Raw genomic sequence first — 57,671 nt, forward strand, 5'->3', positions numbered from 1 at the left:
CGGACCGGTTCGGACAGGGAAAGCGACGCCCCCGCCGTTTTCTGCGTCGCCCGGGCGGGCGCGGCGGCGGGCGCGGGCCGGGCGGAGATCCGGGCCTTCGTGGCCAGGCAAGTACGTGAATCGACGCCGCTTTTCAACAATCGACGGCGCCGGTGCATTTTCTCTGTCCGAACCGGCCCCGCGCTCGTGATTTCCACTTCAGGAGACCGCGCCGGTGGCACGTTTCACGTCCGACAGCTCAGGGCCCTCCGGCGTCGCCGGGGACGCGCTGGAAGGAACGCCGTACCGGGCGCTCCGGGCGCTCGGACGCGGGGGCATGGGGGAGGTCATCGAGGCGGAGCACCTTGCCCTCCGGAAGCGGGTCGTGGTGAAGCTGGTCCGCCGCGCGTTCGCGCACGACCCGCGGTTCGCCGATCGGCTGCGGGTCGAGGCGCAGGCGCTGGCGGCGGTGTCGTCGCCGCACGTGGTGGCGGTCCTCGATCTCGGGCAGACGCCGGCGGGCCGCCCCTATTTCGTGATGGAGCGGCTCGAGGGGACGACGCTGGGGGAGGAACTCGAGCGGCGCGGCGCCTTGCCGGTGGCCGAGGCGATCGATGTGGTGCGGCAGGTGCTGGCCGGGCTGTCGGCGGCGCACCGGGTCGGGCTCGTTCACCGCGACGTGAAGCTCGATAACGTGTTCCTGTGCGCGCCGGGGGCGGCGCCGGGCGGCGGACGCGTCGTGAAGCTGCTCGACTTCGGGGTCGCGAAGGTGCTCGATGGCGGCGCCGCCGCGGGGGTGCCGGGGGCGTCGACGCCCCTTCCCTTGGACGGGCCGGCGTATCCGACCGAGGCCGGCTTGCTGGTCGGGACCCCTCGGACGGCCTCGCCGGAGCAGGCGCGGTGCCAGCCGGTGGACGCGCGGGCGGATGTGTATGCGGTGGGGCTGCTGATGTATACGCTGGTCGTGGGGCACGGTCCGTTCGCCCATGTCGAGGACGCGCTGGGGGTGCTGCGGGCGCACGTCATGGAGACGCCGGCCCTGCCGTCGCGGTGCGCGGCGCAGCGGATCCCGGCAGCGCTGGACCGCGCGGTGTTGAAGGCGCTGGCGAAACGGCCGGAGGAGCGGTTCCAGAGCGCGGAGGCGTTCGGGGAGGAGCTCGGGCGGATCGGGGCGGAGCTGGCGGTTGCAGGAGGGCCGGGCGGGGCGGGGGCGTGGGGAACGGCGCGGGTGCCGGAGACGGAGGCGGGGTGGGGGCCGCAGAGCAGGGCGTGGTTCGAGGCGAGGCCGGAGGGGAGCAGCGGGGCGGGAGCCGGCGGGGGCGAGAGGGCGGAGGCGGTGCCGGTGGACGCGCGGCTGTTCGCGGGGCTGACGCTTGCGAGCACGGTGGTGTTCTCGGCGATCGCGGCGCTCGTGCTGCGCGGGCTGGGGGCGTGGTGATGGGGCGGGAGGCGCTGAAGGCCGGGGACGTGTTCCTTGACTACCGGATCACGGAGGTGATCGACGCGGGGGGGATGGGTGAAGTGTACAAGGCGGTGGAGGACTACTCGGAAGACGTGGTGGCGATCAAGTGCATGCTGCCGCGGCACTTGAGGAGAGAGGACTTCGCGAGGCGGTTCCGGCAGGAGTGCAGGTTCTATCCGAAGCTGAAGCACCCGAACATCGTGAGGATGAAGAAGGCGGGTGTGTCGCCGGACCACGTGGCGTACATCGTGATGGACTACCTTGAGGGTAGGACGCTGAGGAAGCTGCTGAACAAGGCCTATCGGCTGGACTTCCTGAGCGCGATGCACGTGATGCTGCAGGTCGCGGACGCGATGACGTTCGTGCACTCGAAGGGGATATGGCACCGTGACCTGAAGCCCGAGAACATCATGGTGGGGACGAAGGCGGACGCGAAGGGGCACGTGTGGCTCCTGGACTTCGGGATAGCGAAGTTCGCGGACGGTGGGATGAGCACGGACGACCTGCCGGACGTGGGGACGGTGCGGTACATCTCGCCGGAGCAGGTGAAGCTGCTGTACACGTCGTCGAAGAAGGCGCAGCGGGCGGAGCACGCGAGGCCGGACGGGCGTACGGACATCTACGCGTTCGGAGCGATCTTTTACGAGGTGCTGACGGGGAAGCACCTGTTTTTGGACGACGGCGAGTCGGCGACGGCGGAGGAGACGCTCACAGGGCACCTTGTTGCGGCGCCGGAGCCTGTGCACGAGATCGTGCCGGATTGTCCGGAGTTCGTGTGGCCTGTCGTGTCGCGTTGCATCGCGATCGACCGGGAAGAGCGGTATCCGAGGTTCGACGATGTGGCGCGTGACCTGCGTGGGCTGCTGAGGGACACGGTGCCGGCGGGGCACGTGCTGGCGCGGCGGCTGGCGCAGGAGAAGATGAAGGCGGAGCGGGAGGCTGCGTTCGCGGGGGTGGCGCTGGAGGACAGCGCGCCGGTGGAGGAGGAGAGGAGCGCAGGGGGCCGGGCGGGGGAGGAGGAGACGGAAAGGGCGCGCGGCGAGGGCGGGATGGAGCGAGGCGGGGCGGAGGGAGAGAAGCGGGCGCGGCGTGTGGCGCACGGGGAGACGGCGCCGCTGGAGCAGTTCGTGGCGCCGGCGAGCGTGCTGCCATTCGCGCCGGCGTCGCGCGTGCCGCGGGGGCGGGGGGTGGGGCACACGGAGCCGCTGCCGGCGCTGAAGCCGCTGGAGTCGACGGCGAAGCTGTCCGGGAAGTGGGCGGAGCAGATGGCGCGGCGCATGGGGCCGCCGCCGCCGCAGGCCGGAGCGCAGGGGGGTGGGGTGGCGCCGCCGGGGTATGGGGTGGCGCCGCAAAGGCCGGCGGAGGTGAGGGCGGAGAGCTACGCGGTGCCGCCGCCGCAGTCGTCGTGGAGAGAAGCGCACCGCGCGGCGGCGCCGTCGCGGCCGGAGGTCGAGCCGCCGTACGTGACGCCGCAGTACGTCGCGCCGCCGCCGTATCCGGCGACGGTGCCGCAGCCGGTGGCGGTGTCGCCGTATTCGGTGACGTCGCCGCCGTATCCGGTGACGGGGCCGCAGCCGGTGACGTCGCCGCCGTATCCGGTGACGGTGCAGCCGCCGGTGGCGACGCCGCCGTATCCGGTGACGGTGCAGCCGCCGGTGGCGACGCCGCCGCTGGCGCTGATGGAAACGCAACGAGCGGTATCGGGCCCGCTGCCGGCCGCGGGGCGGCCAGCGGCGCCGAGCGCGGTGACGGCGCCGAGCGCGGGAACGGTGAAGGCGCTGCGGAGAGAGACGCCGACCACGCCAGCGCCGGCGGCGCTGCTGACGCAGGCGCGGCGCAGGCCGAGGGCGTACGTGCTGGCGCCGCTGGTGGCGCTGGCGCTGACGCTGGGGGGCGTTGGGGTGGTGCTGGGGCTGCGCTCGGCGCGCGAGGCCGGGCCTGCGGCGGTGACGGGAGAGCCGGCGGCGACAGCGGCGCCGGTGGAGAGCGCGACGACGAGCGCGGCGCCGCCGGCCACGCTGGCGCCGGTGGCGGCGCCGGCCGAAGCCATTGTGGCGGCGCCCGCGCCGGAGGCGGAGGCGAGCGCAGCGGAGGCGAGCGCAGCGGAGGCGAGCGCAGCGGAGGCGAGCGCAGCGGAGGCGGCAGCAGCCGACGCGGCGGCGAAGGGGGCGGCAGCGGAGGCCGAGGCACCGTCTCCGAAGGCGCAAGCGGAGGCGGCGAAGGAGCTGCCGCCGGCGAAGGCAGAGGCGGCGAAAGGTGCGGCCGCGAAAGCCGCGGCGCAGACCTACGACGACGACGAGGACCTCTATCCGATGCCGAAGCGGCAGAAGCCGTCGTTTCTGAGGGTGATCGAGGAGCGGAAGAAGGCGGCGCCCGCGAAGTCGTCGGCGCCCGCGAAGCGGTCGACGCCTGCGAAGCAACAGGGGGCGCAGTCAGGCGGGGCCTGCACCACGGCGGGGTGCAGGCCGTTCTAGTCGCTGAGGAGAGAGGTCGTTCGAGATGGGCAGCAACAAGGACAGCGACGACATCCGGCAGTACCTGCCCGACCTGGAGAGCATCCGGCGCGAGGCGGATCCGGAGGCGGCGGAGCAGAAGCTGCGGCAGGCGCAGAACAACCCGGAGCTTGACCGCGCGCTGTCGGAGATGGAGCAGCAGAAGGCGACGGGGCAGCCGCTGTTCCAGTTCCCGGTGGTGCCTGCGCTGGCCAAGGGGCAACCCGCGGTGCCGCTGCCGCTGCCGGTGCGCGCGGTGCCACCGCCGTATCCGGTGACGGGGCCGAAGCAGGGAGCGCCGCACGGGGCGGCGGTGCAGCAGCACGGCGCGCTGGTGACGCAGCGGGGGCCGGCGCTGCAGCAAGGCGGGACGGCGCCGCAGCGCACGGCGGCGCACGGCGCGCCGGTGCAGCAGGGCGCGCCGGTACAACATCACGGCGCGCTGGTGACGCAGCGGGTGCCGGTGTTCGGGGGCGAGGCTGCGCCGCCACGCGCGCCGGCGCACCAGCAGGGCGCGCCGGTGCAGCCGCCGGGAGCGATGGCGCAGAGCCAGTGGGCGGAGCGGGGGCTGCCGCCGATCGACAAGGCGCTGCTGCCGTCGTCGTTGCTGCCGATGACGCCGCCGCCGGTGGCGGTGCCGACGGCGCCGGCCGCCACGGAGTCGACGGGAAAGCGCCGGCGGTGGATGCCGACCTGGCTGATGGTGTTGCTCGCGGTGGTCGCGGTGAGCAGCCCGTTCGTGCTGGCGAGGCTCCTGGGGCAAGAGGAGCCGCCGAAAGAGCCGGAGCCGGCGCCGCCGTCGAGCGGGGCGCCGGCGCCGAGCACGCAGGCGCCGCCCGAGACCTCGGAGCTGCTGGCGCCGGTGGCGCCGGGACCGTCGGAGGCGGTGGAGCCGAGCCTCGACGACACCGCGACGGCGAGCGAGCCGCCAGCGCCAGCGCCGCCGGCGCCCGCGCGGCCGGTGCATCCCGCGCCGCATCGACCGCAGACTCCGGCCGCGCCAGCACCCACGGAGCGGCCACAAGACGAAGGATGGATGGAGTGAGACCGCGTGGAGCCATGATGATGACCAGCCGATCGCTTGCTGTATTGCTGACCGTTGCGACCTTGATCGCCGACCCTGACATTGCTGCCGCGCAGCCAGCCGCGCCGCCAGCAGCGCCGGGGACGACGCCCGCCAGTGCCGCCGATGCGGCGAAGCGCGCCGAAGCGCTCGTCGATAAAGCAAAGTCCCTCTACTTGGCTGGCAAGTACCAAGAGGCCGAGGAGGCGCTGCTCGTGGCGTGGGAGCTGAACCCGACGTTCGACGTGGCGTACAACCTCGGGAACACGGAATACAAGCTGAAGAAGTACAAGGAAGCAGCGCAGTACCTTTCGTTCGCGCTGAAAAACTGGCCGCTGCTGAAGGGGGTGGCGAAGCTGAGGCCGAGGGCGGAGCAGTGGCTCGCGGAGTCGCGAGCGCAGGTGGGCGCGCTCAAGGTGTCGGTCACCGTGGCGGGAGCGGAAGTGCTGGTGGGCGGCAAGAGGGTGGGGCGGGCGCCGCTGGAAGGGGAGGTGTTCGTGGACCCCGGCGAGCACCGGGTGGAGGCGATGCACCTGGACTACGAGCCGGCGAGCCAGACGGTGAGCGTGGCGAAGGGCGGGACGGCGGAGGTGAAGCTTGCGATAACGCCGGTGAGGCGCGAGGCGCAGGCGTCGGCGGGTGTGAAGACGGAGGGGGGCGGGAGCGCGACGGGAGCGGGGGGTGTTGGGCCCGTGGCGGGGCCGCCGGCGGGGTCGGTGGAGCCGCCGCCGCTGCCGGAGAAGAGGAACTGGGTGCCGGTGATCGCGCTGGGAGCAGCGAGCGCGGTGGGGCTCGGGGTGGGGATCGGGATGACCGTCGCGTCGAACAACGCGAACTCGGAGGCGCGCGCTCAACAGGGCAAGATTTTCGCCGCAGGCGGGGGGTGCTTGGCGTCGCCGTCGTTCGCAGGACAATGCGCTGAGCTCCATCGCACAGGGGAGCGCGCCGGGCGCCTGGGGGACATCGCGTTGGGCAGCTACATCGCGTCGGGTGTGCTCGCGACGGCCGCCCTGACGTATGCCCTGTGGCCAACGAGAAGCGCGGAGAAGGCTACAGCACTGTTTGTGGTTCCGGAGCCGCGCGTCGACGGCGTCGGCTTTGTGATGGTGAGCGCATGGTGAGCCGATCCGGAAACCGACCCATGAGAACGTTCAGGCGAATGCTGCTGGGGTCAACTGTCGTTGTCGCGTTGATCGCCAGCGGCTGCGACGGGCTTTGGTACCACATCGAGAACGACTGCGAGCTCATGCTCACGTGCGAGAAGTACCGGGGAAGAGGCAGCGAGGTCGTGCCTCCGGGGTGCGTGCCGAGCGAGATCGACGGCGCTATCGATGACACGTGCGGCGTGTTCGTGGCGTCGACTGGCAATGACGACAACGCAGGTACCCGGGCCGAGCCGGTCGCGACGCTTGCCGAGGCGCTCCGGCGCGCCGCGGACAAGGGCACGGAGGCCTACGCGTGCGCCGAAACGTTCGAGGAGGCGGTCGAAGTGCCAGTCGGCATCAAGCTCTTCGGCGGACTCGACTGCGCGAACGGGTGGCGCTGGATCGGCGAGACGGCGAAGACGGTCGTGGCGCCGGGCGAGGAGCCGATCGCGCTGAAGGTGATGCCGGGCGAGGGGGCGGTGAGGATCGAGGACGTGTCGGTGCACGCGGCGAATGCGCAGGCGCTGGGAGCGTCGTCGATCGCGGTGCTGGTCGACGGCGCGGAGGTCGAGTTGGTTCGGTGCGAGCTGATCGCCGGGAACGGGGCGGACGGCGCGGAGGGAGAGGATGCGCCGAGCGAGGTGCCGGCGCAGGCGTCGCCTGGGAACGCCGGAACGGATGCTTGTAGCGATCTGGATACATCGGGAGCGCCGGATGTGACGTTGCCCGGAGGAGCGCAGGTCGAGAACGCGTGCGGAGGCGCGTTGTCGATCGGCGGAGAGGGCGGAGCTGGCAGGGTGAACAACGGCGGCGATGGTGCGACCAGCCAAAGCACCGAAGAGACTGCACGTGGTGGCGTTGGCGAAGCGGTCTCCGGTGTATGGGACTGTGGGGGCGCGGAGCCCAACGGTAGAGGCGATGATGGTTCGACTGGCATCCCCGGCGAAGCCGGCCTCGCGGCGAGCGGTCCCGGCACGCTAAGCTCGTCGGGGTACGTGGGCGCGAGCGGCGAGGCCGGGCGAGCGGGCATACCTGGGCAAGGCGGAGGCGGGGGCGGGGGGGCGAAGGGCGGCGCGGCGATCTGCGCAGACGGCATGCCGGGAGCCGGAGCGAGCGGAGGCAGCGGCGGACCTGGCGGCTGCGGCGGGCTGCCGGGCCAAGGCGGTGGAGCCGGCGGAGCGAGCATCGCGCTGGCGAGCGTGGAGGGGAAGGTGACGCTGAAGGACTGCGTGCTGAAGGCCGGCAACGGAGGAAAGGGAGGCGCGGGCGGTGACCTGCAGCCGGGCGGAGCCGGCGGTCTTGGCGGCGTCGGCGGCATCGGGGTTGGCGGGTCGAAGAACGCGTGCGCTGGCGGGCAGGGAGGTCAGGGAGGCAACGGCGGCCCCGGAGGAGGAGGTCTCGGCGGGCCGTCGCTTGCGATCGCGTACCGGGGCGAGGCGGTGCGCCAGGAGGGGCAGACGACGTTGACCCCCGGCACGGCGGGATCGGGCGGGCCCGGGGGAAGCAGCAACGTCGCGGAGAATGCAGGTGCCGAGGGCGTAAGCGCAGCGGAGCAGGAGTTTCCGTGAGCGAGCGGTGAGGTAGCGGGCGGCGTTCTCGAGCGCCGCCCGCGTCGCCGTGGAGGGAGGAGGTGGTGGTGACGGTCGCGCGAGACGCGATCGCAGGGGAGAAGTGCGTCCCGAGGGCTGTGGTTGTGTCGAGCGGGGTCGGCAGGAACTTCGCTGCCAGCGGAAACCGCAGAAATTAAGTGCCACGTACGATCCTTTGGCAAGTCGACAAGGCTGTTCGTAAACCAGTGAAAGGGCATCGGTTTTTGTAATAAACCCTTGGCGGTCTCTTCCGGAATGGGCAGAATCGGCGCTGGGCGGTCCGAAGGAGCAGCCATGCCGACACGCCGGAAGTCCCGCCGAGACGACGTCCCGCCCTCTCGCCGGCGCCCGAGCCTGAGTGGGCTGAGCGAGTGGGAGCGGATGTGGGTACGGAAGCTTGGGCTCGATGAGATTCCGTGGGATCCCGAGCAGTGTTGCGAGCACTGCCTCGCGAAGCGAGCGGCTCGGGGACAGGTGGTGGAGGAGCTTGCGCCGCCGTCGGGGAGCCGACCGAAGCCGATGCTGAGCCATGGCCGGGCGAAGCTCCGACCGAGGGCGGGTGGTCCGAAGGGGCGGAGCAAGCGCGGCGGCAAGTTGACGCGGCTGAAGCTGGTGCGCTCACCGCGTGTCGAGCGCAAGGAGCCTTGAGGAGAAGGCACGATCTCGAGGGCGCCGGTGCGAACGAGCCGGCGTTGACGGCCCGGGCGCGGTGAGGGCGCACGGCGGCGACGTCGCCGTGCGCCGGGCGACAAATCAGGACTTGGTGCACCGCGGGCGTGGTGCGCCGTGACTCGGCTCGTCCTCGCGACGAGCGTGCGAGGTGGATGATGGTGTGCCGAGCGCTCGCCATCGAGGCGGGGGCGGATGCCCCTGTGTCGAGGCGTCGTACGAGCATGGAGGAGATCCTTGACGCGTTGCCGTGTCTGGGGCTGTTTCTGGTTACCGGTGGGTTGGGCGGAGAGGTCGTCTCCCGCACGGCGATTGAGATGGTGCACGCATGTCTCGAAAGGGACAGCGGGGACGATGGCTATATTGATGAGATGACCTCGCCCCGGTGTCGTGACGAAGTGCGGCTGATGATGAGTCCCCGCCGAGCGAGCCACTCTTGCGCCGAGAGCGATTGCCCGGAGCCGGGAGGGCGCCGCGCGGGAAGGCACGGTGCGGAGGTGAGGTTCGCCGGTGTGCTGCTCGCGCCGGGGGCGGCGTACATCGCCTATGTCGGCGAGATGCGCGTCTACCGATGCCGTAGCGGGAAGCTGGAGGAGCGGACGCGTGATGACGCTGTGCTCGACGGTGGGGTGTCTGCTGGAACCATCTCGCCGGATGCGCTGGCGATGCTGACCCAGCATGCGAATGCGGCGATCCGCGTGCTGGGCTGCGAAGCAGCGGTGGAGATGAAGACCCAGGTTGAATGCACCGAGCCAGGCGACGTCTTCCTCGTGTGCTCGGGGAGTCTCGGGAGCGTTGTGTCTGAGAGCCGGATCGCTGGGATCCTCGCGGCGCACGGTGAACTGCGTCTCGCGGCGAGCCTGCTGATGGACTGCGTTCATGAGCACGGCGAGCAGGTGACGTGTCTCCTCGCGCGCGTCGGCGACATCTGATGGGTGGAAATCAGGAGGAGCGGTGCACAGAGATTGGAGGCGGTGAGACCATGGCGAGGGGACCCCTCCCGTCCCGCGCGTAGCGCGGGACTTGGGAGGGGCGGGCGGCGCGCAGGCGCGAAGCGCCGAGCACCGACCGGGGGTGGGCATCGCTTCTCATTTCTTCTTCTTCTTATGTCCCCTCGTTCTCTCGTTCTTCTCTCTCTGCTGCTGGGGGCGTGGTGATGGGGCGGGAGGCGCTGAAGGCCGGGGACGTGTTCCTTGACTACCGTGTGACGGAGGTGATCGACGCGGGTGGGATGGGGGAAGTGTACAAGGCGGTGGAGGAGTACTCGGAAGACGTGGTGGCGATCAAGTGCATGCTGCCGCGGCATTTGAGGAGAGAGGACTTCGCGAGGCGGTTCCGTCAGGAGTGCAAGTTCTATCCGAAGCTGAAGCACCCGAACATCGTGAGGATGAGGAAGGCCGGTGTGTCGCCGGAGCACGTGGCGTACATCGTGATGGACTACCTCGAGGGGAGGACGCTGAGGAAGCTCTTGAACAAGGCCTATCGGCTGGACTTCCTGAGCGCGATGCACGTGATGCTGCAGGTTGCGGACGCGATGACGTTCGTGCACTCGAAGGGGATATGGCACCGTGACCTGAAGCCCGAGAACATCATGGTGGGGACGAAGGCGGACGCGAAGGGGCACGTGTGGCTGCTGGACTTCGGGATAGCGAAGTTCGCGGACGGTGGGATGAGCACGGACGACCTGCCGGACGTGGGGACGGTGCGGTACATCTCGCCGGAGCAGGTGAAGCTGCTGTACACGTCGTCGAAGAAGGCGCAGCGGGCGGAGCACGCGAGGCCGGACGGGCGTACGGACATCTACGCGTTCGGAGCGATCTTTTACGAGGTGCTGACGGGGAAGCACCTGTTTTTGGACGACGGCGAGTCGGCGACGGCGGAGGAGACGCTCACAGGGCACCTTGTTGCGGCGCCGGAGCCTGTGCACGAGATCGTGCCGGATTGTCCGGAGTTCGTGTGGCCGGTGGTGTCGCGTTGCATCGCGATAGACCGAGAGGAGCGGTATCCGAGGTTCGACGATGTGGCGCGGGACCTGCGGGGGCTGCTGAGGGACACGGTGCCGGCGGGGCACGTGCTGGCGCGGCGGCTGGCGCAGGAGCGGATGAAGGCGGAGCGGGAGGCGGCGTTCGCGGGGGTGGAGCTGGAGGACAGCGCGCCGGTGGCGGGGGAGAGCAGCGCAGCGGGCCGGGCGGGCGAGGAGGAGACGGAGAGGGCGCGCGGGAAGAGCGCGGAGGGCGAGGAGCGGGCGCGGCGGGTGGTGCACGGGGAGACGGCGCCGCTGGAGCAGTTCGTGGCGCCGGCGAGCGCGCTGCCGTTCGCGTCGGCGTCGCGTGTGCCGCGGGGGCGGGGGGTGGGGTACACGGAGCCGCTGCCGGTGCTGAAGCCGCTGGAGTCGACGGCGAAGCTGTCGGGGAAGTGGGCGGAGCAGATGGCGCAGCGGACGGGGCCGCCGGCGACGCCGCAGGCGGGGGCGTACGCGGGGCCGCCGTCGCCGGCAGAGGTGAGGGTGCAGGGGTATGCAGGGCTGCCTCCGGTGCCGGCGGAGGTGAGGGCGGAGAGCTACGCGGTGCTGCCGCCGGTGCGGCCGATGGAGCCGCAGTACGTCGCGGCGCCGCAGCCGTCGTGGAGAGAGGCGCAGCGCGCGGCGCCGCCGCCGCGGCCGGAGGTCTCGGCGCCGTACGTGACGCCGCCGCTGGCGTTGATGGAAACGCAGCCAGCGGGATCGGCGCCGCCGGTCGCGGCGCGGCCAGCGGCGCCGAGCTCGGTGACGGCACCGAGCGCCGGGCCGGTGGCGTCGTTGAGGAACGAGACGCCGAGGACGCCGGCGCCGGCGGCGCTGCTGACGCAACCGCGGCGCGCGCCGAGAGCGTACGTGCTGGCGCCGCTGGTGGCGCTGGCGCTGACGTTGGGGGGCGTGGGCGCGGTGCTGGGGCTCCGCGTGGCGCGGGAGACGGCGCCGGCGGCGGTGAGCGGAGAGCCGGCAGCAACGGCGGCGCCGGCCGAGGGCGCGGCGGCGAGCGCGGTGCCGGCAGCGGCCGCGCCGGCACCGCCGCCCGAGGCGATCCCGGCGGCGCCCGCGCCGGCGACGACGGCGAGCGCAGCGGCGGCGAGCACGGCCGAGGCGGCTGCGGAGGCCGGAGCAGCGGAGAAGGGGGCGGCGGCTGCGGAGGCCGAGGCGCCTGCACTCAAGGAGCAACCGGCGGCGGCGAAGGAGCAGGCGACGAAGGCGCCGGCAGCGGCGAAGGCGGCGCCGGCGAAGGCAGCGCCGGCCGCGGCGGAGGACGACGAGGATATCTACGCGACGCCGAAGCGGCAGAAGCCGTCGTTTCTGAGGGTGATCGAGGAGCGGAAGAAGGCGGCGCCGGCGAGGACGGCAGCGCCAGCGCAACAAGGGGCCGCGAAGCCAGCCAAGCCGTGCCCTGCGGCGGGATGCAGGCCGTTCTAGTCGCTGAGGAGAGAGGTCTTCCGATGGGCAGCAACAAGGACAGCGACGACATCCGGCAGTACCTGCCGGACCTTGAGAGCATCCGGCGCGAGGCCGACCCGGAGGTGGCGGAGCGGAAGCTGCGGCAGGCGCAGAACAACCCGGAGCTTGACCGTGCGCTGTCGGAGATGCAGCAGCAGAAGCCGACGGGGCAGCCGCTGTTCCAGTTCCCGGTGGTGCCGGCGCTGGCCAAGGAGCGAACGGGACCGCCGCCGTTTCCGGCACAGGCGGCGCCGCCGCCGGGGGCGGCGGCGCAGCAACACGGCGCGATGGCGACGCAGCGTGTGCCGGTGTACGCGGGCGCGGCGGCGCCGCAGCGCGTGCCGGTGCAGCAGCAGGGCGCGTCGCGGCATCCAGCCGCGCCGGTGCATCCGGGCGCGATGGCGACGCAGCGTGTGCCGGTGTACGCGGGCGCGGCGGCGCCGCAGCGCGCGCCGGTGCAGCAGCAGGGCGCGCCGGTGCAGCAGGGGGCGATGGTGCCGAGCCAGTGGGCGGACCGCGCGCTGCCGCCGATCGATAAATCGCTGCTGCCCTCGTCGTTGCTACCCGTGACGCCGCCACCGGTCGCCGTGCCGAAGGCGCCGGCAGCCACGCCGGCGACTGGACGGCGCCGGCCGTGGATGCCGACGTGGCTGATCGTGCTGCTCGCGCTCATCGCGGTAAGCAGCCCGTTCGTGCTGTCGACGATCCTGCGGCGAGAGACGCCGCCGAAAGAGCCGGAGCCGGCGCCGCCGTCGAGCGGGATGCCCACAGGGAGCACGCTGGCGCCGCCGGAGGCCTCGGAGCGGTTGCCGCCAGCGGCGCCAGCGCCGCCGGAGGCGGCCGAGCCAAGCCTCGACGACACCGCGGCCGAGAGAGAGCCGCTCGCGCCCGCGCCCGAGGCCACGGCGCCGCATGCCCCGGCGCCGCAGGCGCCCGCGCGGCCGGTGCGCCCTGCGCCGCATCGACCGCAGACGCCGGCGGCGCCTGCGCCCACCCACCAGAATCAGCTCGCCGATGACGTGATGGAGTGAACCCGCGTGGAGCCATGATGATGAACTGCCGAAGCCTTGCTGTGTTGTTCACTGCCGCGACCGTGATGGCCGCCGCGGACGTCGCCAGCGCGCAGCCTGCCGCGCCGCAGGAAGCGCCCGCGAGCGCCGGCGATGCGGTGACGCGTGCTGATGCGTTCTATCGACACGGGCTGCGCCTCTACTCGGACAAGAAGTACGTGGAGGCGGAGAAGGAGCTGGAGTCTGCGTGGGAGCTGAACCCGACGTTCGACGTGGCGTACAACCTCGGGAACACGAAGTACCAGCTGAAGAAGCACCGTGAAGCAGCGACGTACCTCTCGTTCGCGCTGAGGAACTGGCCGCTCGTGAAGACGGTGGCGAAGCTGAAGCCGACAGCGGAGCAGCGATTTGCGGAGTCGCGAGCGCAGGTGGGCGCCGTTGCGGTGACGGTGGGTGTCGCGGGCGCGGAGGTGCTGGTGGACGGCGAGGCGGTGGGCCGAGCGCCGCTGGGAGGAGAGGTGTTCGTGGAGCCAGGCGAGCACCAGGTGGAGGCGAGGTTGCCGGGATACGAGACGGCGAGCCAGACGGTGAGTGCGGCGAAGGGTGGCGCGGCGAAGGTGGAGTTGCCGATGACGCTGGCGAAGAGCGAAGAGAAGGAGGCGACGCCGGTCGCGAAGGCGGCGGAGGGCGCGAGCTCGCCGGGCGGTGCTCCTGCTGCGGAGACGGCGCCTGCGGTGCCGGTGGGGCCGATCGCGCCGCAGCAAGAGAGGAGCTGGGTGCCGGCGATCGCGCTCGGGGCGGCGAGCGTCGTGGGCCTAGGCGTGGGGGTGGCGACGACCGTTGCGTCGAGTGTTGCGAGCGATGACGCACACAAGGAGAGCGCTGCGATCAATCAAGGCCGCGGGCAGTGCGTGAAGCCGGAACCATCATGGGTTGGACGATGCGAGCAGGTCCGGAACGATGCAACGCGTGCCGACACGTTGGGTAACGTCGCACGAGTGGCGTATATCGCGTCCGGTGTATTCGCGATCTCCGCCGTAACGTACGCACTATGGCCGACGCCGAAGCTCTCCGGGTCTACCGTTGCGCTGCCCGTCGTGCGCGCGGACGGCGCGGGTATCTCGGTGATGGGGGCTTGGTGATGGACTTCCGGAAGGCAAGGTATGTGCGGAACATGCGCAGAGCGATCGGGGGGGCGTTTGTCTTGGCGATCGGTGGTTGCGATAGCTTCTGGAGCCAGCAGGCGGAAGACTGCGAACTCCTGGTCACCTGTGATCGCTTCTATCCGTCGGGCCCCGGCGGCGGGCCGCCGGGGCCGATGTGCGACGCAGACCCGACCGAGGACGCGAGCACGGTGAGCGACACGTGCGCGGTGTTCGCGAGCGCGAACGCGGAGCCCGGCGGGGATGGGACGAAGGCGAGACCGTACGCGTCGCTCGCCGAGGCGGTAGCAAACGCGAATGGCAAGCGGGTGCTTGCGTGCACGAGCGGAGCGTTCGCGGAGAGCGTGACGATCGAAGCGGGGGTCGAGGTGATCGGCGGCTTCGACTGCGACGCGGGGTGGACGTGGAGCGAAGAGGCGCGGAGCGCGATCGAGGGGCCGGCGGATCAGATCGCGCTCACGCTGGAGGAGGGAGCGAGAGGGGCAAAGGTGCGGAGCTTCGCGGTGCGCGCTGCGGGCGCGACGAAGGCAGGCGGGTCGTCGATCGGGGTGGCGGTCGCGGACGTCGAGGCGGAGCTCGCGCAGGTGGAGGTGACCGCAGGCGATGGGATGGATGGCGCGGACGGCATGGCATCGAGCGAGCGGCCGCACACAGGAGCGAGCGGGTCGACGAATACGGCCTCGTTCGCGTGCATCATGGATGCGTCCGTCTACGGTGGCGACCCCGGCGTCACCATCTGCGAAGACGGCGAGACCCGCGGTGGCCAAGGCGGCACCGGCGGCATCCCAGGCATGGACGACGGCAACGGCCAGCCCGGCCAGGCCGGCACCCCCCTGCCCGACCCAATCCCTGACAGCCCGGGCCTCGGCGGCATCGGCCAAACGGAGACGGGCGAATGCGAACAGGGCCAACCCGGCCGCGACGGCGCTCCCGGCTCCCCCGGCCCCGCCGGTCGCGCGACCACCCTCGCCCTCACCGGCATCACCGGCGGCGACGGCGCCCCCGGCAGCACCGGCAAGAAAGGCCAAGGAGGCGGCGGAGGCGGCGGAGCGAAGGCGGGGTATTTCTGCGGGAACCCGAGGAGCCCCGCGGAAGCTTCTGGCGCCAGCGGCGGCGGAGGCGGAGCCGGCGGCTGCGGAGGCAAAGGAGGAGGCGGCGGCCAAGCCGGCGGGTCGAGCACCGGCATCCTCAGCCTGGGAACGAAGCTGGTGCTGGCCAAGGTGATCGTCGCCGTGGGCAAGGCGGGCAACGGAGGAGGGGGCGGATTCGGACGACCTGGCGCCAGCGGGGGCCATGGCGGGACCGCAGGTCCCGGTTCGTCTCTTGGTGGTTCCGGCTGCGATGGTGGCCGAGGCGGCACCGGCGGCCGCGGCGGCCCCGGTGGAGGCGGCCGAGGCGGCCATGCGGTTGGCATCGCCTACGCCGCGTCGCCGGGCGCCGCCATCGGATCGCAGGCCTTCACCGAGGGCACGGCCGGCAACGGGGGCAGCGCAGGGCTGGGCGGGCCGGCGGAAAGCGACGGTATGCCGGGAGCGAGCGGAAAGTGCTGGGACTTCGCCGCCAATGCGAGCTGCGGGCAGTGAAAGGACGGGGTTGCTGAGCGAGAATTCGGAATCGTTCAACGGAATGCGTTCGATGGAATGACGAGTGCTGCGGGCATGAGCCGCTGAGCTGAAGGAGACAACAAGAACTGATTGGATGCACCCCGCACCAGGCAGGGGAGAGGTGCGTCCCGATGGGGGTGTACGAGATGTCGAGCGAGATCCGGAGCAACTTCGGTCTTGGCGAGAACCGCGGAAAGTCAGCATCGCCGTGCGATTTTGCGGAAAAATGACGTGTTCGAGCGTGAGCATGTGAGAAGCCATCGATTTTTTGAAGAAACCCCTTGGCGGGCTCTTCCGGTATTGGCAGAATCCGCGCTGCAGGCCCCAAGGAGCAGCCATGCCGACGCGCCGGAAGTCCCACGGAGACGACGGCCCTCCCTCTCACCGGCGCCCGAGGCTGAGCGGGCTGGGGGCGTGGGAGCGGAAGCTCGACGACATTCCGTGAGGTCCAGCGCGATGTTGCGAGCACCGCCTCGCGAAGCGAGCGGCTCGGGGGGAGGCGGTGGAGGAACTCGCGCCGCCGTCGGGAAGCCGACCGAAGCCGCTGCTGGGCCGTGGCTGGCGAAGACCCCACCGCGGGCGGGTGGTCCAGAAGGGCGGACCAAGCGCGGCGGCAACCTGACGCTGCCGAGGCTCGTGCGCTCGCCGCATATCGAGCGCAAGGATCTTCGAGCAGCAGGCATGAGCAGAAGGCCCGATGTGCGGGCGTCGGTTCGAGCGAGCCGACGATGACTGCCCAGGCGCGCTGAACATGCACGGCGGCTGCGCCGTGCGCTGGGCCACGGATCAGGATTCGGCGCACCGCGGGCGTGGTGCGCCCTGACTCGGCTCGTCCCTCTGACGAGCGTGCGAGGTGGATGATGGTGTGCCCAACGCTCGCCATCGAGGCAGGAGCGGAAGCCGCTGTGTCGAGGCGTCGTACGAGCAACGAGGAGAGCTCTGGTGCGTTGCCTTGTCTCGGGCTGTTCCTGGTGACCGGCAGCGTCGGCGAAGAGGCCGCGTGCCGTACCGCCATCCAGACGGTGTATGGGCGCTTCGACGCGGTGCATCCAAGCGACGCGGGACATGACGAGGCGCCATCGCCCCAAGAACATGATGAGGTACGGCTGCTCACGAGCGTGCGCCGGGCAGACCTTGGCCGCCGTGACGGGGCTGCCAGAGGTGCAGGACAGCTCAGCGCATCTCCCAGCTTTGCTGGCTTGCTGCTCGCGCCCGGCGCGGTCTACGCGGCATACGCCGCCGGCTGGCGCGTGTACAGGTTGCGAGGCGGAAAGCTGGAGCGACGAGCGCGCGACGTCGGGCCGCTCGACGAACTCGCGTGGGATATGAGGCTGCCCGACGGATGCGCAGGCCACCTTGGCGCAGCAGGCGAGCACGGCGGGGCGTGCGCTCGGCTGTGAGGCTGCGGTGGACATGAAAACCCACGTCGAAGGCACCGAACCAGGTGATCTCTTCATCGTGTGCTCGGAGGAGCTCTGGCGCGCTGTTCCGGAGCACCGCATGGCAGGGATCCTCGCCGCCCCTCGTGACCTGCGCCTCGCCGCGAGCCTGCTGGCGGACTGCGCCTGGGAGAGCGGCGAGCCTCAGCAGGTGACATGCGTGCTGGCGCGCGCCGGGGGCAGCGCCATCGCCGCACGGGCGTGCGGTGCCGCATCGTGAAGCTGGAGGAGGCGCCTGGCTCCCGGATATTGTCCGGAAATTCGAGGGTGCCTCGACGGAATGTAGACTGCTCGCACCGGGAGAACGCTGGGGCCCGTGCCCGTTATCGAGGGCCGGCGAGCCGATAGAGAACCCGAGAAACGAGTGGACATGCTCCGCATCGAATGGTACTGACCAGTGGCCGCGGCGACGTGGCTCGGTGGGCTGCCCGGCGCTTACAACATGGCCACGAAGTGGGTTGCCCAGGCGCGGGTGGACGGACCGGTGATCTGCTGAATCCTTCTGCGTCGGGCCGCGAGTGCGGATGTCATCCGACGGTCGCTGAAGGCAGCCCGGCAACAGATCGCTTTTGCGCGCACGCGGGCTGTCCGTGCGGCCGCGACACGCACGCTTGCTTACCACGGCCTTGCCTCGAGTCGCCGGCGGCCTTGGGGTGCCGTCCCGGGCTGAGCGTGGGACGGACGGCGCGCGTGCAGAGCGGAAGGGCTGAGCACGGGTGAGGTGCGAGCTCTGCTGCTCTCGTCATTCTCCTTACTTGAACATCCTGCTCCAACGCGCACACGCTGCGCGTCGTTTTGCACTCGCGCAATGGCCGGCAAAGAACTGCGGGTAGCGATGGCTCTGATGATTGGGTGATAAACTGACTCTGGTCGACGTAATCTCTCAAGAGTGCGCGACGCTCGCTGGGCGGTCCACGAGAAAGCACTTGGCGAGCTCCGCCTTCATCGGCAGAATCAACGGTACCCGTCGCCAAGGAGCACCCACACCGATGCGCAGGAGATCCCGCCAAGACGAGATTCCTCCCTCTCGCGTGCGCCCCTGCCTGAGCCACATGGGAAAGTGGGAGCGGGCGTGGGTGCGGGAGTTTGGCCTCGAGGACATCGACTGGGACCCGGAGCGGTGTTGCGAGCAGTGCATGGCCAGGCGAGCCGCTCGCGGCGAGGCGGTGGAGGGGCTCGTGCCGCCCTCCGGGATACGCCCCAAGCTCCTGCCCGGCCCAGGCTGGGCGAAGGAGACCCCCTCCGCGGATGACCAGCGGTTGCAGAGCTCCCGCCGCAGCAAGCCGACGCACTTGAAGCTGGTGCGAGCTCCTCGCCTCGAGCTCGACGACGCTTGAGCGAAGAGCCCCTCTCGGGGGCCAGCCCACGAGCTCGCTGACAGCGCTGTGCGCGCGGCCAGCCCGCACCGGCGATGGATGGGGCCCCGCTGGGCGCCCTCCCATGAGAGGGCCCGGCGCGCCGCGCCGCCGACGCCCTCGCGCCAGGTCGCCGGCGCTCCACGCCGGGCGCGGCGCCCGCCCGCCCGAGCGCCCGGCGGCTGCGCCGTCGCGCTCCGGCGCCGTCGCGCGCAGGAGGCCCACCACGGCCTACCTTCATGCGCCTCGCTCCTGCTACCCTCCCGGCCGTGGCGATAACGACCGATTTCCTCGTCATCGGTAGCGGTGTGGCAGGCCTTACATTCGCCCTGGAGGCGGCCGAGCACGGTGAGGTGATCGTCGTCACCAAGCGGTCGCGCGACGAATCCAACACGAAGTACGCGCAAGGCGGCATCGCCGCTGTCTTCGCCCCGGATGACACCGCCGAGGCGCACATCGCCGACACGCTCGAGGCGGGCGCAGGCCTCTGTCACGAGGTGGTCGTCGACATCTGCGCGCGGGAAGGGCCCGAGCGGGTGCGCGAGCTCATCGCGCGGGGCGCCCAGTTCGATCACGAGAACGGCCAGGTGCGCCTCGGGCGCGAGGGAGGGCACTCCGCGCGCCGCATCGTGCACGCCGCGGACGCCACCGGCCTCGAGATCGAGCGCGCGCTCCTCGAGCAGGCCCGGCAGAACCCGAACATCCGCTTCGCCGAGCACCACACAGCCATCGACCTGATCCCGCTCTCCCGCTTCGGCGGACCGGACGTCTGCGCAGGCGCCTACGTGCTCGACGAGACCGACGCCGCGCTCAACCACGGGGCGCCGCAGCCGCCCGAGTCGGAGCGGCCCACGACCCGCCACCGCCCGGCCTCGAAGCCGCACGTCGTCGAGACCTACCTCGCCCGGGCGACCGTGCTCGCGACAGGCGGCGCCGGCAAGGTCTACCTCTACACGACGAACCCCGACGTCGCGACAGGCGACGGCGTCGCCATGGCCTACCGGGCCGGCGCCGAGATCGCGAACATGGAGTTCTACCAGTTCCACCCGACCTGCCTCTTCCACCCGGAAGCGAAGAGCTTCCTCGTCAGCGAGGCGCTGCGCGGCGAGGGCGCCATCCTCCGGCTGCCGGACGGCACGGCCTTCATGGCCGACCACGACCCCCGCAAGGACCTCGCGCCGCGCGACATCGTGGCGCGCGCCATCGACTTCGAGATGAAGCGCACCGGCTCGGACTACGTGCTGCTCGACATCACCCACCGGCCGGCGAGCTTCGTCCGCGAGCACTTCCCGACCATCCACGCGCAGTGCCTCCGCTACGGCATCGACATCACCAGGCAGCCGATCCCCGTCGTGCCGGCCGCCCACTACATGTGCGGCGGCATCACCACCGACCTCTACGGCAGGACGACAATCCCCGGGCTCTGGGCCATCGGCGAGTGCACGTGCACCGGGCTCCACGGCGCGAACCGGCTCGCCTCGAACTCGCTGCTCGAGGGGCTCGTCTTCGGCCACCGCGCGGCCGCGCGCCTCTCGACGCAGATCGACGAGCTCCGGCAGAGCCCGTTCCCCCAGGTGCCCGAGTGGCAGGTCGGCAACGCTGTCGCGAGCGACGAGGAGGTCGTCGTCGCCCACAACTGGGACGAGCTGCGCCGGACCATGTGGAACTACGTCGGCATCGTCCGGTCCGACGCCCGCCTCCGGCGCGCCGCCCGGCGCATCTCCCTGCTCCAGGAGGAGATCCGCGAGTACTACTGGAAGCACCTGGTCACCCGGGACCTGCTCGAGCTGCGCAACATCGCGACGGTGGCCGAGCTCATCGTCGGCTGCGCCTCCGCCCGGCACGAGAGCCGCGGGCTGCACACGACCATCGACTACCCGGGGACGGACGACCGCCTCTCCACGGACACCGTCGTGAAGCGGGGCGTCCTGCCTTATCTGCGAGGACGATGACCGATCCATCGCGCGGCTCCCCCGAGACTCCGCCCGGCGACGGAGGACCCGGCCCCCTCTTCCAGCGAGGCGACGCGGAGCGACCGATGTCGGTCGTCGCGGCCGTCGGCTGGGTCGCGGGCGTCACCTTCCTGTTCCTGTGGCTGCTCGGCGTCGTCGCCTCGTTCCGCCCGGCGCCGGAGCTCGACGTCGTCAGCAGCTTCGCGTGCCAGGCGGCGGCGTACCTGCTCGGGCTCTTCGGCGTGCTCCAGCTCCACGCGCCGCGCGCGTCCATCCGCGAGTTCGTCGGGCTGCGCAGGACGCACGCGGCGTTCTACCCGCTCGCTGTCGCGCTCGGCTTCGCGCTCGAGGGGCCGATCGCCGCCCTCTACACGCTGATCGAGCGGCGCTGGCCGTCGGGGATCAACGACGCGGAGCTCGTCCGGGTCTTCGTCGAGGCGAGCGCGCTGGAGCGCGCCGCCCTCGGCCTCATCTTCATCGCGCTCGGGCCGGCGCTGGAGGAGGTCTTCTTCCGCGGCGCGCTCGCCCGCCCGATGCGCTGGAAGCACGGCGCCCCGCTTGTCATCGCGACCACGGCCGCGCTCTTCGCGGTGGCGCACGTCGAGTGGCAGAAGTTCCTGCCGATCGGGATCTTCGGCGTGGCGCTCGGCGTCCTCCGGGTCGCGAGCGGCTCGCTCGCGCCGCCCATCCTGCTGCACGCCACCTACAACGCCATCCAGTGCTTCGCGCTCCTCTCCGCGGCGGACGCGGGCTCCGTCAACGAAGTGCCCGCCGCCGCAGGCGCGGCGCTGCCCGAGACCACGGCGATGCCGGGGTGGCTCGTGGCGGCGAGCTCCGCCTGCGCGCTCGTGTTGATCGCGCTCGCCTGCGCCCTCGGCAACCGCGCCGAGGGCGCAGCGCGCGCGAGGGAAAAGGACCTCTCATGATGCCGGCTGTCGAGAGCCAAGGCGGCGGCGCGAGCCGAACCGCGCAGATCGCAGCGGGGGACGGCGACGGCCGCGCCCCGCAGACCGTGGCCGCGGAAGGCAAGGGCGAGGGGCGCGCCGCCCAGCGCAACGGGGCGCGGCGGGCCCGCGTCAGCCTCTGCCTGCCGGGGGGCGGCCTGACGGGCGCGCTCTACCAGATCGGCGCGCTCGCGGCGCTCGAGGACGGGGTCGAGGGGATCGACAACCAGAGCTTCTCGCTCTACATCGGGCACGGCAGCGGCGCCGCGGTGGCGTCGGCCCTGGCCGGCGGCATCCCGACCGATCGGCTGTACCGCGCGCTGCTCGATCCGGGCGACAACTTCTTCCCGCTGGAGCGCGGCCACCTCCTGCAGATCGACGTCGGCGAGTGGCGGCGCGCGCTCAGCACCAGCATGGTCGCGCTCCGGCACGCGATCGTCCGGCTCACGACCCGGGGCGACGCGACCCCGAACGCGCCGGCGCAGCAGTACCTCTTCGAGCAGCTCGATCGCTTCAACGACTCGCTCCCCGCGGGCCTCTTCCGGCTCGATCGCTACGAGCGGTTCCTCGCCGAGTTCTTCCTGCGGCGCGGCATCCCGAACTCGTTCCGCGCGATGCCGCGGACCTTGCGCATCCCGACGCACGACCTCGACTCGGGCGATCGCGTGGTCTTCGGCGCCGAGGGGCTCGACGACGTCCCCGTGTCGCTCGCCTGCGCGGCGTCGCTCGCGCTCCCGCTGTTCTTCTCGCCGGTGCGCATCGATCACCGCCACTACCTCGACGGCGGGCTCGGGCACGTGGCGCACCTCGACCTCGCGCAGGACGCCGGCGCGGATCTCACGATCGTCGTGAGCCCGCTCGTGCCTGTCTCCACCGCGCACCGCCCCGTCCCGACCGGGCACGGCGTGCGCGAGAGCGTGCGCGACAAGGGCATGCTCTGGATCTTCAACCAGGCGATGCGGATCGGCGCGCACACGCGGCTCCACCAGGCGGTCGGGCAGACGCTCGCCGAGGGCAGGATGCAGGTCCTCGTCCTCGAGCCCGCGCCGAACGACGCGATGCTGTTCCTCCACAACCCGGCCAACCTGCGCGCGCGGCGCGCCATCCTGGAGTACGCCTACCGCACGACGCGCGAGCGCATCGCGTTGTGGATGGAGAAGAACCGCGCCGTCGTCGAGGCGATGGGCTGGCACGAGGCCCGCACATCGAACCCGTCCGCCGGCTGAGCCCGCGCCGGCCGGGGATGCCTCAGCCGGCGAGCGACGAGAACAGGGCGATCGTCAGCGTCTCGGGCGGGACGTTGACGCGGGCCCGGGGGACCGCGACGCCGTGGAGGTAGCGCCAGCCCTCGCCGTCGTGGAGGAAGTCGGAGAGCTCGATGAACGAGCGATCCGCGCCCGCCTCGAAGATCTGGGCGATGAACAGCACCGACGCGGAGCTGCCGCCCTGCGTGCTGTCGAGGATCTTCAGGCCCCGGTACCGGAGGTGGTGCATCGTCGCCTTGAGCTCGCGGAGCACCTCGTCCCTGTCGCGCCCGCGGTCGATGTGGCCCATGTGCAGCGTGTTCCACAGGTACGCGGCGTCCCCGACAGCGAACGCGGCGTACCGCGAGCGCATCAGCGCGACGGCGTCGGGTGCCTCGCGATCCCCCAGATGGCACGGGGCGCAGCAATCGCGGTACGAGCGCCCCGTGCCGCACGGGCAGGGGCGGGAGAGGGTGCCCTGGCCAGGACGAGCATCTCGGGTCATGGGCGTTCTCTACACGGGTTCGTGCCACGGTGCAGCGCCCCGGCGCCGGCGGCCCCGGGGCGCGCCGCCCCCTTCGGAGGGCTCGGCGCGCCCCGGCGCGAACCCACTTGCAGGGCGCCGGTGGGGACGGTAAGGCGGGCAGGACGTATGCCCGCAGCGCGCGCCCACGCTGCGGCCCTCCTCCTGGCCCTTGCCCTGGTTCTGGGGGGCTGCAAGCGCCAATACGCCATCGGCGATCCCGTCCTCGTGATGTGGGAGGGGAACGTCTACCCGGCCCAGATCATCGAGGTGGTGAACCCGACCAAGTTCAAGGTTCACTACCAGGGGTACGACGACATCTGGGATGAAGTTGTACCTCGCGAACGGATCCGTGGCCTTGTCGAGGGCAACGTGGTCCACCCCCCGCCGCCCCCGAAGGTCCGGAGCAAGGGGTTGCAGGCGTCGCAGACCAACGTCTACAAGATCGGCGACAGGGTGCGCGTCGAGTGGCACGGGCAGATGTACCCCGCGGTCGTCACCGGGATCGTGGGGCAGGAGCGCTACCGCATCCACTACGACGGCTACGGGCCGGAGTGGGACGAGACGGTCGGGCTTTCCAGGATTCAGGCCAAGTAGTTGAATTTATCGCGAAGAATCATTTTCCCCCTGGCGCTGGGGATGGCGCCGAATTAAGAGCCGCGCCGAATTTCTGACTGGGCGATCGCAAGAGTGCGTCCGCCCGGCTGAGGTTCAACGCGTGCCGCACGCCCTCCACGGGCACGCCCTCACGGGTGCGCGGCGGGGAGCCTTCTGTGATCAGCGATCTGTCCAAGCTGCGCAATATCGGGATCAGCGCCCACATCGATTCGGGCAAGACGACGCTGACCGAGCGCATCCTCTTCTACACCAAGCGAATTCACGCCATCCACGACGTCAAGGGCAAGGACGGCGTCGGCGCGAAGATGGACTCGATGGATCTCGAGCGCGAGCGCGGGATCACCATCCAGTCCGCCGCCACGCACTGCTTCTGGAACGGGCACCAGATCAACGTGATCGACACGCCCGGGCACGTGGACTTCACGATCGAGGTCGAGCGCGCGATGCGCGTGCTCGACGGGGCGATCCTGGTCCTCTGCGCCGTCGCCGGCGTGCAGAGCCAGTCGCTCACCGTCGACCGCCAGATGCGCCGCTACGGCGTGCCGCGCATCGCGTTCGTGAACAAGTGCGACCGCGCCGGCGCGAACCCGCTGCGGGTCCGCACGCAGCTCCGCGAGAAGCTCAACCTGAACCCGGTGCTCCTGCAGCTCCCGATCGGGCTCGAGGACAAGTTCGAGGGCGTCGCCGACCTCATCACGCTGAAGGCCTACCGGTTCGAGGGGGCGAACGGCGAGAAGATCCTCGTCGGCGAGATCCCGGCCGACATGGCCGACGAGGTGAAGGCGGCGCGCGAGGAGATGCTCGACGCGCTGTCGATGTACTCCGACGAGCTCACGGAGGCGATCCTCGAGGAGCGCGTCACCGAGGAGCTGCTCAACAAGACGATCCGCGAGGCGACCGTGAAGCTCCAGATCGTCCCGGTGATGATGGGATCGGCCTACAAGAACAAGGCCGTGCAGGTCCTGCTCGACGCGGTGACCCGCTACCTGCCGACCCCGGCCGACATCACCAACAAGGCCGTGGACGTCGAGAAGAACGAGGCCGAGGTCACGCTGTCGAGCGACCCGGAAGCGCCGCTCGTGATGCTCGCGTTCAAGCTCGAGGACGGCCGCTTCGGCCAGCTCACGTACATCCGCCTCTACCAGGGCAGCCTGAGCCGCGGCAAAGAGGTCACGAACATCCGCACGGGCAAGCGCCACAAGGTCGGCCGGCTCGTCCGCATGCACTCGGACGAGATGGAGGACATCGAGGGCGCGAGCGCGGGCGACATCGTCGCGATCTTCGGCATCGACTGCAACTCCGGGGACACGTTCACGGACGGCAGCGTGAGCATCGCGATGACGTCGATGCACGTGCCCGAACCCGTCATCTCGCTGACGGTGACGCCGAAGGACAACAAGGCCCAGGCGAACATGTCGAAGGCGCTGCGCCGCTTCACCAAGGAGGACCCGACCTTCCGCGTCGGCGCCGATCCGGAGAGCGGCGAGACGATCATCCAGGGCATGGGCGAGCTCCACCTGGACGTCTACATCGAGCGCATGAAGCGCGAGTACGCGGCCGAGGTCGTCACGAGCCCGCCGCGCGTCGCCTACCGCGAGACGATCACGCGCCGCGTGGACTACACCTACACGCACAAGAAGCAGACCGGCGGCTCGGGCCAGTACGGCAAGGTCGGCGGCTTCATCGAGCCGTGGGAAGAGGCGCCGTTCCGGTTCGACGACCAGGTCGTCGGCGGCGCGATCCCGCGCGAGTTCATCCCCGCGGTCGAGAAGGGCTTCGTGTCGATGCTCGCCAAGGGGCAGCTCATCGGCGCGCCCGTCACGGGCGTGTCGGTCACGCTGAACGACGGCGCGGCCCACTCGGTCGACTCCTCGGACATCGCCTTCCAGGAGGCCGCGCGCGGCGCCTGGCGCGAGACGTACCCGAAGGCCGGCCCGCAGATCCTCGAGCCGCTGATGAAGGTCGCGGTCGAGGGGCCGAGCGAGTACCAGGGCGGCATCGTCGGCATCCTCATGCAGCGGCGCGGCATCATCATCGGTTCGACCGAGGCGGACGCGTTCTGCCGGGTCGAGGCGGAGGTCCCGCTTTCCGACATGTTCGGGTTCTCGACCGTCCTTCGTTCTGCCACCCAGGGCAAAGCCGAGTTCACGATGGAGTTCTCGCGCTATGCTCCCCTTCCGGCGGCTCTCGCTGAGGAGCTCATCAAGAAGTACCGGGAAGAGCAGGCCAAGAAGGCCAAGTGAGGGGGGCGGCATGTACCGCAAAGAGGTGAACGAGCGGAGCCCCATGCGGGTCTTCGAGGGGTCGATGCACGGCGGGCTCGGTCGCGGCAACGTCGGCGTCATCGTCTCTCGGCCCGGCGTGGGCAAGACGGCGTTGCTCGTGCAGATCGCGCTCGACGACCTGCTCCGGGATCGCCGGGTGCTGCACATCTCGCACGAGAACGCTGTCGATCACGTGCGCGCGTACTACGACGAGATCTTCCACGATCTCGCGCAGTCGATGCGCCTGGCGGAGCCGGAGGCCGTCCGGCTCGAGGTCGAGCGGCACCGGCAGATCTACTCGCACCTCGGACACGTGAAGGCGTCGACCTCCTCGACCGAGGAGGCGGCGCGGCTGTGGGTGGAGAAGGTGCTCGAGACGGTGGGCTTCGCGCGCGGCGTCGCCCACTTCGAGCCCGACGTGATCATCGTCGACGGCTTCGACGTGGCGATCGCGTCGGAGGCGGCGATGGAGACGCTCGCGCGGCTCGCAAAGGAGCGCTCGGCCGAGGTGTGGGTCGCGGCCCAGATCGACGAGCCGGGCGCCCCGGGCAAGCTGCCGGCTGCCCTCGAGAAGGTCGAGCGCCACGTCGGCGTTGTCGTCTACCTGCAGCCGGAGCGCGACGTGGTTCGCCTCCGGCTGCTCAAGGACCACGGCAGCAAGGACCTCGCCGATCTCCACCTGCGCCTCGATCCGCACTCGATGCGGGTCGTGGACGAGGACGTGCGCCCCCCCTCGGAGCGGCCGAAGGACCCGCGGCAATTCCGCCTGCACTCGGGCGGCGCCAAGGGTGCGGAGGCCGAGTTCGGCGCGTGCGCCGAGCGGTATGGGGTGCAGGAGATGAACTACAGCTTCGAGGGCCACCGGCTCCTCGAGCGGCAGCGGGGCGTCGTCGTCCTCGGGGACGACGAGCTGCGCAAGGGCGACTTCAGCCTCGTCTACGTGTCGCGGCGCCTCGGCCGCGTGCTGAGCGAGATCCCGCTCGTGCGCAACATCCTCCAGACGATCTGGCACCAGATCAACGCGGCCAGCCAGGTCTTCGTCGTGGGGACGCTCCAGGACGACGGCACCGTGCGCGGCGGCACTGGCTGGGGCGCGGAGCTCGCGCGGCTCTGGAAGAAGCAGCTGTTCGTCTACGATCAGGAGAAGCGCGGCTGGTTCCGCTGGAGCGGCTCCGCGTGGGAGATCGCGCGGCAGCCGAGCATCATCAGCGAGAACTTCGCCGGCATCGGCACGCAGGACCTCAACGACGCCGGCCGCGACGCGATCCGCGATCTCTTCGCGCGGAGCTTCGGCGACCCTGGCTGAGCCGAGGCGCGGGCACCCCGCCCGCGCGTGAGCTCTCCCTCGCGCGCGCGCATCCGCCGCGCGCGAGGGGCGTTTCCTCTCCATGATGCGGTCGAGCCGGTGATCTTGCCGCGGGGGCGCAGCTCCCTCACGCGGCCGGGCCGGTGATGTCGCCGCGGACGCGCAGCAGGCCGGCGCCGACCTGCTGCGCCGGGTGGCTCAGGACGCGTGCTTCTGGATGAGCTGGGCGAGGCGGGGGACGGCGTCTTCGACGTTCTTCTTCGCCGAGCCGCGCAGCTTCTCGTAGGTGCCGCGCACCACGCCGCTCGTCGACGTCTTCGCCTTGTCGTCGGTGACGCTGAGGAGCGCGTCGGCGACGCGCGAGCGGTTCGTGGTCAGGTACGAGCTCGCGTTCCCGCTGCTCGTGGCCTCGGTCCAGAGGGGGTCGAGCTTCTTCGCGAACTCGGGCAGGAGCTTCTCGACCACCTGGGCGATGAAGCCGGGCTTGATGCCCTTCACGGCCGCGTAGCCGGCCTTGACGGCGAGGCCGGAGAGTCCGCCCTTCGAGGCCACCTCCTCGTCGACCAGCGTGCAGCAGTCGGCGATGACCTGGGATTTCTTGTTCGCGTCGAGCAGCGCTTCGCTGAGAGCCATTCTCGATATCCTCCGGGCGCTTCGGGGGCCGGACGTGGCCCCCCAACCCTTGTCAGCGTGACCCCCGGCAGGGAGCCCCGACCACGTCGGGCGGACCGGCGGCCCGCTCCCGACCACATCGAAGCGCGGCTCTTACCACAGCCTCTCAGGGGGAGGCATCGCAAGCGCCCGCACGAGAACCCTTCGGTCCTGGACGGCCCTCGCGCCTCCCCCGCCGTCCGGGATGGCCGCGAAGCGCTGGCCCGCGCGCGATCCTCCTGTGCGCGAGCGCCGAGACCGCATGCACGGCCACCTCAGGCGCGCCATACTCGGGATGTAATTTAAATCACAGTTTCTGTGTGGTGGGCGCTCGCCGCTGTCATGTGGCGAGGCCCGCGGGGGGCTCATGGACGTCTACTGCGAAGTCTGCGGGATCGTCACCACGGTTTCGAGCGACGCGCGCGGCGGGTCCGCGCTCGAGTGCTGGGTCTGCGGCGGCGCGATGTTCCGCGCGCAGGGGAGGGTCACGGCGGCGCCGCCGGCGTCGGAGCGCTCGATCCGGCCTCCTCCTCCGCTCCGGCGGTCGAGCGCGCCCTCGGTGCCGCGGGACGACGACGACCCCACGATCATGGATCTCCGATCGCTCGCCCTGAAGTCGTTCGTCGCGGCCCATCCCGCCGCGAGGACGGCGATCGCGCCGGCGGCCGTGTCGGTCGCGCCAGGCGCGAGCCCGGGGGCGAGCCCGATCGGGCCGGCCGAGGGCCCGGTGGTGGTCGAAGCGCCGCCGAGCGTGCGCGACGTGCTGCGGTTCCACGACGCGCTCGTGCCCGTCGCGCCGCGCGCGCGGGCGTGGGATCGCGCCCGCGTGCGCGCGATCGTGGCGGCGTCGCTCGCCTGCGCCCTGGCGATCGCGGCCGCGCTCGCGCTGGTCGTCGGCCAGACCTCGCGCGCGCCGGGAGCAGCGCTGCCGCGCGGGGCGCAGCGCGGCGTCTCCCGGGCAGCGGAGATCGCGCGCGCTGTGAGCGCGTCGGTCGAGGCGCCCGCCCACGTCATCGAGGCGCCCGCCCACGTCAGGAGGGCGCCGCGCGCGCCGGAGACGCGGGTGCCTGGGGCGGGCGATGGCGAGGCCAGCGCCGTCGCACCCGGCGCGGCGCCGCAGCCGCGCGCCGCCGAGAAGGCGAGCGCCGGCGCGGCGTCCGCCGGCGGCGCTCGCGCGACCCCCGCCGCTCGAGCCGGCGCGCTCTCCGCTACCGGCGCCCGCGCGACCTCGGCGAGGGGCACGCCCGCGCGCCAGCCCGCGGCGCCGCCCGCGCCCGAGGAGGCACCGCGACCCGCGCCGCCGGTCTCGCTCGCGGACGCGATGGCCGCCGCGGTCGCCGATCCGCCGCCCCCCGCCGCCGCAGAGGCGCCGTCGAAGGAAGACGCCGACGAGTAGCGCGCGGTCGGCCGACGTCAGCGCCGCGCGGTCGGCCGACGTCAGCGCCGCGCCGTCGGCCGACGTCAACGCCGCGCCCCCGCGCGCCTCCGCCGCGCGAGGCCCACCGCGGCGGCGGCCGCCGCGAGCAGCGGCCATCGCCCTGCGCCCTCGGTGGGTGCGAGCCGGCACCCGCAGCCGGCGTCGTCCAGCACGCCGCTGCCGCCTCCTCCGCCAGCGCCGCCGCTGCCGCCTCCTCCGCCGGCGACGCCGGCGCCGCCGGTGCCGCCGGCGCCGCTCGCGGGCCCGCCCCCCGCGCTGCCGCTCGTGTCGCCCTCGTCGAAGTACGCGCCGCAGGCCGGTCCGACGACCAGCCCGTCGCGCGCCGCGAGCGCGAGCGCATAGACGCCCGCGCCGAACCCGATCATCGGCGCGTTGAACTTGTAGGCGCCGCTCGTCTCGTCGTAGGTCTCCGCGATGGCGAGGTAGTTCGCCGCCGACTGGTCGAGCACCCACCGGAGCAGCCGGTCCGAGCGCGCGTCGTCCCCCATGAGCCGCGCGGCGACAGCGCCGCGCAGATCGGTCACGACCCACTCGGCGCTGTCGTACTCGCTGCCCCAGGGGCTCAGGTCGTCCGCGCCGGCGTGATCGGTGCGATCGTCGTTCCGCGACCACCCCGCGCCCGCGGGGGCGCGCAGGTGCTCGTCGAGCCCGGCCAGCGTGGCGGCGGCGATGCGCCCCCGCGGATCGAACAGGCCCATCGCGATCCCGTCGAGCACCGCCGCGTCCCAGTAGCCCGCGCCGGCCTCGACCTCCTCCAGGCTCGCGCCGAGCGCGCCCGAGGCGTCCGTGAGCCGCGCGGCGATCGCGGCGCGCAGCTGGTTCGCGGCGCCGCGGTACCCGGCGGCCCGGTCGGCCTCCCCGCGGCGCTCCGCGATGTCCGCCGCGTCGCACAGCCCGCGCGCCGCGGTGATGCTCGTGTACGCGAACGAGCGCTCGCGCCCGTTCCAGTGCGTCTCCCAGATCGACGAGTCCTTCCGGATGAGGCCCGTCTCCGGATCGATCAGCGCGACGAGGGCGTCCGCGACCTTTCCCGACGCCGTGGCCCAGTGCTCGTCGACGAACGCCGTGTCCCCGGTGAGCTCCTCGTACTGGCGCAGCGCCCAGAGGAAGAGGCCGAACCCATCGAACTCCAGGTTCGGGCCGAAGGCGTTGAAGTCGGTCTCCTCGACCCCGAAGCCGTGGTAGCGCACCAGGCTGATCTGGTACGGCGGCATGTCGTACGGAGCGAGTTCGTTCCAGTCCTGGAACCGCCCCGCCTCCGCGCCGAGGTAGTAGCCCAGCGCGTCGCGCGCCTCGGCCTTCATGCCGAGGGCGGCCATCGCCACGGTGGCGTAGGCGCCGTCGCGGATCCAGGCGACCGTCCACTCGCCGGGCGGGAGGCTCGCGAGGACGGCGCCGCGGCCGCGGTGGGCGACCGTCGCCGGCAGCGCGGCGGGCTGGCCGCCGAGCGTCGTGCCGAAGCGCGTGGCGCGCGGCTCGCCGTCCTGCGTCAGGTGCTCGCGCAGGAACGCGTGGCTCTCGCGGGCCTGCGCCATCCGGAGCATCACGGCCGACTGCCGGAGCAGGACCTCCTCCTCGACCGTCGTCGTGGGCGGCACCTGGATCGCGCCCTGGAACGCGCGGTACGCCGCGATCTCGTCCGCGACGACCTCGGCCGCGCCCTTCGCGCCGAGGTACGCGTCGAGGGCGCCCTGCACGCTCGGGTCCGCCGCGCCCGAGGGGTCGCCGTGGTGCGCGAACACGACGCCGACCCACCGCGCCTCGCCGGGGCCGATGCTGCCGAGGTCCCACTGGAACGCGCTCACGGAGCCGTCCGCGGTGGGCGCGGCCCCGTCGAGGTCCGGCAGGTCGGCGACGGCGCCGGCCTCGACGATCCGGTAGACGTCGAGGTCCGGCGGGCTGCTCGCGCTCGAGGCGCCGTGGCGCGCGGCCGGCTCGAGCGCGCGCGCGACGACCACGCCCGCGAAGGCGCGCTCGAGGAAGTCGCGCCGGCCCTCGCCCCCGTCATAGGCGACGGTCTCGCCCGACTCGCCGATGTCGGCCATCACGCCCGGGCGCCCGAAGCCGAGGTGGAGGTTGTGCAGCGAGAAGGCCGCCACGTCCTCTGCCGCCACGTCGCCCCGGTTCTGGACCCGCATCGCCATCACGAAGCCGGCCTGCTCGAGGCCCTGCGGCGCGAAGAAGAACTGCGTGCACTCGAGGTTGCCGACCCGCTGTACCATCGTGACGACGCCGGTGCCGCCGCGCTGGCCCTCGGTCCAGCCGGCGTAGCCGCTCGCGTCGAGGTCGACGGGGACCTCGGTCAGCCACCGCTGCTTCCCCTCGGAGCGCAGCCCGAAGTACGCGTCGTAGAGCAGATCGCGCGTGGGCACGACCTGCGGCTGGTTGCCGACCCAGACCTCATCGCCGCGCTCGTCGAGGCGCGGCTCCTCGGTGCCGAACAGGTGCTCGCGGAAGTGGGTGAGCCGCGCCTGGCCGAGGTCGAGGAGCACCGCGCCGAACCCGTTCGACGACGGCAGCTTGAAGAACGTGCGCTTCACCGGCACCTCGGCCCGCGCCGCGGCGGGCGCGGCGAGCGCGACCGTCGCCGCCGCGACGCCGAGCAAGAGGACCGCGGCGCCCCGGATTCTCGGGGCGCGAGGCCGCTCAGATCGTTGGTGGTCCAAATATTTCCGCGCGAGGTCCGGGCGATGCATCGCGGCACTTTACAGGAATGCTCAACAACCCGGCGCGCCGGCCCGCCAGCGCCCGCTCAAAATGCTGCAACGCGCTCCGCGGCGTGGTAACGGCATGCCCATGACAAAACTGCCTGCGTTGATCCTCGTGGTCTTGGCGCCGCTCGCAGCGCTGGCGGCCGGCTGTGGCTCCGATCCGCAGCCGCCGCCGAACGTCGGCGGCGATGTCGCGCCTCCCCCGCCGGCGCCGCCCGCGCCTGCCCCGAAGCAGGACACAGCGAAGCCGACGAGCGGGTCGATCCGTATCGATGACAAGATCCTGAAGGCCTGCGGCGATCTGCCGACCGCCCGCTTCGCGTTCGACTCGACGCAGATCGAGGGCGAGGCGGCGAGCGCGCTCGACGCGCTCGCGCGCTGCTTCGCCTCGGGTCCGCTCAAGGGCAAGGGGATGAAGCTCATCGGCCACGCCGATCCCCGGGGTGAGACGGAGTACAACCTGGGCCTCGGCCAGAAGCGCGCCGGCAGCGTCGCGGAGTACCTCAGCACGAAGGGCGTCGAGCAGGGCCGCATCGCGACCTCGTCGAAGGGCGAGTTCGAGGCGACCGGCACGGACGAAGAGGGCTGGGCGCGCGACCGAAAAGTCGACATCCTGCTGGCGGAGTGAGCCCGGCGCGGCCCGCGCGATCGACGCGGCGCTGCCTCCCGCGCGTGGCCCGCGCGGCGTTGACGACGTGAAGAGAGGGCCGCGGCCGGTCCCCCGGGCGACGGAGGGGGCCGCTGCCGCAAACCGCACTGAACGGGGCCGCCTGCGGATCCCCTGACGAGCCGATTCCCTGACCGAAGAGATCGATATGGCCTTCCAGCAAAGCGTCCCCGAGGCGGCGACGGCGGTCCCGATCAAGCTCGATCCCGTCTCCCTGATCCTCCACGCTTCCGGTCCCGTCTTCCTGGTCGTCTGGCTGCTGATCTTCGCGGCCATCCTCGTGTGGGTGATCGCCGTCCTCAAGGTCCTCCAGCTCGCCCGGCTGTCCTCGCAGCAGGCGCGGTTCGAGCAGGAGTCGGCCCAGGCCCACTCGCCCGATCAGCTCTTCGCGCTCGCGCAGCGGCACGCCGACGCGCCGGGCGCCCGCGTGGTGCTGGAGCTCAGCCGCCGCGTCGGGACCAGCAAGCTGCTCGACTCCATCGCGAAGCGCGCGATCGTGACCGAGACGCAGCGGGCGAGCTCGCTCATGCCGACGCTCTCCTCGATCGCGGCCGCGTCGCCGTTCATCGGCCTGTTCGGCACCGTCTACGGGATCATGGACGCGTTCCTCCGCATCGGGCAGCAGAAGAGCGCGTCGCTGCCCGTCGTCGCCCCGGCCATCGGCGAGGCGCTCATCGCGACAGCGATCGGGCTGTTCGCCGCGATCCCCGCGGTCATCGCCTACAACGCGATCAACAAGCGCATCGACGACCTGCTCTCCGCGCTGGAGGCCTCGAGCGAGGGCTGGGTGGAGATCGCGTCGATCTCCGCCGTCGCGCGGGGGATGCAGGAGTCCATCCCGCTGGCGCTCCAGCGGTCGAGCGACCGGCCCACGCCGGTGATGCCGAAGAGCTGAGGGGCAGGGCCGATCATGGCGATGTCGGGCGGAGGGGGGCGCAGGCGGCGCGGCGGCGGCTTCAGCGAGATCAACGTCACGCCGCTCGTGGACGTGATGCTCGTGCTCCTCGTGGTGTTCATGGTGACCGCCCCGCTGCTCACGGCCGGGCTCCGGGTCGAGCTGCCGAACGTCTCCGCCGAGGAGGCGCCGACCAAGGACACGAAGCTCGTCGTGACCATCACGAAGGAAGAGAAGATCCTCTTCGGCGAGGACGACGCGACCGCCGACATCGAGGGCGTGCTCGCCTCGAACGGCCGCGTGCAGAAGGAGAAGGAGCTCTACATCCGCGCCGACAAGGACGCCCGGTACGGCGCCGTGGCGCGGGTCGTCGCCGCCGCCCGGGCCGCCGGGGTCGAGGGGCTGAACCTCCTCGTCCAGCCGGAGCTCGAGCCCGAGGGCGCGTCGCCGCCGCAGCCCGGCGGGGCGGCGACGGGCAACGCCAAGGGGGCGGCGCGGCCGGGCGGGGCGACGCCGTGAGCACGGCCGCGGCGCGCGCGCCAGGACCGAGGATGCCGTCAGGGCAGCGCCGGCCGAGGAGCGACTTCCGCCCGCGGGACATCGCGATCGCTGTCGCTGTCGCGGTCGCCGTGCAGGCGGGCGCGGCCGTCGCGATCAGCCTGGCGGATCTCTCGCAGACCGCTGTCGCGCCCGAGATCGACAAGGGGCCGAGCGTCCCGGTGAAGGTCGTCCCGGTGCTCGACATGGACACGCCGCTGCTCAAGCTGGGCGGCAAGCGGGACCGGATGAAGCTGCCGGACCGGTGGGTGCGCCAGACGCCCAAGCCGCGCGTCGAGCAGAAGGCGTTCGTGTCGCCGGACGCGGGCAAGACCGAGAAGGACATCCCGCCCCCGGAGGTCAAGGTCGCCGACGCGGGCACCGCGCCGCCGCCGCCCGACGCCGAGATCGCCAAGCAGGTCGACATCGAGCTCGATCCGAAGACCGACGCGGGGGAGGCCCCCAACGTCGACCAGGAGGGGCATGCGGACGGCGTGAAGGAGGGGACGGAGACCGACCCCCTCAAGGCGCGCGCGGTGGACCTGTACCTGGCCCGCATCGCGGGCTGGTTCTCGAGCAGGTTCCGCGTGAGCGGCTCGGGGCTCCCGCCCGAGGAGCTCACGAAGCACCGGCCGCGCGCGGTGATCGTCCTGTCGGACGGGCAGATGGTGAGCTACACGCTGACGCCGAGCGGGAATCCCGTGTTCGACGCGGCCGCGCAGGCGACGCTCGAGGGGGCGAAGGGGCAGGCGTTGCCGCCGCCGCCGGAGAACTATCCCGATCTCGGGCAGAAGCAGGTGAGCGTCACGTTCGTCTGTAGGGAGAACACATGCGACTAGCTCGATACGCCCTCGGCGCCCTGGCGCTCGCCGCCGCCGCGCTCGCTGCCCCCCCTGCTCCAGCCCAGGCGCCTGCTCCGACGCAGGCGCCCTCTCCCGCGCAGGCGCCGGCCTCGACGGCCCCGCCCAACCCGGACGAGCTGCTCGGCCACATCACTGTCGTGGCCGGCGCGTCGCGCCCGCTCCCGAAGATCGGCGTCCTGCCGTCGCTCGTCTCCGATCCCGAGGACGTCACGCTCCACAGCGTGGTCCGGCGCGACCTCGAGCTGTGCGGCGAGTTCGAGGTGCTGCCCGACAGCGCCGCGCCGGACGGCCTCTACCTCTCCGACAGCCCGGTGGACGTGAAGGCGTGGTCCGCGAAGGGGGTCGAGGCGGTCGTGAGCGTGCGTGGCAAGAAGGTCGGCCCCGACAAGGCCGAGCTCGTCGGCCAGGCGTTCCTCGTGAACCGCGGGCAGGCCCCGGTGTTCGACAAGAGGTTCATCGTGCCCCTCCGCGACGTGCGCTTCGAGTCGCACCGGGTGGCGGACCAGCTCATCGGCGCCCTCACCGGCCAGAACGGCGGCTTCGCCAGCCACATGACGTTCGCCTCGGGCTCCGGCTCGCTGCGCCGCGTCTTCACCATCGACGCCGACGGCCACGACGCCAGGGCCATCTCGCCGCCCGATCAGACAGCCATCGCCCCCGTGTTCGGGAAGAACGAGCAGCTGCATTACGCGGCGAGCGTGAAGGGCGACGAGTACAAGATCTTCACGACGGCGGGCGGGCCGATCTCGCTGCCCGTGAAGGGCTCGGTCTATGGCATCGCGTTCTCGAAGGACCGGTCCCAGGTGGCGCTCAGCATCGGGGTGGGGTCGACGATCAAGCTGTTCTCGGGCCCCGACTTCCAGAGCATCAAGCCGGCGTCCGACGTGGGGATGGCGCTCCACCCGGCGTTCTCGCCGACCGGCAAGCTCGCCTTCTCCGGCGAGGGCAGGTACGGACAGCGCATCTACGTGGGCGGCAAGGCGATCTCGCCGGACGGGCTCTTCGCGTCGGCGCCGACGTTCTGCAACCATCCCGACGGGGTGAAGGCGGTCTACGCCGTGGGCGTCGGAAAGAACACCGACCTCGTCGTTTCGGGGGAGATGGGCGGCGGCCTCGCGCGGCTGACCCAGAATCAGGGCCGGAACGGATACCCGGCCTGCAGCCCCGACGGGCGACTTGTGGCGTTTTTCTCCACGCGCACATCCGGGGAGGGGCCAGGTCTCTACATCATGCGCGTCGACGGGCAGCGCCCGAAGCGGATCTCCAACCTGCTCGGCGACTCGCTCCGCTGGGACCCGCTGCCGCCCGGCAAGGCCGTCGAAGCGAAGAACTGACCCGACCGGCGGCGCTGTCCGTGGCCGCCGCGGCCGCCGACCGACGTCGAGCCCCCGGCGGTGCGCAGGCGCGGCGCACGGCGCGCCGCCGCTGCACGCCGCATCAAGGCGTCCGGCACGCTCGATCTGCCGAGCGCTCCTGTTCCTCGGAAACCACGTCGGCCGAGAGGCGAGGCGTGGACATCCGGCGCGCTCCGCGCCGGTGAGCGCCCGCACCACTGGCGCCGCGGCGGTCTCGTTTCTCAGCAACTTCTTCTGCCTGGACACGTCTTCAAGGTGGGCAGTTCCTGCGCGCTCCGGCGGGTCGGTGCGGAGCGCGACGCGAGGCGATGCCGCGACCGCCATTCCGCTTCTTTGGCCCGCTGCGTCGGTCGCGGTTAGCCTCCGGACTGCTCACGGGAGAGTTGGCTGGAAAATTGCAGCAAGCCGCCCCGGTCAGCGAGCGAAACAGAAATGGAGGAGAGCATGGTGTCGAGCCGCATCTGGACCGCCCTTGCGATCGCGGGAGCTTGCTGCGTTGGTGGCTGCAGCTCGGCAGCGGCGGTTCAAGAAACCAGGATCAGCGAGCAGGGGGGCTTCCGGGACCCGGGGCTCCGGCTCGCCTCGGCGGAGGACGGGGGCTATTGCGGCGCCGAGGTGCTGCGCTGGCAATACGACGAGGCCGCTTCGACGCTGCGGCTCGCGGATTCCCGGCTGATGCTCGATTGCTGCGGCAAACGCGCGATCCACGTCGAGAGGATCGACAGCCTCTACGAGGTCACCGAGCGCGACGAGCCGGACGGCGCCGAGGGGCGCTGCCAGGAGCAGTGCGCATTCGACCTCTCGGTTGGCGTGCAGGACGTCCCGCGGGGCGAGGTCTACGTGAAGCTGCTGCGCGACGTCGTCGATCAGCAGGGCGGCCCGGCCGTTGTCTGGAGCGGCTCTCTCGATCTCGACGTGGCCGCGGGCGCGGTGGTCCTCGACGACTTCCCCGCCGATGCCGGCTGCCAGGAGCAGATCCCGCCGCGCCGCCGCCCCACGACCGTCGCCGCACGGTGACCGCGGCTCCCGCGTCCCTCGTCAGGTCCCGAGTCCGACACGACAGGCAAGGGGTCGTGGGCTGAGCTGCCGACACCGACGAGCGGTGGGATGACCGGGCAGGTCAACCGACCATGACGTTGATGGTCGGAGAACCGCTCGCACTCTACCACGAGTGCCTGGACAGTCGGAAGAGAAACGAGTACAACCCATGCGCATGTGCGTGCGGCTGCTCCGGGGTGCGGTGCGCGGGCGGCCCATGCGTTCGCTGACCTGAGGCTGCGTCCGAGGCATCGCTGCGGAGAGCGCGCCGGACGTCCTTATTTAAAAGCCCTTGGAATTCATTTTGGGCGTATTTTGACAGTGTGGCAGGACAGCAAGGAAGTCTGGGCATGAGCTACGTGGGGGTCTGTACGGCGCTTGCAACGGTGGGATCGCTGCTTCTTCTCGGCGCGTGCCTGGAGACGGAGCCCGCCCGGGTGGGGGTCGTGAGCGAGGCCGGCGGATTCGTCGATCCGGAGCGCAGGCTCGCGGTCGAGGGGGATGAGAGCTACTGCAGCAGCGAGGTGCTGCGCTGGCGCTACGACCGGTCGAGCGGAGCCCTGACGATCGCGGACAGCCGCTTGCTCCTCAACTGCTGCGGCCAGCGCGCGATGCACGTCGAGCGGATCGACAGCATCTACGAGATCACCGAGCGGGACGAGCCCGACGCGGCGAACCCGCGATGCGACGCTGTCTGCGCGTTCGACTTCACGGTGGCGATTCCGGAGGTCGCCCCGGGGAAGGTCTTCGTGCGGCTGCTGCGCGACGTGGTCGACGCGCAGGGCAGCGCGGAGCTCATCTGGCAGGGGGAGATCGACGTCCGGAAGTCGGTCGGCCAGGTGGTGCTCGAGCGCGCCGCCGCATCGAGCGACGCCTGCGGCGGATCGTCCCAGTAGGCGCGCTTCCGCTCCGGCGTGGGAGCGGTCCCTTGCGGTGAGCGCTCGCGCGACCGCGCGGCGGCTCAGCGCGAGAGGCCGCGCAGCGTGAGGGCCCCCGCGCTGCGCGGCAGGCCCTCAGTCGATCAGCGTGCGGGCGGGGCGGCCGGGCTCGCACTTCACGAGCGTCGCGGTCAGCTCGAGCGTCTCGGGCAGCGTGCCTTGCACCTGCGCGACGACCTGCTCGACAACGTGCTGCGCCTCGTCGAGGTTGGGCCCCACGATGGAGACGACGAACGTGAGCGGGCCGGTGCGGCCGGCCGCGGCCGGCGTCAGGCTGAGCAGCAGCGTCTGCGTCAGATCGACGACCTGGAGCGCGGCCTTGCGCAGCGCGAGCATCTCGAGGATCGTCGGCCGCAGGCTCACGAGGCCGTTCTGGCCGCGGAGCTCGAAGCGCGCGATCTGCATCGGCACCTCGGCCCACTCGGCGAAGAAGCCGTCCTCATCGATGGCCTTCATCAGGTGCTCGCGCACGAGCAGCCCCGTGAGGCCGTCGCGCCGCGCGAGGTAGCGCTTCGCCTTGTCGTGGTGCGGGGAGTCCGGTCCGAACGTGACCACCATGAGGCGGCACTCGCCGAGCTGCACCTCGGCCCCGTGGAGCAGCGACACCTGCGCCTTGCGCTCGAAGGGGAAGTCCGCGTACGTGCCGTTCGTGCTGTTCAGGTCCTCGACAAGCCAGGAGCCCGTCTGCCACCGGAGCAGCGCGTGCGACCCGGAGACGGTCGCCTCGGCCAGGACGAGATCCTGATCGCTGCGCCGGCCGATCGAGAGCACCGGCTTCTGCAGGGGGAACAGGATCGAGACGCTGTCGGGCGCGTTCGTGGCGTACGTGATGAGCAGCGACTGCGCGCCGGGGGTGAACTGCGTCTTGATGGCCCGGCCGGGCGCGGGGCCGGGGTCGATGCGCTCGCGCGGGAGCTGGATCGGCGCGGTCGTTGTCTGCGTCGGGTTGAAGAACCGCATGTGCCGCGCCTGCGGGCGCATCTGCGGATCCGGGTTCAGCGCGCGGAAGATCTGCCTGATCTCGTCGTTGGTGAGCGCGGCAGGCACGTCGAAGGTGATCTGCTGCTTCATCGTCTTGAGCCGCGGCTTGTAGCCGGGCTCGGGGACGCGGCAGGTCCACATCTCCCAGAGCGTCAGCGCCGCGGCGTAGACGTCGTCCTCGGGGCTCGCGCCGCCGTTGCGCAGCCGCTCCGGCGACATGTAGTGAGGCGTGCCGCCGTCCGGCGGCGCCCCCGGCTTGCGCACGGCCGCGCGCGCGCGCTCCTTCGCGAAGCCGAAGTCCAGGATGACGGCGCGATCGTCGGCGACCATCACGTTGCCGGGCTTCAGATCGCCGTGCACGAGCCCCTGCTGGTGGATGGCGGCGAGCCCCGCGCAGACGTCGGTCGAGATCTTCCGGAACTCGTCGGCGCTGAACCCGCCGGCCGCCTTGCGCTTGCGGATGTGGTTGTGGAGCGTCTGCCCGGGGATGTACTCCATCACGAGGATGGGCCCCCACGGGCTCGGCGCGAGGTCGTGCACGCGGCAGACGTTCGGGTGGCGAGCCTTCTGCGCGAGGATCACCTCCTGCCGCAGGGCCTCGTCGTCGCCCGGCATGGCGGAGGCCTCGGGCACCACCTTGAGCGCAACCTGCTGCTGCGTCAGGCGATCGAAGGCCAAGAACACCTCGCCCATGCCGCCTTTGCCGATGCTCTTCAGGACCTCGTACCGGTCGTTGATGACCGTGCCGACGTCGATGGGAGGGAGGGGATCTTTGGTCACGGCCACGGGCGCACAAAGGGTGAGGAAGAGCTCCGCGCCGGCGCCGAAGCTGAGGCGCCGGCACGCCGATACGGACTGCGCGCAGGGTCGTCCATTCGAGCCCCGGGCGCAACGAGTCGTTGCACGGACGCTGCGGCTGGCCCGTCCGGCGCGCCGCGGGGACGCCGCGCGGGCGGCGCGGGCGGCGCGGGAGGCGCGGGGAAGCGCGCGCGGCTCGGGCCTCGAGGGGCCGCGCGGCGCGGTCCTCCACAGGAGCGTGGGGCTCGCCGCGCCGTGTTCAGGAGAACGGCCGCACCGTGTGGGCGTGGTTCAGCGGGCCGTGGCCGTGGCCGAGCCCGGGGGCGGCGTGCATCGCCTCGCGGAGGTAGCGGCGCGCGCGCGCGATCGCGGGCACGAGGGCGAGGCCCTGGGCCAGGCCGGCCGCGATGGCCGAGGCGAGCGTGCAGCCCGTGCCGTGGGTGGCCCGCGTCTCGATGCGCGCGTCCTCGAACAGCCGCTCGCCCGCCGTGGCCCCGAGCGCGCCGGGCTCCGGCGCGGTCTGGAGGACGTCGACGACCGTCGCGCCCGGGAGGTGGCCGCCCTTGAGCAGCACGGCGCGCGGGCCCATGGCGAGCAGCTGCGCGGCGGCGCGGCGCATCGCGTCCACGCTGTCGATGACCGTGCCGGTCAGCGCCTCGGCCTCGGGGATGTTCGGCGTGAGCAGCGCGGCGAGCGGCAGGAGGCGGCGGCGCAGGGCGCCCTCCGCCTGGGGCTCCAGCAGCCGCGCGCCCCCCTTGGCGACCATCACGGGGTCGACAACGAGCGGCGCGCCGCGGCCGAGGCGCTCGTAGACGCGCGCGACCTCGTCGATGACCTCGGCCGAGTGGAGCATGCCGGTCTTGATCGCGTCCGCGCCGATGTCGTCGAGCACGAGCTCCATCTGGCGGCCGATGAAGTCGGGCGGGACCGGGAACACGGCGGCGACGCCGCGGGTGTTCTGGGCGGTGAGCGCGGTGATCGCCGTGGCGCCGTACGCGTCGAGCGCGGTGACCGCCTTGAGGTCCGCCTGGATGCCGGCGCCGCCGCCCGAGTCGGACCCGGCGACGATGAGCACGCGACCCTTCATGGAGCCCGTCGGCCGCAGGCGGTCGCCGGCGAGGTGTGGATGTCGATCATCTGCTGCTCGGCGTCAGTAGTGCTTGTCGAGGACCGCAGGATCGATGGTCGTCGAGAAGACCGTGTCACAGCGCCGGCATCTGTACTTCACCCTGGTCGGGCGGGCCGAGATCCCGAAGGCGAGCTGGATGTAGCCGAGGACGCGATACTCCGCCTCGGCGCTCACCATGTAGTGATCACGGCCGTGTCCGCAGGGACACTGGGCCCGCTCCGTCGTGGTGCGATTGCGGTAGGGCATGGAAGAGGTGCTCGGATCCATGAGGGCTCGACGGGTAGTGTAGGGAGTCCGCGGCGCGAGTCGAGCAGCGCGTGCGGAGAAGCGGCCGCCCGGAGGACACGGCCGGCCGGCGTGATCAGGGGCGGCGCGCCGGGGCGCTCCTCCGAGGTCCGGCGGACGATGGCGGAACCAGCGCTTTGCGCGCTGCTGCGGACCGGATAGGACATGCCGCCATGCGCGCCGCACTCCTCGCCGAGCGTCTGGTGAAGCGGTTCGGCGACTTCACGGCCGTGGACGGGATCGACCTCGCCGTGCGCCCCGGGGAGGTCGTCGGCCTCCTGGGGCCGAACGGCGCGGGCAAGACGACGACGCTGCGGATGCTCGCCGGCATCCTGTCGCCGACCGCGGGGCGCGTCCTCATCGGCGGCGTCGACCTCGCGGCGACGCCGCTCGAGGCGAAGCAGCGCATCGGCTTTCTGTCCGGCGACACCCAGCTCTACCAGCGCCTCACGCCCCGCGAGGTGCTCCGCTACTTCGGCAGGCTGTACGGCATGAGCGAGGCAGCGCTCTCGCGCCGCATCGACGCGCTGGTGGCCGACCTCGAGATGGACGCGTTCGCCTCGCGGCCGTGCAGCACGCTGTCCGCGGGGCAGAAGCAGCGCGCCAACATCGCGCGCGCCTTTCTCCACGAGCCGGAGGTGCTCATCCTCGACGAGCCGACGACCGCGCTCGACGTCCTCAGCGGCCGCTTCATCGTCGAGTCGATCCGGCGCGAGCGCGCCGCGGGCAAGGCCGTCCTCTTCTCGACGCACATCATGGGCGAGGCCGAGTACCTCTGCGATCGCATCGCCCTCCTGCACGAGGGGCGCATCGCCGACACCGGCGCGCTGCCGGAGCTGCTCGAGCGCACGGCCACCACGAACCTGACCGACGCCTTTCTCCATCACGCGGCGCGGAGCCGCTCGCGCGGGGCGGGCGATGCGGCGGAGCGCGCCGGCGCGCCGGCCGGGGGAGGGGAGGCGCCGTGAGGCTCGCCATCGTCTGGACCATCCTGCGCAAGGAGCTCGTCGAGTCGCTCCGGGATCGACGCACGCTCGTGCGCCTGCTGGTCATCCCGGTCCTGCTCTACCCGCTGTTCGCGCTCGGGATGAGCAAGCTCATCGGCTCCGAGGTGGCGGCGCGCGAGGCGCGCTCGTCGCGGATCGCTGTGTGGGGAGAGCTCGCCGAGGACCTGCGCGAGCGGCTGGCGTCGGCGGGCAAGATCGAGCTCGCGCCGTGGGAGGGCGCGCCCGCCGACGTGCGCGAGGGGCTCGCCTCGGGGGCGCTCGCGCCGCCGGCGGACCCGGAGGCCGGAGCGGAGCCGGAGCCAGACAAGGAGGAGGGGCAAGACGAGCGGCCGCGGTGGACCGAGCCGGAGAACCCCGTGCTCGCCGCGGCGCGCGCCGCGGTCAGCGAGCGCAAGGTCGACGCGGTGCTCATCCCGTGGCCGACGCTGCGGGCCGAGCTGGAGCGCGGCGGGAAGGGCGCCGTCGCGATCTACTTCGACTCGGTCCGCGCCGACTCGGCCATGGCGGAGGCGCGCCTCGAGGGCGCGCTGCGGCGGGCGCGCAGGGCGATCGTCGCGGATCGCGAGGCGGCGCGCGGGCTGCCCGAGGGGTTCTCGAGCGCCTACGACGTCGTGCCGCGCGACGTCGCGCCGGACAGCCGCAAGGTCGGCCAGATCCTCGGCTCGATGATGCCGATGATGCTGATCCTGATGTCGCTCCTCGGCAGCTTCCTGCCGGCGATCGATCTCACGGCGGGCGAGAAGGAGCGCGGCACGATGCAGACGCTCCTGTGCGCGCCGGTGCGATCGATCGAGATCATCTCGGGCAAGTTCCTGGCCGTGTGGGTCATCTCCCTGCTCACGGCGCTCGGCAACGTGGTGAGCCTGTCGCTCACGGTCAGCCGGATGCTGCCCGACGTGATGGTCGTCGATCCCTGGATCTTCGCGCTGACGTTCGTGCTGCTCGTGCCGGTCACGCTCCTGTTCTCGGCGCTGTTCCTCGCGCTCGCCGTGTTCGCGAAGGACTTCAAGGACGGCCAGAACGCGCTCATGCCGGCGTACCTGCCGCTCTCGCTGCTCGCCGGCATCACGGCCCTGCCGATCGTCGAGCTCAACCCGTGGACCGCCTACGCGCCGGTGCTCAACATCGCGGTGCTGATCAAGGCGCTGTTCCTCGGGGAGGCGCCTGTCGATCTCCTCTTCGCGGCGCTCATCTCGTCGGCGCTCTACGCCTGCCTCGCGCTCCTCTTCGCCGCGCGCGTCTTCGCGCGCGAGAGCGTGCTCCTCGGGGGCCACGAGTCGGCGAGCGCGGTGCTGGGCCTCGGGCGCCGGGCTGGCGGGACGCCGACGGTCGGCTTCTCGCTCGCGGCGTTCGCGGGCGTGCAGGTGCTCTTCTTCTACGGCAGCCTGCTCATCGAGCGCGCCAGCGTGGCGGTCCAGCTCGCCGTCTCGCAGGTCGGCTTCTTCCTTCTGCCGACGCTCGCGCTGGTCGCGGGCTTCGGCTACGCGCCGCGGGCGACGCTCGGCCTCCGGCCGCCCTCGGTGCGGGGCCTCGCCGGGGCGCTGCTCCTCGGCGTGTCGGCGTGGATCGCGCTCGGCGGCACCGTCCTCCGGTGGTTCCCCGCGCCGGAGCGCTTCGCCCGCGAGCTCGGCGAGCTCGTGCTGCTCGGCGGGCAGCCGTACCTCGTCGTGCTGCTGCTCGTCGCCGTGACGCCGGCCGTCTGCGAGGAGCTCCTGTTCCGCGGCCTCGTCTACGCGGGGCTGCGCCGCGCCGGGCCCGCGGTGGCGATCGGGGTGTCGGCGCTCCTCTTCGGGCTCGCCCACGGCTCGGTGTACAGGCTCTTGCCGACGTTCTCGCTCGGGCTCGCGCTCGGCTACGCGCGGCACCGCACCGGCTCGGTGCTGGCCGGGGCGCTCCTCCACGCCCTGAACAACGGGATCGCCGTGACGCTGCTCTATTTCAAGCCGCCGTGGACGCAGGGCGTCATCGAGGAAGCGGTGCCGTGGAGCCTCACGGCCGGCGCGATCGTGGTGAGCCTCGCCGGGTTGCTCCTGCTGCGGGGGACGCGGACGCCGGACGAGCCGGGAGAAGAGCCGCGCGGCGGGGGCGAGGCGGCCGGAGGCGGCGCGACAGTGGCCTGACGCAGGTGAACCGGTGCGCTATGTGAGCTGCAACCCGGAGATGGGCAGGTCGCTCGTCTTGCGCGGCTCGCCCTCCGAGGTACGGAGATCGGTGTGCACGCACGCTTGCTTCCGGCGCTCGCCGCGGCGGCGATGATCTCGGTGATGTCCTGTTCCCACGGGAGCCCGACGCTCTCCGAGCTCGGTGGAGCCGCGCTGATCGCGCCCCCGGCGCCGGCCTTGCCTGGAGCGGCGTCCGCCCTCGCCGGCGGTGCGTCGGCCTCGCCGGCGCCCGCCGTCGCGGCGCCGCCGGTCGCCGGGGGAGAGCTTGCGCCGCCGGCGCCTGCGTCGTCCGGAGGGGCGGGCGCCTGGGTCGACCACCTCGCCGACGCCGCCGGCCTCCGCGAGCGGCCGCCGCGCGCGCAGCGGCAGTGGAACCACATCGCCGCGGCCGCGGGCGCGGAGTGCCGCGACGCGCTGAAGAGCACGGGCGCGCGGTTCCAGCCGATCCCCGACACCCAGAAGCCGAACAAGAAGGGGTGCGGCATCCCGCGCGGCGTGCTGCTGAGGCGCGGCCCGACAGGCGTCGTGTACTCGCCGCCGCTGCAGATCGACTGCTCGCTGGCCTTGCGGCTGGTCGATATCGAGCGCGTCATCCAGGAAGAGGCAGAAGCGCACCTGGGCTCGCCGATCACCCGCATCAGCACGCTGGGGAGCTATGCCTGCCGGGAAGTGGTCGGCAGGATGCGCAAGTGGAGCGAGGGCCTGAGCGAGCACTCGTTCGGCAATGCGTTCGATATCGCGCGCTTCACCCCGAAGCGCGGGCGCGCGATCAGCGTGCTCCGCGATTACGTGCTGTATGGCAAGGAGCCGAGCACCCGGGAGGGGCATTTCCTGAGGAGCGTGACCCGGCGGCTGCGCGCCGATGGGGCCGCGTCGCGCGTCCTCGGGCCGGACTTCGACGCGAGCCACCGGGACCACCTGCACGTCGATTGCGGGACGCCCCGCTGGTACTGAGCCGCTTACTGCGCGCGCAGCTCGAGGATCCGCACGTCGTACGGCGCGAGCTCGACCGTGTGGACCGGGGTCTCGCCGCCCCGCTCGACGAGGTGCCCCGAGGCCGCGGCCGGCTTGACCGAGAGCGGCTGCTCCGACTGGCTCACCAGGAACACGAAGCGACGTCCGTCGCGGTGGCGCAGGGTGTCGGCCGCGACGCGCGGATCGTCCACGGTCACCGGCCGCCGCACGCCGGCGAGCGCGGCGAGCGCGTCGTAGAGCCGGTAGGTCGGCTCCGGGTTGACCCGCGGGGTCGCCGCGGCGAAGTGCTCGACCGGATAGGTGCAGAGCACGATGCTGCCGCGACCGACCTGGCGCCGCAGCAGCGCCGGCCGGCCGCGCTGGTCGACAGCCACGACCTCCGCGCCTCGGGGACGCACCGGCAGGTAAGCGCGGCTGTGCTCGGTGCCGGCCACCGGGAACGTGAGCGTGGTGCCCTCCGCGATCGTGCCGAAAGGGCGCTGGAAGGTGAGCGTCGCCTGCGCGTCCTCGACCGGGTCGACCATCCCGTAGCGGAGCTGGTGCTCGACGCCGAACATCGCGTCGAGGTGCGCGTACCACGGACCGCGCTGCGAGCCGTGCGTGCCGTGGCAGTACGACGCGTAGACGACCGCGCCCTCCGAGGCGAGCCGCTCCAGGAGATGCCAGGTCGGCGCGGTGAGCTGCTTGGTGGACGGCAGGAGATACAGCCGGCAGTCCTCCGCGATCCCGTCCCGCTCCCGGGTCAGCCCGACCGGCAGGTCCGCCTCCTTCGCCGCGATGTAGGCCTGTCGCAGCATGGTGAACAGATAGCTGCGGTCCTCGGCCTCGGTGAACGGAAACGCGCCCTCCAGGTACGACGGGACGATCAGCGCCGCGTCGGCCGGCTCGCGCTCGCAGCCGAGGACGTCGATGTCGGCCAGCACCCTCGCGAAGCGGGCCATCTCCACGAGCTGCGGCTTGGGGCGACCTTCGGTGGTCGTCAGCCCGAAATGGAGCTCGAAGGGGTGATGCCGATAAGGGTCCTGGTGAATGAGGTCGAAATCGGTGTTGTTCCAGCCGATCCAGCCGGTGGCGCCGGCCAGCAGCGTGTTGTGGAGGACCTGCCGGTAATAGTGCGCGGCGTTCTCGCCCGACACGAAGTCCGAGGAGACCCCGAACTCCTCCAGCACGACCGGCTTGCCCAGGAAGCCCGTGAGCTCGCAGATGAACGCGGCGCCGTAGTGCTGGCGGACCATGTCGTTCTCCATCCGGTACACGTGAGGACCGAGGAAATCGACGAGCGCGCCGAGATCGCGGACGGAGAACCCGTTGTCGTTGCCCGTGACCTCGATGCCCCACGCGCCGTCGCCGATCGAGATCGGCTGGCTCGCCCCGCCCGCCCGCAGCCCCTGCACGAGGAGGCTCGCCCAGCTCGTGACGGTCTCGCGCACGGACCGCTCGCGCTCGCCGTAGATCGGCATCTCGTTCGAGATGAGCCAGCCGGCCACCGCCGGGTGGCCCGAGAAGCGCCGCGCCATCTGCTCCGCGAACCACGCCTGCCGGGCGACCATCCACACGTCCCCATAGAGGTCGCGCCCGCGCCGCCAGACAGGATCCCAGTTCTCGCCCGACATGTGGCCGACGAGGAGCGTCGGGATCGTGGTCAGCCCCGCCTCGGTGTGGGCCTCGAGGAAATCGCCGTAGCGCGCGGCGCACTCCTCGTCGACCCGGTCCGGCTCGGGCATGAAGTGCGGCCAGTAGAAGAACGACCGGGTCATGGTGAGGCCGTGCTCGGCGAGCACCCGGAGCTCCTCGCGGATCAGGGCCGGATCATAGCTCTTCCACATGAGCGGGCCGCCGCGCCTCGACCAGAAATTGGCCCCGAGCCAGGCGACCGCTCGATTGCGGACAGCGACTTTGGCGAAATTGCGGTGCATGCTCCCTCTCGTGCTGGTCTGGTCGCGCCCCTGCTGCGCGCGGCGAGAAGAGCACTTAATCGGTTCAGTGTCCACGGCCTCGAAGGAGGGCCGCGCCGCCTCGCGGGCGATGGGCTCGGGTCAGGGGGGCGCGGGCGGCGCGGTGCTGCCCCGCGTCGCGAGGGTCGGCGCGCTGCACTCGGCGTCGTCGATCGGCTCGCCGGCGACGAGGCGGAGGAGCAGCGCGGCGGCGCGCGAGCCGTGCTCGGCGATGTTGCGGCGCACGGCGGTCAGGGCGGGGTGCACGAGCTGGCACAGCGCCGAGTCGTCCCACGCCACGATCGAGAGGCGCTCGGGCACGGGGACGCGCATCTCGTGCGCGACCGCGAGCGCGGCCACGGCCATCACGTCGTTGTCATAGACGATGGCCGTCGGCGGCGTGGCCTGCGCGAGCAGCCGGCGCGTGGCCTGGCCGCCCGCCTCGCCCGTGTAATCGGCGTGGACCGTCTCCGCCCGCTCGAGGCGCCTCTGGCGGGCGGCGGCGTTGAACGCCTTCGTGCGGATCGCGGTGTGCAAGAACTCCGCGGGGCCGGCGACGCGCGCGATCGACCGGTGGCCGAGCGCGGCGAGGTAGTCGACCACCGCCTTCATGGCGCCGCCGTCGTCGCTCCACACGCCCGAGAGCTGCCCCTTGCCCGCCGGCCCGCCGATGACGACCGCGGGGAGCCGCAGCTCCTCGACAAGCTTCACGCGCGGATCGTCCTCGCGGAGGTCGACGAGGATCACCCCGTCCACCCGCCGCTCGGCCCACCAGCGGCGGTAGGTCTCCACCTCGGCCGCGCGATCCTCCGTCACCTTGAGCAGCAGCGCCTCCGCCTTCTCGGACAGCTCCGCCTCGATGCCCGAGATGAGCTGCATGAAGAACGGCTCGATGCCGAGCGTGTGCGCGGGCCGATCGATGACCAGGCCGACCGCGTTCGCGCGCCCGTCGGAGAGCGCCCGCGCCGCGTTGCTGGGCTGCCAGCCCATCTCGGCCGCGATGGCGAGGATGCGCTCGCGCGTCGGCTCCGACACGCCGGGCCTGCCGTTGAGCGCATAGGAGACCGCTCCCTTGGATACCCCTGCACGCCACGCGATGTCCGTGATCGTCGGACGCTTCACGCCTCACCTCCGCTGCCGGGCGGCGGATCGAGCCCGCCGGGTGAACCGGCTCCATCGCCAGGCCTCGTCTGGATAGCACGGCGGCCCCGAGGCGAGCCGACGCTCGCGCAGGCGCCGAGCGCCGCCGGAGACCGCCGGGTCTGCGCAGGCGCTCCCACATCCATCCCGGCGCCCGCGGGCGCCGCCGGCGAGCGGCGCGGCCGGCGCGCCGGGAGCACCAGCCCATGGCTGACCGGCCAGCCGAGAACTTAATCGGTTAACTGCTGGTGCCCGGCGCGGCTGTCGAGGGGCCGCGCTGCACTGGGTCAGGCGCCGCCCGCTCGGTCGCGGGGCGCTGTGTCGGCCGGACTCTGTTTCTTCGTCCCTGGTCGAGACTCGATGTCTCGCGCCGCTCACGCCACTTCCAGGAGCTCGCGCTCGGTGAGGCCGAGGAGGAAGAGGATGGCGTCGAGGCCGCTCGCGGACAGGGAGGTGTCCGCCGCTTCCCGGAGCTTGGGCTTCGCGCGGAACGCGACCCCGAGCCCGGCGCGCTGGAGCATGAGGAGGTCGTTGGCGCCGTCGCCCACGGCGATGGTCTGATCGAGGAGCACGCCCTCTGCCTGGGCGATTGTCTCGAGCAGCTCCGCCTTGCGTTGCGCGTTGACGATGGGGCCTGTGACCCGTCCGGTCAGCTTGCCGCCTTCGACCTCGAGGGCGTTCGAGTAGGCGTAGTCGATCCCGAGCCGGACCTTCAGCGCCTCTGCTGCGATCGAGAACCCGCCCGAGATCACCGCGGTCCGGTAGCCGAGCCGCTTCAGCACCCGGATGAGCGTCTCGGCGCCCTCGGTGATGGGGAGCTCTGCGGCGAGCTTCCGGAGCACGCCGATGTCCAGGCCGCGGAGCAGCGCGAGCCGCTGGCGGAGCGACTCGTCGTAATCCATCTCCCCCTGCATGGCCCGCTCGGTGATCTTCGCGACCTGCTCCACGACCCCTTTGGCCCGCGCGAGCTCGTCGATCACCTCGATGCGGATGAGGGTCGAGTCCATGTCCATGACGACGAGCCGCTTGCTCCGCCGGAAGAGCCCCTCGCGTTGCAGGGCGAGGTCGAAGCTGTTCTGCATCGCGAGCGCCAGCAGGGCCTGCTTGAGCGCGTCGGCCTCCTCCTCGCGCCGGAGCAGCACCTGGATCTCCACCGACGAGAGCCGCTCGACCGACAGCCGCGCGATCTTCTCGATGTTCGCGTCGTGCGCCGCGAGGGTCGCGGCGACGCCGTGGAGCTGCTTGGCGCCGAGCTCCCGCCCGATCGCCGTCACCACGTAGCGGCTCCCGGGCGCCCGCGCCGGGGCGCCCCCGTCGAGCGGCTTGAAGTCGAGCGCCACGCCGAGCTCCTTCGCGGCGAACAGCAGCTCCTTGAGCCCGCTGCGCGTCTCCGGGAAGAGCACGAGCAGCGCGAGGTTCAGGTTCCCGTGCACCACCACCTGCTCGATGTCGAGCAGCGTGGCGCCGATGTCGCTGAGGATACCGGTGAGCCGAGCGGTGATGCCAGGGGAGTCCCTGCCCGAGACGGTGATGAGGATAGGATCGGAGGGTACGGCCATCGCAGGCCCCTTAACAGGCCCGTGTCCCCGGGTCGACGCCGATCGCATCCACCGACAGCGCGAAAGAGGGCTGAAGCCGACTCGCCATCATGGGCCCCCGGCAGGGCTGTCTCGTGAGCTCGAGTGTCCGACGCCGATCCCTGATCGGCGCCCTGAGAGCCTCTGTCACGCGCTGCCGCTGAAGCCCTGCCCGCCCGCTTGCCCCGCGGATCCATCGCTATCGGTAACGGCCGCGCCCGGCCGCCGCGCGCCCGCCGGTCTTGGCGCCCGCCGCCGCGCGCCCGCCGCCGCCGCCCTTGGCCGCCGCCGGGCCCGCCGCCGCCCCGCGCCGGGTCGCCGCCCGCCCGGAGCGCGCCGGCTTCTCCTCGGCCACCTCGCGCGCGGCGCCGGCGTCGCCGTCGCCCTGCTGCGCCTTGAGCTGGCGGAGCTGGTCGCGCAGCCGCGCCGCCTTCTCGAACTCGAGGTTCTCCGCCGCGGCGAACATCTCCTGCCGGACCGCGTCGATCTGGTCGACAAGGTCCATCGCCGCGCGCGCCGCCTCCGCCGCGGGCTTCGCCGGCCCCTTCGGCACGGCGTAGTAGTCGCGCGTGCCCGACGTGGGCGATAGATCGAGGATCGCCTTCTTCACCGTCGCCGGCGTGATCCCGTGCTCCTTGTTGTACGCCTCCTGGATCGCGCGCCGCCGGGTCGTCTCGTCCATCGCGCGCTTCATCGCGTCGGTGATGCGATCGGCGTACATCACGACCTCGCCGTTCACGTTGCGGGCGGCGCGGCCGATCGTCTGGATCAGCGAGCGCGGGCTCCGGAGGAAGCCCTCCTTGTCGGCGTCGAGGATGGCGACGAGCGACACCTCGGGGAGGTCGAGCCCCTCGCGCAGCAGGTTGATGCCGACCAGCACGTCGAACTCGCCCCGCCGCAGATCGCGGAGGATCTCCACGCGCTGGAGCGTGTCGATGTCCGAGTGGAGGTAACGGACGCGGATGCCGAGCTCCGTGTAGTACTCGGTCAGATCCTCGGCCATCCGCTTGGTCAGCGTCGTGACGAGCACGCGATCGCCGCGGGCCACCCGCTCCCGGATGCGCGCGAGCAGGTCGTCGACCTGCCCGGACACCGGCCGGATGGTGATCTGCGGATCGATGAGCCCGGTCGGCCGGATGATCTGCTCGACCACCGTGCCGGCCGACTTCTGCAGCTCGTAGTCGCCGGGCGTCGCGCTCACGAAGAGCACCTGCGCGTAGTGCTGCTCGAACTCCTCGAACTTCAGCGGCCGGTTGTCGAGCGCGCTGGGGAGCCGGAACCCGTACTCGACAAGCGTCTCCTTCCGCGCCCGATCGCCCCGGTACATCGCCCCGACCTGCGGGACCGTCTGGTGCGACTCGTCGATGATCAGCAGGAAATCCTTGGGGAAATAGTCGATCAGGGTCGGCGGCGGCTCGCCGGGCTTCCGGCCGGAGAGGTGGCGCGAGTAGTTCTCGATGCCGTTGCAGAACCCCATCTGCTCGAGCATCTCGAGGTCGTACATCGTGCGCTGCTCGATGCGCTGCTTCTCGAGGAAGCGGACGGCCTTGTCGTAGTGGTCGATGCGCTCGCGCAGCTCCTCGCGGATCGCCTGGATCGCGAGCCGGAGCTGCTGCTGCTCGGTGACGTAGTGGGAGCCGGGGAAGACGGCGTAGCGGTCGAGCTGGCCCACCACCTTGCCGCGGACCGGGTCGACCTCCTTGATCGCCTCGATCTCGTCGCCGAAGAACTCGACCCGGATCGCCAGCGACTCCTCGTAGGCGGGGAAGATCTCGACCACGTCGCCCCGGACGCGGAACGTGCCGCGGTGGAAATCGACGTCGTTGCGCGTGTACTGGATGTCGACGAGCCGCCGCAGGAGCTCGTCGCGGCGGATCTCGGTGCCGCGCTCGAGCTTGATCAGCAGGCCGTGGTAGCTCTCGGCCGAGCCGATGCCGTAGATACAGCTCACCGAGGCGATGATGATCACGTCCGGGCGCGAGAGCAGCGCGTGCGTCGCCGCGTGGCGCATGCGGTCGATCGCGTCGTTGATGATCGCGTCCTTCTCGATGAACGTGTCGCTCGTCGGGACGTAAGCCTCGGGCTGGTAGTAGTCGTAGTAGCTGACGAAGTAGTGGACGGCGTTGTTGGGGAAGAGGTCCCTCATCTCGCCGTAGAGCTGGGCCGCCAGCGTCTTGTTCGGCGCCATGATGAGCGTCGGCTTCTGCAGCTTCTCGATCACCTTGGCGGCGGTGAACGTCTTGCCGCTGCCCGTGACGCCGAGGAGGACCTGGTAGGTCTCGCCCTGCTCGAAAGCGGAGCAGATCTCCTGGAGCGCGCGAGGCTGGTCACCGCACGGCTTGAATTCGGAGACGAGCTCGAAGTGTGTGGGCATGGAGCGAAGGACCCTAGTGCGGCCAGGGCCTCCTCGCAACCTCCCGCCGCCGCTCCGGCCGGGGAGGGCCGGACGACGCCGGCCTCGCGGTCTCAGATCAGGTCCCGGGCTTCGGATCTCGGGGTTTCGTGGCTTTTGCCCGGCGCCTGTGCGTCGGTGTCGACCACCCCTCGTCCCCACCCCTCCCACAGCGGTCCACCGATTCCGCCGCCCGAGGGCGAAGCGCGAGCGCGAGTCGACCGAGGACCGCCGCGGCCAGCGCGGCGCGACCGGGCAGGCGCGGCGGCGCTTGACGGCGGCGCCGCGCTGGCGGATTCTAGGTGGCGCCGCGTCGTTGTGACGCACGCCGAACGGAGGTCAGGTCATGAGTGGCAAGACACAGCACACGCATCACCCCGCCGCCGCCGTCGTGTCCGCCGCGGTTCGCTGAGGCTCGTCCCCACGCCGTCGCCTGCCCGAGCGCGCGCCGTCTCCGGCGCCGTTCGCCTCGCGATTTCGCTCGTCCAGCAGGGCATCCGCCCTGGCCGGGCGCGCCCTCTCTGGCGTGACGTCCTGATCGGTCGACGAGCCTCTGCGCCGCGGCGGCCCCGCGCGTGATTGGCCGGCGCGGGCGCGCTCGCGCGCCGCCGCGCCCCTGTCCGTCGACCGCCGCGCGCCGCAGCCTGCGCGCGGCCGAACGCCATGGAGCGCTCGTCCCGTCATGTCCATCAACTCCGACTCTCTCGTTGATCCGTCTTCTCACCACGAACAGCAGTCCGGCCTGATCGGGCTCGGATGGACTCCCTTCTTCGCGAGGCAGCTCGCCAGTCTTGAGGACGCCGTGCAGCCCGCGCGCGTCGTCCTCGCCTCCGCCGCGCGGCACCACGTGCAGACAGCGGACGGCCCGCGCGTCGCGGTCGTCAGCGGGCGGCTCGCGCACGAGGCCGCGGACCGCGCGGCGCTCCCCACCGTGGGCGACTGGGTGGGGCTCAGGCCCGGCGACGGCGCCGGGCCCTCGTACATCGTGCACACGTTCGCGCGGAGCACCTGCCTGCGCCGCAAGGCCGCGGGGCCCACGGTGGAGGCCCAGGTGATCGCGGCCAACATCGACAAGGTGTTCATCGTCACGTCGCCGAACGCCGACTTCAACCTGCGCCGGCTGGAGCGGTACATCGAGGCGGTCCTCGACAGCGGCGCGCGCCCCGTGCTCGTGCTCAACAAGGTGGATGTCTGCCCCGATCCGGGGCGGTTCATCGACGCGGCGCGGGAGGTCGCCCCCGCGGCGCCGATCGCGCTGGTCAGCGCCCTGTCCGGCGCGGGCCTCGACGCGCTCCGCGCCGAGATCGGGGCAGGGGAGACGATCGCCCTCGTCGGCTCGTCCGGCGTGGGGAAATCGGCGCTGAGCAACCGCCTGCTCGGCGCGGAGATCCAGCGCGAGGGGGAGATCCGGGCGTCGGACGAGCGGGGCCGCCACACGACCGCCCACCGGGAGCTCTTCCCGTTGCCCGGCGGCGGCCTCCTCATCGACACGCCGGGGGTGCGGGAGCTCGGCCTCTGGTCCGCGGACGGGGCGGGTCCGGCGGGCTTCGACGACGTCGAGGCCCTCGCCGGGACGTGCCGCTTCCGCGACTGCGCGCACGAAGGCGAGCCCGGGTGCGCGGTGCTCCGCGCCGTGAAGGCCGGCGACCTCGACCCGGACCGCCTCGGCGCCTACCGCAAGCTCGGGGCGGAGCGGCGCCACGTGGCGCTGCAGCAGGACGCGCGCGCCCGGAGCGAGGAGAAGCGGCGCTGGAAGCAGATCTCGAAGCAGATGCGCGCCAACCCGAAGCGGTAGCGCGACCCCTCGACAGCGCCGCCGCTAGGCAGGACGCGCGGCGGGGCCGAGCTGGCCCCGCCGCGCGACGCCCCGCAGCGCGTGGACGATCCCGCCTTGCAGCGACCCGAACGTCGCGACGCCGTCGAGCTCCGCGCCGATCTCGACGAGCGCCCGCGCCACATCCGGCCGGATGCCGCTGAGCAGCACCTGCGCGCCGAGGAGCCGCGCGGCGCCGACCGAGCGGGTGAGCCCGTACACGGCCTGCTGGTCCATCGTGCGCACCCCGGTGATGTCGAGGATGACAACGCTGGCTCCCCGGGCCGAGAGCGCCTGCAGCAGCGCCTCCGTCATCCGCGACAGCCGCTGCTCGTCCAGCGTGCCGACGAGCGGGATCACCAGGATCTCGTCGGCGATGGGGATGATCGGCGTCGAGAGCTCCTCCACGAGGATCGCCTGGCGATGGACGGCCTCGCGGAGGCGCCAGCGCTCCTCCTCGGCCCGCTTGCTCTCGCTGAGGTCCCGCGCCACGCAGACGATGCCGTGGATCTGCCCGCCGTCGGTGCGCATGACCGAGGCGAGGAACGACACCGGGACGGTGCGCCCGTCCTTCCGCAGACAGACCCGCTCGTCGCGCGCGCCGCCCGCGTCGATCAGCGCGCCGGCCGAGAGCCCGGGGAACACGAGGCCGATCGGCCTGTCCATGAGCTCGTCCCGGGGATAGCCCGACAGGTCGCACGCCGCCTGGTTCACGCTGCGGATCCCGCGATCCCGGTCGGCCACGATGAGCACATCGATCATCGACTCGATGATGCTCGTCACATAGGTCTTGGAGACCGTCGAGCAGGCGAGCTCCTCGCCGAGCATGTTCAGGCCGGCCGCCATGCCGTCGATGAGATCGTTCCTGTCGCTGATGGGCGCCTTCTTGGCGTAGTCGAACCCGACGAGCGCGACGATCACCTCGAGGAGCCCTTCCAGCCGCTCGCAACGGTCGTCGAGCGCGCGCGCGCCCGAGCGCTCCGCCGCGAGCGACCTCAGCGCGGAGAGGGCCACGTCGAGCGCATCCGCCCCGGGGACCGCCGCGAGCTCGCCGCGCCCTCCGGCCGGGACGAGGCTCATGGCGAGCTCGCAGAGCTCTGCGACGCGCGGATCGTCTCGGGGGTCGGCGGCCATCAGCCAGCGAATCCCTTCAACCACCGGGTCGCTTCCCGCTCGTCCGAGAAGAGCCGGATGGGCCTGTCACGGTTCCCGTAAACAGCGAGGAAGACGTTGCCGATCATCCGCCCGATCGGCCGCGCGCCCACGAGCGCCATCGCGAGGTATGCCTGCCGACCCTCGTCCGCGCCGTAGTAGCTGCGAGCGTCGAGGTCCGTGGCCTTGCATCTCGTGAGATCGCACAGGAATGCGTACGGCGTGCCCTTGCTGAATCGCCTGAGTCCAGCGACGTTCTCCTTCGCGTCGGCGAGCGTCTGGACGGCGCCTTCGTGGAGGTCAAAGCGAATGATCCTGTTCTCCTTGTCGAAGGAGAACTCCCCGGTTCGCGTCCTCAGACGCTCGTCTCCGAGCTCGTTCACGTTCCCGCCTCCCCCTCGTGCTCGTTTGCCGGCCGGAGCGGCGCGCGGTCGCGAGCTTCGCCCCCCTCGGCCGCCCGGCAAGCACAGCCGTCCGCGCTGCGCGCATCCCATCCCCCCGAGACGATCTGGTTGTAACACCGACGGCGGCCCGAAGTCCAAGGCCTTGGCGGGGGCCGCGAGCACCGGGCCGTGAGCGCTAGAACAGCCTGGAGACGCCCGTCGCGAGCTCGAGGGACACGGAGAACGCCTGGCACCGCTGCGCGCAGCCGAAGCGCGATCGGATCTCGAGCGGCATGCGCGAGACGCCCTGGGTGCCGAGCAGATCGCGCTCGAGCGGCAGCAGGAGCGCGGGCCCCTCGACGTCGAAGCCGTCGAAGAACGGCCTGTCGGAGCTGGTCAGATCGAAATAGAAGCGCGCTCCGCAGGGCATGAGCTCGATGACGTCGGCGGTGTCGGCGAGGCCGCGGCCGCCGTCGAAGGCCCTTGTGACGCCGTTGGCCATGGCCCAGAACATCATGGAGAGGACAGGCGTCCTGAGCTCCGTCAGGGCGGAGGACCCGAAATGGGAGCGGCCGCCGCTGCGCACGGTGGTCTGGAGACCGACGTTGGCCTCGAAGAGCGCGGCGTTGGGGCGGCCGGACAGGACGTATTGCCAGCGGTACGAGACGCCCATGAGGAACGAGGGGTTCCACGAGACCTGGGTTGGCTGCTCGTCGGAGGCGCCGCGGAGGGCGAGGGGCGCGGAGAGCCAGACCTGGTAGCTGAACCCGCGGGCGATCGGGTCCTCGCCCTCGAGGCTCCCGGCCTCGGCCTGGGGCACGGGCCAGACGGCGAGGATCGGGCGCAGGAGGCTCGTGTCGGGGGCGCCGAGGACGACCCGCTCCGGATCGCTGCAAAGCACGCTCGCGAACCAGTCGATGCCCGGGTCGGCGCGCGCGGCCGGCCGGGTGCAGAGCGCGAAGGGGCGCCCGAGCGCGTCGGGCTCCACGAGGCGGGGGACGTCCTCGTTCGTGTTGCCGGAGAACGCCGGGACGCCGCGGCGCTCGCGCAGCCGGGAGAGCGCCGCGAGCGCGCTCCGCAGCACGTGCCTCACCCGCTCGCACGTAGGGCTCAGCATCCGGCGCTGCGCCGGGCCGAGCGACCACGCCGGCGTCGGGTCGAGCAGGCTCATGGCGAGGTCGACGTCGCGCGCGGGCGCCCGCGCCCCGCGGGCCGGCGCCGGCTGCGCGCACGCGGCCGGCTCGAGCAGCCGCTCGACCCAGCGGGGGTCGAGCGCCATCGCGAGCTGGATCTGCGCGCGCGCGGTCGCCTCTGCGGCGTGGAGCCGGTCCTGGCTGGCGGGCGAGGTGCCGAGGAAGCCGTCGCCTGTCGTCTCCCAGCAGGCGGGCAGGCCGGGGGTGCGCGCGTCGTCCACGCCGGCCCGCAGGAGCGGGCAGGGCGCGGCGTTGAGCACGCGGGTCACCGACACGCCGATGCGGTTGAAGTGATCGTGCGTGCCGATGCGATCCTCCGGCGCTCTCCGCTGCTTTGCGGTGATCACCGCGTGACCCGCGGCGAACGCGT

At 71.9% G+C, this 57,671-nt stretch carries 43 protein-coding genes (1 of these 43 only partly in view); 30 read left to right on the forward strand and 13 right to left on the reverse strand.

The features are described from left to right. Positions 1 to 214: 214 nt before the first annotated feature. From WMF42_RS03455 to WMF42_RS03525, 15 genes are all read left to right on the forward strand, one after another. Positions 215 to 1,417 (forward strand): serine/threonine-protein kinase, encoded by a 1,203-nt coding sequence (locus tag WMF42_RS03455; protein ID WP_437690147.1) that lies wholly within the window; start codon positions 215 to 217, stop codon positions 1,415 to 1,417. After that, positions 1,417 to 3,915, forward strand: a complete 2,499-nt coding sequence (locus WMF42_RS03460; RefSeq protein WP_437694201.1) for a protein kinase domain-containing protein — start codon at positions 1,417 to 1,419, stop codon at positions 3,913 to 3,915. Before WMF42_RS03455 ends, WMF42_RS03460 begins: the two co-directional genes overlap by 1 nt. Before the next feature lie 25 nt (positions 3,916 to 3,940). Beyond that, on the forward strand, positions 3,941 to 4,978 hold the full coding sequence (locus WMF42_RS03465) for a hypothetical protein (protein ID WP_437690149.1): 1,038 nt from the start codon (positions 3,941 to 3,943) through the stop codon (positions 4,976 to 4,978). Between the two features lie 14 nt (positions 4,979 to 4,992). Then, the gene (locus WMF42_RS03470) at positions 4,993 to 6,117 is read left to right on the forward strand and encodes a PEGA domain-containing protein (RefSeq protein WP_437690151.1); all 1,125 of its coding nucleotides are present in this window, start codon (positions 4,993 to 4,995) and stop codon (positions 6,115 to 6,117) included. A gap of 38 nt (positions 6,118 to 6,155) precedes the next feature. After that, positions 6,156 to 7,709 carry a PGRS family protein gene (locus tag WMF42_RS03475; RefSeq protein WP_437690153.1) on the forward strand — a complete coding sequence of 518 codons (1,554 nt, stop codon included), beginning with the start codon at positions 6,156 to 6,158 and terminating at the stop codon, positions 7,707 to 7,709. Between the two features lie 914 nt (positions 7,710 to 8,623). Continuing rightward, positions 8,624 to 9,331 (forward strand): PP2C family protein-serine/threonine phosphatase, encoded by a 708-nt coding sequence (locus WMF42_RS03480; protein ID WP_437690155.1) that lies wholly within the window; start codon positions 8,624 to 8,626, stop codon positions 9,329 to 9,331. A gap of 224 nt (positions 9,332 to 9,555) precedes the next feature. Continuing rightward, complete coding sequence (locus tag WMF42_RS03485; RefSeq protein ID WP_437694203.1) at positions 9,556 to 11,844, forward strand: protein kinase domain-containing protein; 2,289 nt, start codon at positions 9,556 to 9,558, stop codon at positions 11,842 to 11,844. A 23-nt stretch (positions 11,845 to 11,867) separates the two neighbouring features. Beyond that, positions 11,868 to 12,896 carry a hypothetical protein gene (locus WMF42_RS03490; RefSeq protein ID WP_437690157.1) on the forward strand — a complete coding sequence of 343 codons (1,029 nt, stop codon included), beginning with the start codon at positions 11,868 to 11,870 and terminating at the stop codon, positions 12,894 to 12,896. 14 nt (positions 12,897 to 12,910) lie between these two features. Continuing rightward, positions 12,911 to 14,017, forward strand: a complete 1,107-nt coding sequence (locus tag WMF42_RS03495) for a PEGA domain-containing protein (protein ID WP_437690159.1) — start codon at positions 12,911 to 12,913, stop codon at positions 14,015 to 14,017. Between the two features lie 32 nt (positions 14,018 to 14,049). Continuing rightward, positions 14,050 to 15,621 carry a hypothetical protein gene (locus tag WMF42_RS03500; RefSeq protein ID WP_437690160.1) on the forward strand — a complete coding sequence of 524 codons (1,572 nt, stop codon included), beginning with the start codon at positions 14,050 to 14,052 and terminating at the stop codon, positions 15,619 to 15,621. A 1,377-nt stretch (positions 15,622 to 16,998) separates the two neighbouring features. Then, the gene (locus WMF42_RS03505) at positions 16,999 to 17,301 is read left to right on the forward strand and encodes a hypothetical protein (protein ID WP_437690162.1); all 303 of its coding nucleotides are present in this window, start codon (positions 16,999 to 17,001) and stop codon (positions 17,299 to 17,301) included. 811 nt (positions 17,302 to 18,112) lie between these two features. Then, on the forward strand, positions 18,113 to 18,418 hold the full coding sequence (locus WMF42_RS03510; RefSeq protein WP_437690164.1) for a hypothetical protein: 306 nt from the start codon (positions 18,113 to 18,115) through the stop codon (positions 18,416 to 18,418). 287 nt (positions 18,419 to 18,705) lie between these two features. Beyond that, the gene (locus WMF42_RS03515; protein WP_437690166.1) at positions 18,706 to 20,388 is read left to right on the forward strand and encodes an L-aspartate oxidase; all 1,683 of its coding nucleotides are present in this window, start codon (positions 18,706 to 18,708) and stop codon (positions 20,386 to 20,388) included. An 86-nt stretch (positions 20,389 to 20,474) separates the two neighbouring features. Further along, a complete protein-coding gene (locus tag WMF42_RS03520; protein WP_437690168.1) occupies positions 20,475 to 21,314 on the forward strand; it encodes a CPBP family intramembrane glutamic endopeptidase in 840 nt (279 codons plus the stop codon). Further along, positions 21,311 to 22,558 (forward strand): patatin-like phospholipase family protein, encoded by a 1,248-nt coding sequence (locus WMF42_RS03525; protein ID WP_061608146.1) that lies wholly within the window; start codon positions 21,311 to 21,313, stop codon positions 22,556 to 22,558. The genes WMF42_RS03520 and WMF42_RS03525 overlap by 4 nt, the downstream gene beginning before the upstream one ends. Positions 22,559 to 22,580: 22 nt before the next feature. Here the strand turns inward: WMF42_RS03525 and WMF42_RS03530 are convergent, their stop codons facing one another. Next, a complete protein-coding gene (locus WMF42_RS03530; protein WP_061608145.1) occupies positions 22,581 to 23,081 on the reverse strand; it encodes a YchJ family protein in 501 nt (166 codons plus the stop codon). Between the two features lie 147 nt (positions 23,082 to 23,228). On the opposite strand from WMF42_RS03530, the gene WMF42_RS03535 reads away from it, so the two are divergent. The 3 genes from WMF42_RS03535 to WMF42_RS03545 all read left to right on the forward strand — a co-directional run bounded on the left by WMF42_RS03535 (position 23,229) and on the right by WMF42_RS03545 (position 27,287). Next, positions 23,229 to 23,696: a Tudor-knot domain-containing protein gene (locus tag WMF42_RS03535; protein ID WP_434048836.1), complete on the forward strand. Its 468-nt coding sequence runs from the start codon at positions 23,229 to 23,231 to the stop codon at positions 23,694 to 23,696. Between the two features lie 176 nt (positions 23,697 to 23,872). Continuing rightward, positions 23,873 to 25,960 carry an elongation factor G gene (gene fusA, locus WMF42_RS03540; protein WP_061608143.1) on the forward strand — a complete coding sequence of 696 codons (2,088 nt, stop codon included), beginning with the start codon at positions 23,873 to 23,875 and terminating at the stop codon, positions 25,958 to 25,960. Positions 25,961 to 25,970: 10 nt separating this feature from the next. Then, positions 25,971 to 27,287, forward strand: a complete 1,317-nt coding sequence (locus WMF42_RS03545; RefSeq protein ID WP_063815786.1) for a hypothetical protein — start codon at positions 25,971 to 25,973, stop codon at positions 27,285 to 27,287. 198 nt (positions 27,288 to 27,485) lie between these two features. Here the strand turns inward: WMF42_RS03545 and WMF42_RS03550 are convergent, their stop codons facing one another. Further along, positions 27,486 to 27,920, reverse strand: a complete 435-nt coding sequence (locus WMF42_RS03550; protein ID WP_434045510.1) for a DUF6918 family protein — start codon at positions 27,918 to 27,920, stop codon at positions 27,486 to 27,488. 385 nt (positions 27,921 to 28,305) lie between these two features. Between WMF42_RS03550 and WMF42_RS03555 the strand changes: the two genes are divergently transcribed. Next, a complete protein-coding gene (locus tag WMF42_RS03555; protein ID WP_437690172.1) occupies positions 28,306 to 29,334 on the forward strand; it encodes a hypothetical protein in 1,029 nt (342 codons plus the stop codon). A gap of 65 nt (positions 29,335 to 29,399) precedes the next feature. On the opposite strand, the gene WMF42_RS03560 is transcribed toward WMF42_RS03555, so the two are convergent. Continuing rightward, on the reverse strand, positions 29,400 to 31,982 hold the full coding sequence (locus tag WMF42_RS03560) for a glycoside hydrolase family 15 protein (RefSeq protein ID WP_437690174.1): 2,583 nt from the start codon (positions 31,980 to 31,982) through the stop codon (positions 29,400 to 29,402). 190 nt (positions 31,983 to 32,172) lie between these two features. On the opposite strand from WMF42_RS03560, the gene WMF42_RS03565 reads away from it, so the two are divergent. From WMF42_RS03565 to WMF42_RS03595, 7 genes are all read left to right on the forward strand, one after another. Then, complete coding sequence (locus tag WMF42_RS03565; protein ID WP_233562158.1) at positions 32,173 to 32,715, forward strand: OmpA family protein; 543 nt, start codon at positions 32,173 to 32,175, stop codon at positions 32,713 to 32,715. A gap of 187 nt (positions 32,716 to 32,902) precedes the next feature. Further along, positions 32,903 to 33,649 (forward strand): MotA/TolQ/ExbB proton channel family protein, encoded by a 747-nt coding sequence (locus WMF42_RS03570; RefSeq protein ID WP_061610990.1) that lies wholly within the window; start codon positions 32,903 to 32,905, stop codon positions 33,647 to 33,649. A 15-nt stretch (positions 33,650 to 33,664) separates the two neighbouring features. Then, entirely contained in the window at positions 33,665 to 34,168 is a 504-nt protein-coding gene (locus tag WMF42_RS03575; protein ID WP_061610989.1) for a biopolymer transporter ExbD, read from the forward strand. Positions 34,169 to 34,200: 32 nt separating this feature from the next. Then, positions 34,201 to 35,025 (forward strand): TonB C-terminal domain-containing protein, encoded by an 825-nt coding sequence (locus WMF42_RS03580; RefSeq protein WP_233562156.1) that lies wholly within the window; start codon positions 34,201 to 34,203, stop codon positions 35,023 to 35,025. After that, positions 35,016 to 36,383 (forward strand): PD40 domain-containing protein, encoded by a 1,368-nt coding sequence (locus tag WMF42_RS03585; RefSeq protein WP_061610987.1) that lies wholly within the window; start codon positions 35,016 to 35,018, stop codon positions 36,381 to 36,383. The genes WMF42_RS03580 and WMF42_RS03585 overlap by 10 nt, the downstream gene beginning before the upstream one ends. 465 nt (positions 36,384 to 36,848) lie before the next feature. Further along, complete coding sequence (locus tag WMF42_RS03590; protein ID WP_233562155.1) at positions 36,849 to 37,421, forward strand: hypothetical protein; 573 nt, start codon at positions 36,849 to 36,851, stop codon at positions 37,419 to 37,421. A gap of 371 nt (positions 37,422 to 37,792) precedes the next feature. Beyond that, a complete protein-coding gene (locus WMF42_RS03595; protein ID WP_061610985.1) occupies positions 37,793 to 38,338 on the forward strand; it encodes a hypothetical protein in 546 nt (181 codons plus the stop codon). 117 nt (positions 38,339 to 38,455) lie between these two features. Here WMF42_RS03595 and WMF42_RS03600 read toward each other — a convergent pair whose 3' ends face one another. From WMF42_RS03600 to WMF42_RS03610, 3 genes are all read right to left on the reverse strand, one after another. After that, on the reverse strand, positions 38,456 to 40,141 hold the full coding sequence (locus WMF42_RS03600; RefSeq protein ID WP_233562154.1) for an FHA domain-containing serine/threonine-protein kinase: 1,686 nt from the start codon (positions 40,139 to 40,141) through the stop codon (positions 38,456 to 38,458). Positions 40,142 to 40,418: 277 nt separating this feature from the next. Beyond that, positions 40,419 to 41,246 (reverse strand): bifunctional hydroxymethylpyrimidine kinase/phosphomethylpyrimidine kinase, encoded by an 828-nt coding sequence (gene thiD / locus WMF42_RS03605; protein WP_061610983.1) that lies wholly within the window; start codon positions 41,244 to 41,246, stop codon positions 40,419 to 40,421. Positions 41,247 to 41,309: 63 nt separating this feature from the next. Further along, on the reverse strand, positions 41,310 to 41,534 hold the full coding sequence (locus WMF42_RS03610; protein WP_061610993.1) for a hypothetical protein: 225 nt from the start codon (positions 41,532 to 41,534) through the stop codon (positions 41,310 to 41,312). A 212-nt stretch (positions 41,535 to 41,746) separates the two neighbouring features. On the opposite strand from WMF42_RS03610, the gene WMF42_RS03615 reads away from it, so the two are divergent. The 3 genes from WMF42_RS03615 to WMF42_RS03625 all read left to right on the forward strand — a co-directional run bounded on the left by WMF42_RS03615 (position 41,747) and on the right by WMF42_RS03625 (position 45,696). Next, the gene (locus tag WMF42_RS03615; RefSeq protein WP_061610982.1) at positions 41,747 to 42,541 is read left to right on the forward strand and encodes an ABC transporter ATP-binding protein; all 795 of its coding nucleotides are present in this window, start codon (positions 41,747 to 41,749) and stop codon (positions 42,539 to 42,541) included. Further along, the gene (locus WMF42_RS03620) at positions 42,538 to 44,700 is read left to right on the forward strand and encodes an ABC transporter permease subunit/CPBP intramembrane protease (RefSeq protein ID WP_437690179.1); all 2,163 of its coding nucleotides are present in this window, start codon (positions 42,538 to 42,540) and stop codon (positions 44,698 to 44,700) included. Before WMF42_RS03615 ends, WMF42_RS03620 begins: the two co-directional genes overlap by 4 nt. 93 nt (positions 44,701 to 44,793) lie before the next feature. Continuing rightward, a complete protein-coding gene (locus tag WMF42_RS03625) occupies positions 44,794 to 45,696 on the forward strand; it encodes an extensin-like domain-containing protein (protein WP_437690181.1) in 903 nt (300 codons plus the stop codon). Between the two features lie 5 nt (positions 45,697 to 45,701). Here WMF42_RS03625 and WMF42_RS03630 read toward each other — a convergent pair whose 3' ends face one another. The 4 genes from WMF42_RS03630 to uvrB all read right to left on the reverse strand — a co-directional run bounded on the left by WMF42_RS03630 (position 45,702) and on the right by uvrB (position 52,742). After that, positions 45,702 to 47,633, reverse strand: a complete 1,932-nt coding sequence (locus WMF42_RS03630; RefSeq protein WP_437690183.1) for a glycoside hydrolase 5 family protein — start codon at positions 47,631 to 47,633, stop codon at positions 45,702 to 45,704. 120 nt (positions 47,634 to 47,753) lie between these two features. Further along, complete coding sequence (locus WMF42_RS03635; RefSeq protein WP_437690185.1) at positions 47,754 to 48,773, reverse strand: LacI family DNA-binding transcriptional regulator; 1,020 nt, start codon at positions 48,771 to 48,773, stop codon at positions 47,754 to 47,756. A gap of 392 nt (positions 48,774 to 49,165) precedes the next feature. Then, entirely contained in the window at positions 49,166 to 50,350 is a 1,185-nt protein-coding gene (gene serB / locus WMF42_RS03640) for a phosphoserine phosphatase SerB (RefSeq protein WP_061610977.1), read from the reverse strand. Between the two features lie 217 nt (positions 50,351 to 50,567). Continuing rightward, positions 50,568 to 52,742, reverse strand: a complete 2,175-nt coding sequence (uvrB, locus tag WMF42_RS03645) for an excinuclease ABC subunit UvrB (protein ID WP_437690187.1) — start codon at positions 52,740 to 52,742, stop codon at positions 50,568 to 50,570. Positions 52,743 to 53,442: 700 nt separating this feature from the next. Between uvrB and rsgA the strand changes: the two genes are divergently transcribed. Then, positions 53,443 to 54,555, forward strand: a complete 1,113-nt coding sequence (gene rsgA / locus WMF42_RS03650; RefSeq protein ID WP_437690189.1) for a ribosome small subunit-dependent GTPase A — start codon at positions 53,443 to 53,445, stop codon at positions 54,553 to 54,555. 24 nt (positions 54,556 to 54,579) lie between these two features. On the opposite strand, the gene WMF42_RS03655 is transcribed toward rsgA, so the two are convergent. The 3 genes from WMF42_RS03655 to WMF42_RS03665 form a co-directional block, all read right to left on the reverse strand. Next, positions 54,580 to 55,731, reverse strand: a complete 1,152-nt coding sequence (locus WMF42_RS03655) for a PAS domain S-box protein (RefSeq protein ID WP_199693571.1) — start codon at positions 55,729 to 55,731, stop codon at positions 54,580 to 54,582. Beyond that, positions 55,707 to 56,108: a DUF7793 family protein gene (locus WMF42_RS03660; protein WP_061606919.1), complete on the reverse strand. Its 402-nt coding sequence runs from the start codon at positions 56,106 to 56,108 to the stop codon at positions 55,707 to 55,709. The genes WMF42_RS03655 and WMF42_RS03660 overlap by 25 nt, the downstream gene beginning before the upstream one ends. A 196-nt stretch (positions 56,109 to 56,304) precedes the next feature. After that, positions 56,305 to 57,671, reverse strand: partial view of a hypothetical protein gene (locus tag WMF42_RS03665; RefSeq protein ID WP_437690191.1) — the 3' portion only. The gene runs 727 nt beyond the window's last position; the window shows 1,367 of its 2,094 coding nt (coding positions 728-2,094); its start codon lies off the right edge, out of view; it ends in the stop codon at positions 56,305 to 56,307.

Source organism: Sorangium sp. So ce176 (genome assembly GCF_051519835.1).
In the GTDB taxonomy this organism is placed as follows: Bacteria; Myxococcota_A; Polyangia; order Polyangiales; family Polyangiaceae; genus Sorangium; species Sorangium cellulosum_G.

What these genes read in the sequence shown, in the direction of transcription:
- WMF42_RS03485 (WP_437694203.1), top strand. Translation starts at nt 9,556, where the DNA reads ATGGGGCGGGAGGCGCTGAAGGCCGGGGACGTGTTCCTTGACTACCGT.
- WMF42_RS03520 (WP_437690168.1), top strand. Translation starts at nt 20,475, where the DNA reads ATGTCGGTCGTCGCGGCCGTCGGCTGGGTCGCGGGCGTCACCTTCCTG.
- rsgA (WP_437690189.1), top strand. Translation starts at nt 53,443, where the DNA reads ATGTCCATCAACTCCGACTCTCTCGTTGATCCGTCTTCTCACCACGAA.
- WMF42_RS03585 (WP_061610987.1), top strand. Translation starts at nt 35,016, where the DNA reads ATGCGACTAGCTCGATACGCCCTCGGCGCCCTGGCGCTCGCCGCCGCC.
- WMF42_RS03495 (WP_437690159.1), top strand. Translation starts at nt 12,911, where the DNA reads ATGATGATGAACTGCCGAAGCCTTGCTGTGTTGTTCACTGCCGCGACC.
- WMF42_RS03550 (WP_434045510.1), bottom strand. Translation starts at nt 27,920, where the DNA reads ATGGCTCTCAGCGAAGCGCTGCTCGACGCGAACAAGAAATCCCAGGTC.
- WMF42_RS03615 (WP_061610982.1), top strand. Translation starts at nt 41,747, where the DNA reads ATGCGCGCCGCACTCCTCGCCGAGCGTCTGGTGAAGCGGTTCGGCGAC.
- WMF42_RS03580 (WP_233562156.1), top strand. Translation starts at nt 34,201, where the DNA reads ATGCCGTCAGGGCAGCGCCGGCCGAGGAGCGACTTCCGCCCGCGGGAC.
- WMF42_RS03475 (WP_437690153.1), top strand. Translation starts at nt 6,156, where the DNA reads ATGCTGCTGGGGTCAACTGTCGTTGTCGCGTTGATCGCCAGCGGCTGC.
- WMF42_RS03525 (WP_061608146.1), top strand. Translation starts at nt 21,311, where the DNA reads ATGATGCCGGCTGTCGAGAGCCAAGGCGGCGGCGCGAGCCGAACCGCG.
- WMF42_RS03555 (WP_437690172.1), top strand. Translation starts at nt 28,306, where the DNA reads ATGGACGTCTACTGCGAAGTCTGCGGGATCGTCACCACGGTTTCGAGC.
- WMF42_RS03565 (WP_233562158.1), top strand. Translation starts at nt 32,173, where the DNA reads ATGACAAAACTGCCTGCGTTGATCCTCGTGGTCTTGGCGCCGCTCGCA.
- WMF42_RS03545 (WP_063815786.1), top strand. Translation starts at nt 25,971, where the DNA reads ATGTACCGCAAAGAGGTGAACGAGCGGAGCCCCATGCGGGTCTTCGAG.
- WMF42_RS03610 (WP_061610993.1), bottom strand. Translation starts at nt 41,534, where the DNA reads ATGCCCTACCGCAATCGCACCACGACGGAGCGGGCCCAGTGTCCCTGC.
- WMF42_RS03575 (WP_061610989.1), top strand. Translation starts at nt 33,665, where the DNA reads ATGGCGATGTCGGGCGGAGGGGGGCGCAGGCGGCGCGGCGGCGGCTTC.
- uvrB (WP_437690187.1), bottom strand. Translation starts at nt 52,742, where the DNA reads ATGCCCACACACTTCGAGCTCGTCTCCGAATTCAAGCCGTGCGGTGAC.
- serB (WP_061610977.1), bottom strand. Translation starts at nt 50,350, where the DNA reads ATGGCCGTACCCTCCGATCCTATCCTCATCACCGTCTCGGGCAGGGAC.
- WMF42_RS03590 (WP_233562155.1), top strand. Translation starts at nt 36,849, where the DNA reads ATGGTGTCGAGCCGCATCTGGACCGCCCTTGCGATCGCGGGAGCTTGC.
- WMF42_RS03490 (WP_437690157.1), top strand. Translation starts at nt 11,868, where the DNA reads ATGGGCAGCAACAAGGACAGCGACGACATCCGGCAGTACCTGCCGGAC.
- WMF42_RS03470 (WP_437690151.1), top strand. Translation starts at nt 4,993, where the DNA reads ATGATGATGACCAGCCGATCGCTTGCTGTATTGCTGACCGTTGCGACC.
- thiD (WP_061610983.1), bottom strand. Translation starts at nt 41,246, where the DNA reads ATGAAGGGTCGCGTGCTCATCGTCGCCGGGTCCGACTCGGGCGGCGGC.
- WMF42_RS03535 (WP_434048836.1), top strand. Translation starts at nt 23,229, where the DNA reads ATGCCCGCAGCGCGCGCCCACGCTGCGGCCCTCCTCCTGGCCCTTGCC.
- WMF42_RS03480 (WP_437690155.1), top strand. Translation starts at nt 8,624, where the DNA reads ATGGAGGAGATCCTTGACGCGTTGCCGTGTCTGGGGCTGTTTCTGGTT.
- WMF42_RS03500 (WP_437690160.1), top strand. Translation starts at nt 14,050, where the DNA reads ATGCGCAGAGCGATCGGGGGGGCGTTTGTCTTGGCGATCGGTGGTTGC.
- WMF42_RS03595 (WP_061610985.1), top strand. Translation starts at nt 37,793, where the DNA reads ATGAGCTACGTGGGGGTCTGTACGGCGCTTGCAACGGTGGGATCGCTG.
- WMF42_RS03465 (WP_437690149.1), top strand. Translation starts at nt 3,941, where the DNA reads ATGGGCAGCAACAAGGACAGCGACGACATCCGGCAGTACCTGCCCGAC.
- WMF42_RS03460 (WP_437694201.1), top strand. Translation starts at nt 1,417, where the DNA reads ATGGGGCGGGAGGCGCTGAAGGCCGGGGACGTGTTCCTTGACTACCGG.
- WMF42_RS03530 (WP_061608145.1), bottom strand. Translation starts at nt 23,081, where the DNA reads ATGACCCGAGATGCTCGTCCTGGCCAGGGCACCCTCTCCCGCCCCTGC.
- WMF42_RS03630 (WP_437690183.1), bottom strand. Translation starts at nt 47,633, where the DNA reads ATGCACCGCAATTTCGCCAAAGTCGCTGTCCGCAATCGAGCGGTCGCC.
- WMF42_RS03570 (WP_061610990.1), top strand. Translation starts at nt 32,903, where the DNA reads ATGGCCTTCCAGCAAAGCGTCCCCGAGGCGGCGACGGCGGTCCCGATC.